The following is a 57,671-nucleotide window of genomic DNA, read 5'->3' on the forward strand; positions in this document are numbered from 1 at the left end:
AGCCCGCTCCCACATTTAGACTGGGGGCAACCCCAAGAATCGGGTGATTTCCTCACGCTTGGCCAACGCATCCCGCCGCCCCAATTCGATCAACTCGCTGCAATACCCCGCCTCGAACAGCAAGTAACTCAACACCCCCGCCCCGCTCGTCTTGGTCGCCCCCGGCCCCCGCAAGAACAGACGCAACGCCGCCGGCAATTCCTGGCGATGCCGTGCCGCGATCTCGTCGATGGGCTGGCTCGGTGCAATCACCAGCACTTCCACCGGCGCCAGACCACGGGCCGCGCTGTCGGCCGGTTGGAAATGGCTGAACTGGTTGAGGCGTTCCAGCAATTCGATATCACTTTCCAGGCTGTCAATGAACGTACTGTTGAGCATATGCCCGCCAATCTGCGCCAGGGTCGGTTCCTGGCCGGTGAACCTACGCTGCACGGCCGGCTCATTGCTACGGGGATTGCCGCTGACGCCCACCACCAGCACCCGACTGGCGCCCAGGTGCAGGGCCGGGCTGATAGGGGCGGATTGGCGTACGGCGCCATCGCCGAAGTATTCCTGGTCGAGTTTCACCGGGGCGAACAGCAACGGGATCGCCGAGCTGGCCAGCAGGTGCTCAACCGACAATTGCGTGGGCACGCCGATACGCCGATGGCGCAACCAGGCGTCGATGGTGCCGCCGCCCTGATAGAAGGTCACCGCCTGCCCGGACTCATAGCCAAAAGCCGTCACTGCGACCGCATGCAGATGCTTGTTGCGGATGGCGTCGTCGATGCCGTCCAGATGCAGCTTGTCCTTGAGCAACGCTTTGAGGGGGCTGCTGTTGAGCAGCGCCACCGGCACTTGCGCGCCCAGCCCCAGCAAACTATGGATAAAGAAACGACTCGCCTGGCGGATCACCCCCGGCCAATCACTGCGCAACACCAAGTGGCTGCGAAAGCCCTGCCAGAAGGCAGTGAGGCGCTGGATCGCCGCGGTGAAATCCGTGGCACCGCTGGCCAGGCTGACGGCATTGATCGCTCCGGCCGAGGTGCCGACAATCACCGGAAACGGGTTGGGTGCCCCCGGCGGCAACAACTCGGCAATCGCCGCCAACACCCCCACTTGATACGCCGCTCGCGCCCCACCGCCGGAAAGAATCAAGCCTGTAACCGGTTCAGCTGGGCGCATCGCGTCACTCCATGTGGGGAAAGGTCGGTCTTATTGTGGCGAGGGAGCTTGCTCCCGCTGGGCTGCGTAGCGGCCCCAACATCTTGGGAGCGCTTCGCACTCCAGCGGGACGGTGCGACGATTCGACAAGCTCCCTCGCCACAAGTGCTCATCTGTCTTATCGGCGGCGTTTTTCGTACAGCTTGGGCTCGCCCGGTGGCCGGCTCTTGAAGCGGCGATGGGTCCACAGATACTGCTCGGGGCACTGACGCACCGACGCTTCAACCCACTGGTTGATACGCAAGCAATCCGCTTCATCACTTTCGCCCGGGAAGTCGGTCAACGGCGGATGGATCACCAGCCGGTAACCACTGCCGTCCGCCAGGCGTTCCTGGGTGAACGGCACCACCAGCGCCTTGCCCAGCTTGGCGAACTTGCTGGTGGCCGGCACTGTGGCGGCCTGGATGCCGAACAGCGGCACGAAGATGCTCTGCTTGGCGCCGTAGTCCTGATCCGGCGCATACCAGATCGCACGGCCGGCGCGCAGCAGCTTGAGCATGCCGCGCACGTCTTCGCGCTCGATGGCCAGGGAGTCGAGGTTATGGCGCTCACGGCCACGGCGCTGGATAAAGTCGAACAACGGGTTGCCGTGTTCGCGGTACATGCCATCGATGGTGTGCTTCTGCCCAAGCAGAGCCGCACCGATCTCCAGGGTGGTGAAGTGCAAGGCCATGAGGATCACGCCCTTGCCATCCAGTTGGGCCTGCTTGAGGTGTTCCAGCCCTTCGACATGGGCCAGGCGCGCCAGGCGCTGGCGCGACCACCACCAGCTCATGGCCATCTCAAAGAAGGCAATGCCGGTGGAGGCAAAGTTTTCTTTAAGCAAATGTTTACGCTCTTTCGCGGATTTTTCCGGGAAGCACAGTTCCAGGTTTCGCGCGGCGATGCGGCGGCGTTCGCCGGCCACACGGTACATCCCCGCTCCCAGCAGGCGACCAATGGTCAGCAGCGCACGGTAGGGCAACTGGGTGACCAGCCACAGCAGGCCGAGCCCCAGCCATAACAGCCAGAAACGCGGGTGAAAAAATACAGCTCGAAAACGCGGGCGATCCATTACAGATTCCGGTAAAGACAGGGCCGCGCATTCTACAACGGTTCGACTCGGCTTGCGGCCAGTGGATGTTCTCGTTATAAGTCTCGACACTTTTCGTGACAAGCCGCTTTATGCCGACCATGAGCCAAACCGAACCGCTAGACCAAGATCCCGTGTTCCAGCTGAAAGGCAGCATGCTCGCCATCACCGTGCTGGAACTGGCCCGCAACGACCTCGACGCCCTGGACCGCCAGCTCGCCGCCAAGGTTGCCCTGGCGCCGAACTTTTTCAACAACGCCCCGCTGGTACTGGCCCTGGACAAACTTCCGGCTGGCCAGGGCCTTATCGACCTGCCCGGCCTGATGCGCGTGTGCCGCTCCCATGGCCTGCGCACCCTGGCGATTCGTGCCAGCCGTATCGAAGACATTGCCGCCGCCATCGCCATTGAACTGCCAGTACTGCCGCCGTCCGGCGCGCGCGAGCGTCCAATCGAACCATTGGTCGCCGAAGAGAAGAAAAAACCGGAAAAACCACCGGCTCCGACGATCAAGCCTACAAAGATCATCACCTCGCCCGTACGCGGCGGGCAGCAGATTTATGCCGAAGGCAGCGACCTGGTGGTGATCTCCTCGGTCAGTCCCGGGGCGGAACTTCTCGCCGATGGCAACATCCATGTATACGGCCCGATGCGCGGCCGTGCCCTGGCCGGCATCAAGGGTGATACCAAGGCGCGGATTTTTTGCCAGCAATTGACCGCTGAGCTAGTGTCCATCGCAGGCCGTTACAAGGTTTCCGAAGATTTGCGCCGTGATCCGCTCTGGGGGGCGGGGGTGCAGGTCAGCCTGTCGGGCGATGTGTTGAACATCATCCGTCTTTAACGGATACTGCCGCATTTTCCAAGCATCTCTAGACTCTGATAGCACAGCGAAACTGGCATTACTTGTGTAGGAACATCTGAAGGTTGGCGTTTTTCCTGCGCAAACCCGTCTTTTCCCTACAAGGGCTGTCCGCCTGCGGCGAGTATCAAGAGATGTTTTTCAGGGACTGAAACGTCCTTTTTCCTTAGGGGTGAAACACCTTGGCCAAGATTCTCGTGGTTACATCCGGCAAGGGTGGTGTGGGTAAGACCACCACCAGCGCCGCTATCGGTACCGGCCTCGCTCTGCGCGGCCACAAGACAGTCATCGTCGACTTCGACGTCGGTTTGCGCAACCTCGACCTGATCATGGGCTGCGAACGCCGCGTGGTGTACGACTTCGTCAACGTGGTCAACGGCGAAGCCAACCTGCAACAGGCCCTGATCAAGGACAAGCGCCTTGAGAACCTGTACGTACTGGCCGCCAGCCAGACCCGCGACAAAGATGCGTTGACCAAGGAAGGCGTAGGCAAAGTCCTCGCTGAACTGAAGGAAACCTTCGAATACGTGGTGTGCGACTCCCCGGCCGGCATCGAGACCGGTGCTCACCTGGCGATGTACTTCGCCGATGAAGCCATCGTCGTTACCAACCCGGAAGTGTCCTCGGTACGTGACTCGGACCGCATGCTCGGCCTGCTGGCCAGCAAGTCCCAGCGCGCCGAAAAGGGTGAAGATCCGATCAAGGAACACCTGCTGCTGACCCGTTACAACCCTGAGCGCGTCAGCAACGGCGAAATGCTTGGTGTTGAAGACGTGAAGGACATCCTTGCAGTGACCCTGCTGGGCGTGATCCCGGAATCCCAGGCCGTGCTGAAGGCATCCAACCAGGGCGTGCCGGTGATTCTTGATGACCAGAGCGACGCCGGCCAGGCGTACAGCGATGCGGTTGATCGCTTGCTCGGCAAGACCGTGGAACATCGCTTCCTCGATGTAAAGAAGAAGGGATTCTTCGAGCGTATCTTTGGAGGCAACTAAACAATGAAATTTCTCGACTTCTTTCGCGCCAACAAAAAGCCAAGTACCGCGTCGGTAGCGAAAGAGCGTCTACAGATCATCGTGGCGCACGAACGCGGCCAACGCAGTACGCCGGACTACCTGCCAGCCTTGCAGAAGGAACTGGTCGAGGTGATCCGCAAGTACGTCAATATCGGCAACGATGACGTGCATGTCGCCCTGGAAAACGACGGCAGCTGCTCGATTCTGGAACTCAATATCACCCTGCCTGATCGTTAAGCGAACAGGCGGTCGCCACGGCGGCTCGCGCACCTTGATCCCTTTTGGGGACCCAGGTGAGCGAGCCGCCGTTGGCGTTTGTTACGAGGCTGTTTAATGCCGTTGTCCAATATCCATATCATTCATCAGGACGACGCCGTCCTGGTGGTGAACAAGCCGACCCTGCTGCTCTCGGTGCCTGGCCGCGCCGACGACAACAAGGACTGCCTGATCACTCGCCTGCAGGAAAACGGCTACCCCGAAGCCCGCATCGTCCATCGCCTGGACTGGGAAACCTCGGGGATCATCCTGCTGGCCCGCGATGCCGACACGCACCGCGAACTGTCCCGTCAGTTTCACGACCGTGAAACCGAAAAAGCCTACACCGCCCTGGCCTGGGGCCAACCGGAACTGGACAGCGGCAGCATCGACCTGCCCCTGCGCTACGACCCGCCCACCAAGCCGCGCCATGTGGTGGACCACGAGTTCGGCAAACACGCGCTGACCTTCTGGAAAGTGCTGGAGCGCTGTGGCGACTGGTGCCGTGTGGAGCTGACGCCGATTACCGGGCGTTCGCACCAGTTGCGCGTGCATATGCTTTCTATCGGCCACCCACTCCTGGGCGACGGCCTGTACGCCCACGAACAAGCCCTGGCCGCCTGGCCACGCCTGTGCCTGCACGCGAGCATGCTGAGCTTCACCCATCCGCAAAGCGGCGAGCGCCTGCGCTTCGAGTGCCCTGCCCCCTTCTAAAGCTGGCAATACAATCAAAATGTGGGAGCGGGCTTGCTCGCGAATGCGGTCTGTCAGTACCAAAAATGTTGACTGACACACCGCCTTCGCGAGCAAGCCCGCACCCACATTTGTTCTGTGCACTTTTCGCCACCGACGGTAAACTCCGCGCATTGCTGTCTGGAGCTATTTATGCGCGAAGCGTTGAATCAAGGCCTGATCGACTTCCTCAAGGCCTCCCCTACTCCTTTTCATGCCACTGCTGCCTTGGCCCAGCGCCTGGAAGCCGCCGGTTACCAACGGCTCGACGAGCGCGAAACCTGGGCCACCGAGGCCAACGGGCGCTATTACGTGACCCGCAACGACTCCTCGATCATCGCCTTCAAGCTCGGCCGCCACTCGCCGTTGCAGGGCGGTATCCGCCTGGTCGGCGCCCACACCGACAGCCCGTGCCTGCGGGTCAAGCCCCAGCCCGAGCTGCAACGCCAGGGCTTCTGGCAGTTGGGCGTCGAAGTCTACGGCGGCGCGCTGCTGGCACCATGGTTTGACCGCGACCTGTCCCTGGCCGGCCGCGTGACCTTCCGCCGCGACGGCAAGGTCGAAAGCCAACTGATCGACTTCAAGCTGCCCATCGCCATCATCCCCAACCTGGCCATCCACCTGAACCGTGAAGCCAACCAGGGTTGGGCGATCAACGCGCAGACCGAGCTGCCGCCGATCCTCGCGCAATTCGCCGGCGACGAGCGCGTGGACTTCCGCGCCGTGCTCACCGAGCAGTTGGCCCGCGAACATGGGCTGAATGCCGACGTGGTGCTCGATTACGAGCTGAGCTTCTACGACACGCAAAGCGCAGCCGTGATCGGCCTCAATGGCGACTTCATCGCCGGCGCCCGCCTCGACAACCTGCTGTCGTGCTACGCCGGCCTGCAAGCCTTGCTCACCAGCGAAACCGATGAAACCTGCGTGCTGGTGTGCAACGACCACGAAGAAGTCGGCTCCTGCTCGGCCTGCGGCGCTGATGGCCCGATGCTGGAACAGACCCTGCGCCGCCTGCTGCCGGAAGGCGATGAATTCGTACGCACCATTCAGAAATCCCTGCTGGTCTCGGCGGACAACGCCCACGGTGTACACCCGAACTACGCCGAGAAGCACGACGCCAACCACGGCCCCAAGCTCAACGCCGGGCCGGTAATCAAGGTCAACAGCAACCAGCGCTACGCCACCAACAGCGAAACCGCCGGGTTCTTCCGCCACCTGTGTATGGCCGAAGAAGTGCCGGTGCAGAGCTTCGTGGTGCGCAGCGACATGGGCTGCGGCTCGACCATCGGCCCGATCACCGCCAGCCACCTGGGCGTGCGCACCGTGGATATCGGCTTGCCGACGTTTGCCATGCACTCGATTCGCGAGCTGTGCGGCAGCCATGACCTGGCGCATCTGGTGAAGGTGTTGGGGGCGTTTTACGCCAGTCGCGACCTGCCCTGATCTCTGGGCTGAATGCGGTCAAAAATGTGGGAGCGGGCTTGCTCGCGAATGCGGTGGATCAGTCACAGATTTTTTGTCTGATCCACCGCATTCGCGAGCAAGCCCGCTCCCACATTTGGTTCTGCGTTAACCTGACCCATATCACTCCCACTTCCAAAAATCCGACCTAGACTTGTCAGTATTCCCACTCCGACAAGGCCGTCGCACCATGATCTCCATGTCCTCCTTCCACGCCATGCTTATCCCGATCCTGATCGGCATGATCATGCTGGCCGTGGGCTTCAACTTTCGCGACAAACCCCTTGGCGTGTTCGGCATGTGGATCGGCATGCTGCTGATCCTCGGCACCGTGGTATACAAAATCCTCGCCAAACTGGCCGAATGACCCCTGCCCTCGTACACTCGGTCAACCCGTCGTGTTCAAGGTTGACCGCCTAGTGTTCTCCCGCCTGCTTGCCCTGCCCTGCTACCTGCTGATCGCCCTGCTCACCCTGCTGCCGCTCGCGCCTGCCCAAGCGGTGAGCCTGCCTGGCTTGCTTGGCAGCAATAACAAGGCCCAGCCCCAGGCCGAAGTGCCGTTGGGGCAGTCGCTGGACGAGGTGATCAAGACCCTGGAGAACGACCAGCAGCGCACCCAACTGCTGAGCGATCTGAAAAAACTGCGCGCCGCCACGCAAAAAGCCCAACCCGCCGCCGAAGAAGGCGTGCTGGGGTTGATCGGCGGTACGCTGGCCAACCTGGAAGCGCAGTTTTCCGGGGCCGACAGCCCGCTGGGGCGCTGGTCCAATGAATTCGATCAGGCCAAGGATGAATTCAGCGCCCTGCTGCTGCCGGCCAACGAATGGTTGCCGATCATTTTCGGCTTTGCCTTGATCCTGGCGGTGTGGAGCCTGCTGGCCTACGCACTGATCTGGCTCAGCCACCGCGTGCGCGAACGTTTCGGCCTGCCCGAAGAGCTGCCGCAACACCCGCGCACCTGGGACATGGTGCGCTTCGCCCTGCGCAAACTGGGGCCGTGGCTGATCGCGTTGGTGATCACGGTGTACCTGAGCTACGTGCTGCCGTCGTCCCTGGGCAAATCCCTGGCGATGGTGCTGGCCTATGCGCTGGTGGTCGGCACCTGTTTCTCGGCGATCTGTGTGATTGCGTTTTCGGTGCTCGACGGCCCGCACCGCCATCGCGCCCTGTATATCCTGCGCCACCAGGCCTTCCGCCCGCTGTGGTGGATCGGCAGCTTTGCCGCCTTCGGTGAAGCCTTGAGCGACCCAAGGCTGGTCCAGGCCCTGGGCCAGCACCTGTCCCATACGGCGGCGACCGTCGCCAATGTGATGGCTGCGCTGTCCACCGGCGTATTCATCCTGCGTTTCCGCCGGCCGATTGCCCACCTGATCCGCAACCAGCCGCTGTCGCGCCGCCTCACGCGCCGCGCCCTGAGCGACACCATCGAGATCATCGGTTCCTTCTGGTACATCCCGGCCTTGCTGCTGGTGGGCATCTCGCTGTTCGCCACCTTTGTCTCTGCCGGCGACACCAGCACCGCGTTGCGCCAATCGCTGTTGTGCACGGTGTTGCTGGTGTTGTGCATGGTGATCAACGGCCTGGTACGGCGTCACGCGCTCAAGCCTCAACGCGGGCACAAGCGCCATGCGCTGTACTCCGAGCGGCTGAAAAGTTTTGTCTACACCCTCGCCCACTTGGTGGTGTGGCTGGTGTTTATCGAATTGGGCCTGCGGGTGTGGGGCCTGTCGCTGATTCGTTTTACCGAAGGCGACGGTCATGAAATCAGCGTCAAGCTGTTCGGCCTGGCCGGCACGTTGCTGTTTGCGTGGCTGATCTGGATCCTCAGCGACACCGCGATCCACCACGCCCTCACCCGCTCGCGCAAAGGCCTGGCGAATGCGCGTGCGCAGACCATGATGCCGCTGATCCGCAACGTGTTGTTCGTGACCATCTTTATCATCGCCGCCATCGTCGCCCTGGCAAACATGGGCATGAACGTCACGCCGCTGCTGGCCGGTGCCGGTGTGATCGGTTTGGCCATCGGTTTTGGTGCACAGTCGCTGGTGGCGGACTTGATCACCGGCCTGTTCATCATCATCGAAGACTCCCTGGCCATCGACGACTACGTGGACGTCGGCGGCCACCTCGGCACCGTCGAGGGCCTGACCATCCGTACCGTGCGCCTGCGCGATATCGACGGCATCGTGCATACCATCCCGTTCAGCGAAATCAAGAGCATCAAGAACTACTCGCGGGAGTTCGGCTACGCGATCTTCCGGGTGGCGATCCCGTACAACATGGAAATCGACGACGCGATCAAGCTGATGCGCGACGTCGGCCAGAAGATGCGCAACGACCCGCTGCAACGCCGCAATATCTGGTCGCCACTGGAGATTCAGGGGGTGGAGAGTTTCGAGTCGGGCAGCGCGATCCTGCGCGCACGGTTCAAGACGGCGCCGATCAAGCAGTGGGAAGTGTCGCGGGCGTTCAACTTGTCACTGAAGCGGCATCTGGATGAGGCGGGGTTGGATCTGGCTACGCCGCGTTTGAGTGTGCAGGTGGTGACAGCCGGGTCGGAAAAAGAGAAGAACACCTAAAAGGCAACACCGTCCAAATGTGGGAGCGGGCTTGCTCGCGAATGCAGTGTGTCAGCTTGCATACGTATTACTGACACACCGCATTCGCGAGCAAGCCCGCTCCCACACAAGCCCGCTCCCACATTTGATCTGCGCTGCTTAAGCGAGCGCCGCACCATCCATTTTCTGACGCAGGCTCAGCGGGCGCATATCGGTCCAAGTCTCTTCGATATAGGCCAGGCACTCTTTCTTCAGGCCGCTCTTGCCCACGGTGCGCCAGCCTTCCGGCACGGCCTTGTAGTCGGGCCAGATGGAATACTGCTCTTCATGGTTGACCACTACCTGAAACAGGATGTCGTCGCGGTCAAATACTGAGGTCATTGCTGTTCTCCATCGCTAAAAGGCTGGCTGCGCACCACGCGCAGCGCTGATATCTGTAGAAACGTACCAAACCGCGAAAAAATTAGAGGCTGGCGACCGCTGCGGCCAAGGCGCGGCCGAAGATCTCGGCCACCTGGTCCACTTCAACAGCGGTGATCACCAGTGGCGGCAGGAAGCGCACCACACTGCCATGGCGCCCACCCAGTTCCAGGATCAGGCCGCGCTTGAGGCATTCGCGCTGCACCAGCGGCGCCAGTTGGCGATGCACCGGCGGATGGCCCTGGCTATCGACGGCGCCCTGCGGATCGACCAGCTCCACCCCCAACATCAGCCCGCGACCGCGAATATCTCCCAGTTGCGGAAAATCGCGCTGCAGGATGCGCAGGTGTTCACCCAGGCGCTCGCCCATGGCGGCGGCATGGCCGGCCAGGTCGTGTTCCTTGAGGTAGCGCATCACCGCCGAACCCGCCGCCATGGCCATCTGATTGCCACGGAACGTCCCGGCATGCGCGCCCGGCAGCCAGGTGTCGAGCCAGTCGCGGTACACCACCACCGCCAGCGGCAGACTGCCGCCGATGGCCTTGGACATCACCACCACATCCGGGATGATGCCGGCGTGCTCAAAGGCAAACATCTTGCCGGTGCGACCGAAACCGCTCTGGATCTCGTCGACGATCAACGCCACGCCGGCGCTCTCGGTGATACGGCGCAGGCCACGCAACCAGTCGAGATCGGCCGGGATCACGCCGCCCTCACCCTGCACCACTTCGACAATCACCGCCGCTGGCAGCAATACCCCGGCTTCCGGGTCGTTCAGCAGGTTTTCCAGGTAATGCAGGTTGACCCGCACCCCCTCCGCGCCGCCCAGGCCGAACGGGCAACGATAGTCGTACGGGTACGGCAGGAATTGCACGCCATTACTGAGCAACGCGCCCAAGGGCTTTTTCGGCCCCAGGCTGCCCATCAGGCTCAAGGCGCCCTGGCTCATGCCGTGGTAGCCGCCCTGGAACGACAGCACCGTGCTGCGTCCGGTGGCTGTACGCACCAGTTTCAACGCGGCTTCCACCGCATCCGTACCGGTGGGCCCGCAGAACTGGATTTTCGCTTGCCGCGCCAGTTCTGTCGGCAGCAGGCCGAACAGGTCCTGCACAAACTGATCCTTGACCGGCGTGGTCAGGTCCAGGGTGTGCAACGGCAACTCGTCGCTCAGCACCTGCTGGATGGCGGCGATCACCACCGGGTGGTTATGCCCCAGCGCCAGCGTGCCGGCGCCGGCCAGGCAGTCGATGAAACTGCGACCTTCGACGTCTTCCACGTAGATGCCCTTGGCCCGTTTGAGCGCCAGGGGAATGCGCCGCGGGTAACTGCGGGCGTTGGATTCCTGCTGACGCTGGCGGGCCAGCAGCGGGGTTTCGTCGAACTGGTAGAGCGTTTCGTGAAGCGGGGTGTCTTCGATATGGCTGATAGCGACGGACATTACTCGATCCCTCATCTGATTCCTGTTCTGGAAACGCACCAGCGAAGGGAGGATTTAGGCCTGTGGTCGCTAAAAAGCCGGAGTGGTCGAGGACATCTGCCAGATAAGCACAGATCCAAAATGTGGGAGCGGGCTTGTGTGGGAGCGGGCTTGCTCGCGAATGCAGAGTGTCAGTCAATACATGTGCAACTGACCCACCGCTTTCGCGAGCAAGCCCGCTCCCACATTTGGACCGAGTTCGACACAAGGGACGTGTATGCGGTCAGAGGCAGCGGTACTTTTCATTTAACGCATACAGAATCGCGCAGGTCTGCGCATCCAGGAACCCGCCATAATCCCGCGCCCGAAAGTGCATCTGGAACGCCCGCGTGCGCTGTTCAAACGCCCACCGGTTCTGCGCAGGTTTGTACCCGTAACGCTGAAACGCCCGCTCCACCTCGACTTCCGGCGGCAAGCCGAGGCAAAACCGTCGCTGGTACATCGCCCGCGTCGACTCGTCGAACCAGGCACCGATCCCCGCTTCATGCAAACGCTGCCACGGCAGGCGCGGGCCGGGATCACTTTTGCGCCAATACGCCACGTCCGAGTGCCCGAGGATGTCACTCGGGCCGATCTGCGGATAACGGCCAAGAATGTCGCGCACCAGTGCGATCAATACCTCGATCTGTTCCTCAGCGTACGCAGGAAAGGTAAACACACCGCCGTCATCCCGTGCCAGGTTGACGATTTCGATGCCAATCGCGCGGCTATTGAGGTTATCCCGCCCACCCCACTGGCTGACCCCGGCATGCCAGGCGCGCTGGTCTTCGTTCACCAGGCGGAATACTCGCAGTTCCTCATAACCGGCGGCGCGGTAGCTGGGTTCATCCGGGTCGGGCAATAGATAGTGCGCGCTGACGCCATCCCGCGTCAGGGTACGCAGGGATGAACCAAAGGGCGCGGCGGTGTAATGCAGGATCAGCTGGCGCACGGCCTCGCCGTTGCGTTCATTGAAATCCTTGGAGGGGAAACTGGTATCGATCACCAACATAAAAGCTGTCCTTTTCAGTCCAGGCCGAATCATTCAGCCCGTTCAAGCGCAAAAAAATTACCGCCATCCTGAAGGCTTGAATTCCAGGTGGGCGGTAACTATTTGGGACTTGAAAGAAAAGGGTCAGCGCCGCAACGGCATGCCCAACTCAACCCGCAGGCCATCGGCCTGGCTGTCGAATTTCAACGAACAAGAGCAGCGCTGCACAATCGCCTGCACAATCGCCAGGCCCAAGCCGCAGCCTTCGCTGTTGCCATTGCGCCAGAAACGCTGGGTGAGGTATTGCAAGTCCTCGCTGGAGATCTGCTTGCCATGGTCACGCACGCGGAACACCACATGCTCGGCGTCGCTGAAAACATTCAGTTCCACCCGTGTATCGGCGGGCGTGTGACGCAAGGCGTTGTCCAGCAAGTTGCGCAGCGCCGCGACCGCCAGGCCTACCGGCATTTCCACCGGGGTGTCGACGAGGTTGTCCGCCAGGATCAGGTCGATGCGCCCGTTGTCGCCGGCATTGGCGTCCTGGATGGCCAGCCGCGCGACTTGCTCGGCGCTGGATTGCAAACCGTCGTCGAAGGACAGGCTGCCTTCCACTCGCGCCAGCAACAGCAGTTGCTCCAGGGTACGGTGCAAACGGTCGGCGCCCTCCTCGGCATGGGCCAGGGACTGGTCGCGGGCCGCGCCGTCGGTCATACGAGCCACTTGCAGGTGGGTCTTGATGGCCGTCAGCGGGCTGCGCAGCTCATGGGCCGCGTCGCCGGTGAGGCGGCGCTCACGCTCGATGGCTTTGGCAATGCGCTGGAACAGTTGGTTCTGGGTGTCGAGCAACGGCTTGAGTTCGCTGGGCAGCGGGTGGATCTGCAACGGTTCCAGGGAGTCGGCACTGCGCCGCATCAGCGCGTCACGCATGCGGTTAAGCGGCACCAGGCTCTGGCCGATACCCAGCCACAACAGGCACAGGCAACCAAGCATCGCCACACCCACCGGCACCGAAGCCGCGAGCAGGATCGACAGGTTCAACGCCTCACGCTCCACCTGGCGGTCAGCGGTGGTGATCAACAGATCGCCACGGGACAAGGTGAAACTGCGCCACGCCGCGCCGTCGATGACCTGGTCACGAAAGCCACTGCGCATGGACTCCAGGCCCTCGTCCGGGGTCGTGTGGCTGCGGGCCAGGACTTCGCCGCGCAACGAACTGACCTGGCAGGCCATGCCGCCCGGCACATTCAGTGGCTTGGCGCCGAAATGCTTGCCCACACTGGAACTGGCCAGGCCCGGCATCTCTTCCATCAGCCCGGCGACCATGCGCGCCGAAGCCACCAGACGCTGGTCAAGGGAGAACATCATCTGGTTGCGCAGATCGTTGAGCATCCAGGCAGCCGCCAGGGCCCAGATCAGTACAAAGGCGGCGCCCAGCTTGAACGTCAGGCGCAGGCGCAGGCTTTTCACGACGCGTCCTCTCCACCGTCCGCCGGGCCCAGGCGGTAGCCGAGGCCGCGCACGGTCTCGACAATGCCGTTGCCCAACTTGCGGCGCAGGTGATGGATATGCACGTTCAGCGCGTTGCTTTCCAGTTCGTCATTGAAGCCATAGACGCTGTCCTTGAGCTGCTCGCTGGACAGTACGCGGCCCTTGTTGTGCAGCAGGGCTTGCAGCAACGCCTGCTCGCGACGGGACAGGTCCACCGGTTCGCCGCCCAGAAAGGTCTCGCGGCTGCTCGGGTCGTAGGCCAAACGGCCATGCTCGATCAGGTTGACGCTGCGCCCGGCCATGCGCCGCAACAAGGTTTGCAGGCGCGCGGCCAGCTCGCGCAGGTCGAAGGGCTTGAGCAGGTAATCGTCGGCACCGGCTTGCAGGCCGTCGACACGGTTGGTCACAGAATCGCGGGCGGTGAGGATCAGCACCGGGATTTCCAACCCCTGGCTACGCTGTTGCTGCAGCAGCTTGAGGCCATCTTCGTCCGGCAAGCCGAGATCAAGCACCATGATGTCAAACGTCGCCGCCTTGAGCATGGCCCGTGCAGCCGCCGCCGTGCCAACGCGCTCCACGGTAAAACCCTGGGCGGTGAGGCCGGCCACGATGCCGCTGGCGATCAGATCGTCGTCTTCGCAGACCAGTACGTGCATGCTGAACCCTTCATGAAAGATGGCGTGATTAGAAGTGCGGCCGATTAAGTGCAGATTATGCCGCTAAAAGATCCATGCTCAGCGATTCCCTACACTCTAGAATAGCCCCGGTTAATCATCGGTTAATCAACGCCACACATTGTGTGCCTCACTTGCATCGAACTAAGGCTTGACCATGCGGCATCTGTTTATCTTTCTGCTGGTGTTGTTCGCCGGGTTCGCCACGGCCGCGCCGGGCAATCCGTTTGAGACAAAACCCGACTTCCTCCCGGTGGGCAAGGCCTTCACCTTTACCTCCGAGCGCCTGGAAAGTGGCGAGACCCAACTGTATTGGCAGATTGCCGACGGTTACTACCTGTACCAGCAGCGCATGAAGTTCGACGGCCTGGCCGAGAAACCCGTGCTGCCCCAGGGGGAAGCCCATAGCGACGAGTTCTTCGGCGAGCAGCAAGTGTATCGCCAGGGCCTGGAGGTGAAAATTCCTGCCGGCGTTACCGGCCAGGTCAAGCTGGGCTGGCAGGGTTGCGCCGATGCGGGCCTGTGTTATCCGCCGCAGTCGATGACCGTGGACCTGGGCGGGGCAGCCAAGCCAGCAGTGGCTGGCGGTACGGCCGACGACCAGAAAATCGCCCGATTCCTCAGTGAACGGAATCTGTTCTGGAGCTTGCTGGCTATTTTCGCGCTTGGCCTGGGCCTGGCGTTTATGCCCTGCTCGTTGCCCATGTTGCCGATTCTCGCGGGCCTGGTGGTAGGCAGTGGTGCCAGCCCGCGACGCGGCTTTGCCCTCGCCGGCAGCTACGTGGTGTGCATGGCCCTGGTGTATGCCGCACTGGGCGTGGTGGCGGCCCTGCTCGGCGCCAACCTGCAAGCGTGGCTGCAGCAACCCTGGGTGCTCGGTTCCATCGCGACGCTGTTTGTGTTGCTGGCGCTGCCCATGTTCGGCTTCTTCGAGCTGCAACTGCCGGCCTTCCTGCGTGATCGCCTGGACAACCTCAGCCGCCAGCAAAGCGGCGGCAGCATGGTCGGGGCCGGCATACTCGGCGCCCTCTCCGCCCTGGTGGTGGGCCCCTGCATGACGGCCCCGCTGGCGGGACTGCTGCTGTATATCGGCCAGACCGGCGACGTGGTGTTCGGTGGCCTCGCGCTGTTCACCCTCGGCATCGGCATTGGTGTGCCGCTGCTGTTGCTCGTCACCCTGGGCAACGGCGTGCTGCCCAAGTCCGGCAGCTGGATGAACCTGGTCAAGGGCATCTTCGGCTTCCTGTTCCTCGGCAGCGCCGTGTTGATGATCCGCCCGGTGGTCGATGCCAGCCTGTGGCTCGGCCTGTGGGGCGCACTGGCGCTGGTCATGGCCTACTGCGGCTGGACCCTGGCCCGCGAATACGGCCTGGCCGCCAAGGTGTTTGGCGCCGGCTCCCTGGTCTTGGGCCTGTGGGGCGCAGTGCTGGTGGTGGGCGCAGCCGGTGGCAGCGATGACCTGTGGCAGCCGCTCAAGGTCTACGGCGGCTCGCCGGTGGCGGCTGCTCCCAGCGCCCACGACGCGTTCATGACCATCAGCGACCCCGCCGTGCTGCAAAGCCAACTCGACAGCGCCAAGGCCCAGGGCCAGTGGGTGCTGGTGGACTACTATGCCGACTGGTGCGTGTCCTGCAAGATCATGGAAAAACAGGTGTTCGGCAAACCCGCAGTGATGGATGCCCTCAAGGACGTGCGCCTGCTGCGCCTGGACGTCACCGCCGACAACGCCGCCAGCCGCGAACTGCTCGGCCGCTATAAAGTCCCGGGGCCACCGAGCTTCGTGTGGATCGGCCCCGACGGTGAAGAACGCCGCGCCCAACGCATCACCGGCGAAGTGGATGCCACCGCCTTCCTGCAACGCTGGACGCAAACCCGAGACGCCCTCTGATGTTGACCCTGACCATCGGCACCTTCGCCATCGCCCTGAATCACCTCCTGCTGATCAGCGCGCTGATTCTCGCCACCCTGGTGGGTTGGCGCGTGGCCAAGCGTGGCGGTGAGAACCCGGAATCGGTGCTGTTCAGCCTGTTCCTGCTGGGCATGCTGGTGGCGCGACTCAGTTTTGTGCTGATGTACTGGAACGACTACAGCCACGACCCGCTGCTGATGGTGGACCTGCGTGACGGCGGCTTCCTCGCCTGGCCCGGCGTCATTGCCCTGATCCTCGGCGCGCTGGCGTACGGCTGGCGCCGCCCGGCCCTGCGCACGCCGCTGGGTGCCGGAGTGGTCACCGGCCTGGTGTTCTGGGGGCTGACCAGTTTGTCCTTGAGCCTCTACGACAAGGGCGCCCAACTGCCGGACATCACCCTGCGCACTGCCAGCGGCGAAACGGTGCAACTGGCCGACTACAAGGGCGGCCCGCTGGTGATCAACCTGTGGGCCACCTGGTGCCCGCCGTGCCGCCGGGAAATGCCCGTGCTGGAACGCGCGCAACGCCAACATCCCGACGTGACCTTCCTGTTCGTCAACCAGGCCGAAAGCATGCAAAGCGTCAGCACCTACCTCGCCACCCAGGGCCTGACCCTCGACAACGTGCTGTTCGACGCCAGCGGCCGCCTCGGCCAGGCCGTGGGCTCGATGGCCCTGCCGACTACGCTGTTCTACAGCGCCGACGGGCGCCTGCTCAACAGCCACCTCGGTGAACTGTCCCAAGCCAGCCTGGCCCGCGCCATGGAACCCTTCGACACCGCCCCTGCAAGGAAACCGACATGCCAAGCTTCCGCCACCTGCTGACCCTGCTGCCGCTGACGCTGGCGGCCACCCTGGCCCAGGCCGAAGACTGGCCCGCGCCGATCAAACAGATCGAAGCCAAGGGCGCCAAGATCCTCGGCAAGTTCGACGCCCCCAGCGGCCTCACCGGCTACGCCGCGCAATACCAGAACCGCGGCATGGCCCTGTACCTGACCGCCGACGGCAAAAGCGTGCTCGCCGGCAACCTGTACGACGCCCAAGGCAACGACCTGAGCAGCGCGCCCCTGGAAAAACTGGTGTACGCGCCGATGGCCAAGGAAGTCTGGGCCAAGATGGAAAAAAGCAGCTGGATCCAGGACGGCGACGTCAACGCGCCGCGCATCGTCTACCTGTTCAGCGACCCCAACTGCCCGTACTGCAACATGTTCTGGGAACAGGCGCGCCCATGGGTGAAAGCCGGCAAAGTGCAGTTGCGCCACATCATGGTCGGCATCATCCGCGAAGACAGTGCGGCCAAATCCGCCGCATTGTTCGCCGCCAAAGACCCGCAAAAGGCCCTGGAAGAACACGAAGCCGCCGGCAAGGGCAGCAAGTTGCAGGCACTGGCGAAGATCCCGGCGAATATCGAGGCCAAGCTGGATGGGAATATGAAGCTGATGGATGAACTGGAGTTGTCGGCGACGCCGGCGATTTTTTATCTGGATGACAAGGGTGGGTTGCAGCAACAGCAAGGGGCGCCTTCGCCGGAGAAACTAGGGAAGATCATGGGGCCGAAATAAGTTATCCCACAGGCGAAATACAAGGCCTCCAACGCTCGGAGGCCCTGCACTGGCTACAAGTGGCCATTGCTGATCAAAGTTCCTCCACCGTCACCTGAGTCACATCAAAGTCATTACCTGGATATATCCCCATCTGACGGTTTTCAAACGTGAGCGACGCCGAACTTGACGCCGCAGTGAAGACGCCTTGGATATGTTCCCAAGTCCTAGCCGGCAACGTTACTGGCGAAATATCCACCCCATCGGCCGTAAGCACCAACCGTGGTTTATTGCCTACCCCACTATTATCACGAACCCAAGCACTGAACTTGTACTGACGCCCCACCTCCAGCCCAGTGAATGTCTGAAACAGTTTCACACTTTGCGTCGCTGGAGAGGTTGTGTTGGTGTAACCCCAGTCAAACAAGAAATACCCGCTAGGTTTCCCAGGCACTGCACCTGTTTTTTCAATCAGATCCCTGAGGTCCGAAGCACCCGGTCCTCTTTGCCAGCCGTTCCAACCTTTCCCTGCTGGATCGAAGTCTGTGTGATGGTAAAAAGCCTTGCGAAACTCCAGATTTAGCACAGGAAACTGGATTGCATTGCTCCTGACACCGGCCACATCAGGAGTCCCCTCGTAAGAAACCACCAGCGGGGTTTTGTTACGCAGTTTCTCCAACTCCGTACGCAGGAGCTTCATATCCAAACCTGCACTTACCTCTGGCTCAGTAATCGCGTGGCCGGTCGCTACTTGGATGGTATAGGGTAAGCCATTCTCGTCAGTCCCTCTGCATTCCAACCAACCATGCTGACCCAACAAAAGAAACCACCATTTGTTTACGACAACATCGGCATCACCCGGAAAGGTCCGCGTGTCGAGGATGCCGCCCTGGATGGCGTAAGGAGTCGCCTGCTTCACTGCTGGTTTAGGCAAACGTACAGCGACACTGACTTGCAGATTCAGAGGTGGTGAGATCTGCACCTTGCACGCGCTGGTCACGGTATAAGTGATCTTAATGGTTTTGCCCATACTTTCGATGACCGCTTCCGGCGGAACGAAGAAGACCGAGTCACTGCCAGGTTGGGCAGGCAGCGGCAAGCAACTGCCGTCTGGCTTGGACCAGCACACAGAGATGCTGTGGCCCGGATGCTTTCCGACGTAATCAACCTCGACATGCACACCGTCGCGTCCATTCCAGACGGTCAGGTCATCGTCCACTGCTTCGGTCACCGAAGGCTTAAGAAGGTCCAGCGGTTCCTGCTCGACCTTGAAAGCCTGAGCAGGAAACTCGCGAGCGTTCTCCAGCCCGATCACCTCACAAAAGCTCACTGCAAAATGCAGCTCGAACTCGCTGCAATCGGCCAGTTTTTGCAGTTCAGCCCTTGGAATAGGCGCCTCCACACCTTTAGCCTTCCAATCGTGTGTCACAGGCTCATCCCGTAAAATGTCGAACCGGTATACACTGCCGTCCCCGTCCTTTCCCGTGATCCACATCCAACAAAGATTCGAACACTCGGCGTAGGCCCAAACGGGCACTGTAGCCAATGCGCCCCCTTTGAATGTGCTGAGATCCACTGTGCCGTTAGTTGCTTCTTCAATATTTGGATGAACGAACCGGGGCACCGATACGCTGACGTCCTGTGCAGGGGATGACTGCTCACTTTCGTTGAATGCAAGGGTGTAGGTCAGCGTCATCGACTTATTGAATAAACAGGCAACGATACAGGCCGATAGTTTGACCGACGCCGGATCCCCGTCATGTTCAATGGCCACGCAGCCTAGCGGTTTCTTCGCGAATCCCGGCCCGCCCACAAAAAAACAGACGCGATCGCCCGCATAGGTATCCAGGCCGGGAACGTCTACATCGCCTCCCTCTTTAGTGAGTTCGGGATTAAGATGCCACCCACCGTTGTAGTCCACAGACTGGCGCAGATGCGGAGGAGGCAAGTCCAACCCTGGTGCCACAATCAACGCTGCGGTCCGACGCCGCTGGATCTCCAGAGCATTCGCCGGCAATCGCGTTTCAAGGTGCGGGTCGACGTCAACTGGAGGCTCGGCAGGCAAACCGCTGGTAATCCAGGCACTTTGCAGCGTAATAGACCGCCATGGTTTGCGTCGCGCCAGCCAACCGCGTGCGATAGAGAAGCGAAGTACGTGCCCCGCAACGGCCTCTTCAGCAGTCAATTCGTGACCATAAATCACGGTATAGAACTTGTACGGCACAACGTCCTGCTCGGTAACCGCAGTGCAATAAACCCTGTCACCCGCCTTGGCAAGAGGCGGTACCGGCACCAGCACCGTCTCATCACCCGTATGATCGTGCATGTCGTAGGTAGGCGTGTTATGCACGATTTTTTCGTGGAGCAAATAGGGTGCAAGGTTTTCACTTTCACTGGCTGGATAGAACGATATCCCCACTTCCTTGACCGATGATTGCGCTGCCTGCCCTTGCGCTTTCCCTGTATATGAAATGAGGGCTGTAAACCCCATAAGCGTGGTCAAGTAAGCCAAAGGGATTGCTATTTTCCTCGCCCCTGACTGACCGCTTGAGTCCACAATATCCTCGAGTACAAGCTCAGGCGCGTCCTTTGCGCTGAACTTGACGGTGATAGGTGAACTGTCCATGCGTGGATCAACAGTGAGGTAAGAACCTGGCATTCGAGAGGGAACGACCGTGCCGTCCACCTCACTCGAAAGCTGCGGAGCGGCAACGTCCAGAGCTTTGGGCTTGACCGGCTTTTGAGGACTGGGGTCGACGGGATCTGAGGCAATTTTAGCTGTTATGGGTGCCTTTTCTTTAGCCATGACAAGAACTCCGTGTTTAAAGGGCCAGAAACCTCAGCCAGCATGAAGCCAAGGTTTCTCCCTTTAGTGAGCTCTTTTGCCACCGTTTCGCCTACTGTCAGAATTGACAGTTCTGACGTAACACGAGGTGTTGATCGACCAGCGGTAACCTCACAATCCCTCCAACTCCGCCATCAAATCACTCAACCGATCCACCTTCTCCGCACTGATCTCATTCACCGCCAACTCATCGATATACCCGGCCAGCTCCGCCACCGTGCTGCATTCAAACATCGCCCGCAACGGCACATCGCGCTGCAAGGTCTTCTGCACACGCGAGGCAATCTGCGTGGCCAGCAACGAGTGCCCGCCCAGTTCGAAGAAGTTGTCCTGCACCCCTACCCGCTCAACCTTCAGCACCTCGGCCCAGATCGCGGCCAGGGTGCCTTCCAGTTCATTGCGCGGCGCCAGGTAGTCCTGGCTCTGGAGCTGGCCGATCTCGAGCAAAGGCAAAGCCTTGCGGTCGAGCTTGCCGTTGGCATTCAGCGGCAAGCGCTCAAGCCACAGCCAGTGCAGCGGCACCATGTATTCCGGCAGTTCAGCGCGCAGGCGTTGCTTGATGCGGTCCAGGCGTTCGCTCGGGTTGAGTGTTTCATCGGCAGCGACCAGATAGCCCACCAGATGCTTGCCGTTAACGCCTTCCTGTACGCCAACCGCTGCATCACGCACTTCCGGCTGCTCATGCAGACGCGCTTCGATTTCCCCCAGTTCGATGCGGTAGCCACGAATCTTCACCTGATGGTCGATCCGCCCGACGTATTCCAACACGCCATCACTGCGTCGACGTGCCAGGTCGCCGGTGCGATACAGACGCTCGCCCGGTGCGCCAAACGGGTTCGGCACAAACACCGGCGCGGTGCGCAGCGGGTCGCTGACATAACCCCGCCCGACGCCCGTACCGGCCACGCACAACTCACCGACCGCGCCTTGCGGCACCAGCTCCAGTGCGCCGTCCAGCAGGTACAAACGGTTGTTGTCGGTTGGCGTACCAATCGGCAAATAAGTGCCACGGGTCGATACCAGATCGACACGGAAAAACGCCACGTCATCCGAGCATTCCGCCGGGCCATAGGCGTTCACCAGACCTATCTCGGGATAACGCTGCAGCCACTGGTGCGCCAGTTCCGGCGGCATCGCTTCGCCTGTCGGCAGCATCCAGCGCAAGCCATCGAGGCCGATGCGGTCCTGGGCCAACATGCCCTGGATCAGTGACGGCACGCTCTCCAGCACCGTAATGCCTTGCGCCTGGACATGCTCAAGCAACCCTTGCGGATCATGGGCCAGCGCGTTCGGCACGATATCCACCCGCGCACCAAACAGCGGCGCAGCGAGGAACTGCCACACGGAAATATCAAAGCTCTGCGAAGCAGTCTGCGCGATCACATCCGCGTCGCTGAGATTCAGGTACGGCACCTTGCTCAACTGGTTGTTGAGCATGCCGCGCTGCTCGACCATCACACCCTTGGGCAGGCCGGTGGAACCCGAGGTGTAGATCACGTAGGCGAGGTTGTCCGGGCCACTGTAGACCTCAGGATTCGCCCCACGGGCCGGCACTTCTTCCCACACCAGCAACTGGCAGTCGAAGCCTTCGAGCAACTCGATGGCCTGCTCGCGGCACGCTTCGGTACATACCAGCAACGGCGTGCGGCTCAAGTCGATGATGCTGCGCAGACGCTGGCCTGGCAGGCCCGGGTCCAGCGGCAGGTAGCCGGCACCGGCCTTGAAGCTGCCAATGATCATGCCCAGCAGGTCGAGGTTACGCTCGCCGAGCAACGCCACCGGTTGATCCAGACCCACGCCGGCTTCGATCAACGCGTGGCCCAGGCCGTTGCTGCGGCGGTTCAATTCGTCATAGGTCCACTGCTGGTCCAGGCAACTGGCGGCGACCCGCTGTGGATTCGCGGCTACCTGGGCTTCGAACAGCTCGATATAGCTGCTTTCCAGCGGATAATCATGCTCACTCTGATTGCAGCCCTCTACGAGGAATTCACGCTCCTGCGCGCCAATCAACGGCAGCTCGGCCATATCGCCATGGAAGCCCTGCACCAGTGCCAGCAGCAGGCGCTTGAACTCGCCGAGCATGCCTTGCACGGTGCTTTCGTCGAAGTAACGTTGGTCGTAGGACAGGTGCAAACCGAGGTCATCGCCCGGGTAACACACCGCCGTCAGCGGGAAGTTGGTGTGGGTGCGCCCAGAGTCCGAAGTGGCATTCAGGCTTTGCGCACGGTCCAGCACCGAGACTTCCACCGGCGCGTTTTCGAACACGAACAGGCTGTCGAACAGCGGCTGGCCCTTGGGCAGTTCGCTGTGTTCCTGGATCGTCACCAGCGGCAGGTATTCGTACTCGCGCAGTTGCATATTGCTGTCGAGCAGGCCGCTCAGCCATTGGCGCACGCTGCACTTCTGATCGTCCTCGGGCAGCTTCACCCGCAGCGCGATGCTGTTGATAAACAGGCCGACGGTGCGTTGCATCTCGGGCATTTCCACCGGGCGACCGGCCACGGTGACGCCGAACAACACGTCGCGGTCGCCGCTCAAACGCCGCAGTACCAAGGCCCATGCCGCCTGGGCAAAGGTGTTGACGGTCAATTGATGAGCCTGGGCCAGCTCGCGCAATTGCGCGCCGTCACGGGCATCGAGACGGGTGTAGCAATCCCCCACCACCATGCCGCCGTGGCCTGCATGGTCACGCATGAATGGCCGGTCGCTCGGGATCGGCGTGGTGCGCTCAAAGCCTTGCAGGTTGTGCTGCCACCACTGGCGCGCCTCGTCCAGGTTTTGGCGTTGCAGCCAGGCAATGTAGTCGCGGTAGCGCGGCGGCGTGGCCAGTTGCGCCTCGCGGCCTTCGCCGAGGGCCATGTAGATATCGAAGAAGTCATTCATCAGCAATGAACGGCACCACGCATCGATAAGGATGTGGTGGTTGCTCATCATGAACCAGTAGCGCTCTGCACCGACGCGAATCAAACGCAGGTGGAACGGCGCCTGGTTGAGCAGATCGAAACCAGCTTCGCGCTCTTGCTTGAGCAAGGCTTGCAGGCGCGGTTCCTGTTCATCTTCCGCATCGGCGCTCCAATCCAGGTACTCAATCGGCGTGCTGCCCGGTTTGTGGATCACTTGCAGCATGTCGGCGCCGACGTTCCAGCAGAACGACGCACGCAAGGCTTCGTGACGGGCGATCACCGCCTGCCAGGCCTGGGCGAAACGCTCGGGGTCGAGGGCGCTGTTGATGCGGTAGCGGTCCTGCATGTAGTAGAGGCCGGTGCCTGGTTCCAGCAGGGTGTGCAACAGCAGGCCTTCTTGCATCGGCGTCAGCGGGTACACGTCTTCGATGGCGCTGGCCGGCACCGGCAACACATCCAGCTGCGCTTGGGTCAGATGCGCCAGCGGGAAGTCCGACGGCGTGAGGCCACCGGCATCGTCCCGCAGGCAATGGGCGATCAGGCTGTGCAGTTCGGCGAGGTAGGCATCGGCCACTTCGCGAATGGTCTGCTGATCGTGGCGTTCGCGGCTGAAGGTCCAGCGCAGCACCAGTTCGCCGCCGTACACCTGGCTGTCGACGCTCAAGGCGTTGGGCAGCGGCGCGTCGGGGTCATGGGCGAGGCCGGCGGATTCGTCCAGCGGGTGAAACAGCGCCGCGCTGCCGAAGCTCTGGTCGAACTGGCCGAGGTAGTTGAAGGTGATCTCGGCGCTCGGCAGTGCGGCCATGGTCTGCTGGGTCAGGTCGTCCGCAAGATAGCGCAACACGCCATAACCCAGGCCTTTGTGCGCCACGCCGCGCAGTTGTTCCTTGATCGCCTTGATCGAAGCGCCCTGCTCGGCTTGCGGTGTCAGGCGCAACGGGTAAGCGCTGGTGAACCAGCCGACGCTGCGGGTCAGGTCGATGTCATCGAACAGGGTTTCACGGCCATGACCTTCCAGTTGGATCAGCGCCGAAGGTTGCCCGCTCCAGCGGCACAGCACACGGGCCAGCGCCGTCAGCAGCAGGTCATTGACCTGGGTGCGATAGGCGCTCGGCGCCTGTTGCAACAACTGGCGGGTGTGCTCGGCATCCAGGCGCACGCTGACGGTGTCGGCGTCGCGATTACGCAGGCTGCCGTGGGGACGGTCTGCCGGCAACGCGAGCGCAGGCCCGGCCAACTGCGCTTGCCACACGCCGAGTTCTTCACGCAGGGATTCGCTGCCGGCATACGCCTGCAAACGCGCGGCCCAGTCCCGCAGCGCGCTGGTCTTGGCCGGCAGGCTGACGGACTGGCCGTCGCTCAACTGGCGGTAGACGTTTTGCAGATCTTCCAGCAACACGCGCCACGACACGCCGTCCACCACCAGGTGATGGATCGCGATCAGCAGGCGTTGCTGGCCCTCGGGACCGTCCACCAGCAAGGCGCGCAGTAGCGGCCCGTGTTCGAGGTCGAGGCTGCGCTGGGTGTCGGTGAACAACGCGGTGCACTGCGCCATGTCACGCACTTGCGCCTGCATCAGCACGCCGCCTTGGGGCACGGCCAAGTGCTCGGCATGCCACTGCGCATCGCGCTGGGTGAAGCTCAGGCGCAGGGCGTCGTGGTGTTCCAGCACCGCCAGCAACGCTTGCTCCAGGCGGTGCGGATCAAGCAGTTGCAGCGGCTTGAGCAACAGCGCCTGGTTCCAGTGCTGACGCTGGGCAATCTCGGTGTCGAAGAACCAATGCTGGATTGGCGTAAGGCCCGAGCTGCCGCTCAACACGCCCTGCTCCGCCGTGACCTGCTCGGAACGGGTGGCCACGGCGGCCAGGGTTTGTACGGTCTGGTGCTGGAACAGGTCGCGCGGGCTGAAATGAATCCCGGCCTGGCGCGCACGGCTGACCACCTGGATCGACAGGATCGAGTCGCCGCCCAGTTCAAAGAAGTTATCGTCGAGGCCGACTTGCTGCACGTTCAACACCGCGCACCAGATCGCCGCCAAGGTGCTTTCCAGCTCATTGCGCGGCGCCACGTAGTGTTGGCGGTTGGCTTCGGGGTCTGGCTGCGGCAAGGCGCGGCGGTCAAGTTTGCCGTTGGCGGTCAGCGGCATGCTGTCCAGCACGATCAGGTGCGCGGGCACCATGTAGTCCGGCAGTTGCGCTTTCAGATGGGCCTTGAGCGCTTCGCGCAATGTGGCGTGGTCGGCATCACTGACCAGGTACGCCACCAGCTGTTTGCCGCTTGGCGAATCCAGCGCCAGCACCACCGCTTCACGCACGGCTTCGTGTTCCAGCAGACGGGTTTCGATCTCGCCCAGTTCGATGCGGAAACCACGGATCTTCACCTGATGGTCGATCCGCCCCAGGTACTCCACCAAGCCATCGGCGCGTTGGCGCACCAGGTCGCCGGTGCGATACAGGCGCCCGCCATTGCGGGCAAACGGGTCGGCGACAAAACGCTCCGCCGTCATCCCCGGACGCTGGTGATAACCCTGCGCCAGACCAGCGCCACCGACGTACAACTCGCCGGTCGCGCCTTGCGGCACCAAGGCCAGGTCGGCGTCGAGAATGTACGCCACACGGTCGCCAATGATGCTGCCGATCGGCACGCTGCCAGCGCCTTCTTCCAGTTGCTCGGGCGCAAGGCTGGCCAGCGGCATCACCACGGTTTCGGTCGGCCCATAGGCGTTGAAGAACACCTCGGGCTGGAATGCCGCGCGGATACGCTGCAAATGCTCACCGGTGAGCGCCTCGCCGCCGGTGATGCACATGCGCACCGGCAAGGTCTGCTGCTGGGTCGCCAGCCACTGCGCCAATTGGCTGCCGTAGCTAGGCGTGAAGCCGAGGATATTGATGCGATGGCGGCGAATCAGCGCGCAGATTTCTTCCGCGTCCCACTGGCCCTGGGCTCGCAAGACCACCTGCGCGCCACTGAGCAACGGCACCAGCAGGCGCTCGGTGGCAGCGTCGAAATTGATCGAATAGAAGTGCAGTTCGCAGTCATCCGCGCGCATGCCGAAACGTTCGATCACTGCCTGGCAATGCATGGCGATTTCACCGTGGGCCACCACCACACCTTTTGGCTTGCCCGTGGAGCCGGAGGTGTAGATCAGGTACGCCTGATGCTGCGGCAGATTGATAAACGGCAGTTCATCCGCCGGGTAATTGGCGAGCACCGGCAAGTCGTCTTCCAGGCACCAGCACGCCACGGTCGCCGGCAATTCGCCGAGGGCTTCGAACATCAAAGCATCGCTGAGCAGCAGGCCGATGTCGCTGTCTTCGATCATGTAGTGCAGACGGTCGAGCGGGTATTCCGGGTCCAGCGGCACGTAGGCGCCACCGGCCTTGAGGATCGCCAGCAGGCCGATGACCAACTCCAGGGACCGTGGCAGCGCCAGGCCGACGCGCACCTGCGGGCCGACGCCGCGTTCGCGCAGCATCCAGGCCAGGCGGTTGGCGCGCTCGTTCAGTTCGCGGTAGCTGAGGGTCACGCCGGCAAAGGTCAGCGCCGGCGCATCGCCACGGGCCAACGCCTGTTGGTTGAACAGTTGATGGATGCAGTGATCGAGGCGATGTTCGCCCTGCTCGACGCCCAGGCTGTCCTGCAGCACCCGTTGCTCGGCAGCGCTAAGCAATGGCAGTTCGCTGAGACGCTGTTGCGGATCGGCGATCAACGCTTCCAGCAAGTTGCGCCAATGTTCGGCCATGCGCGCAATGCGCGGCTCATCGAACAAATCGGTGCTATAGGTCAGGCAGCAACCCAGGCGATGGTCGAGGTCGGTGACTTCCAGGTTGAGGTCGAACTTGGTCGCGCGGGCATCGTTGGCCAGGTACTCGACGGTCATGCCGGCCAGTTCGCGGCTTTGCTGGAACTCCCAGCGCTGCACGTTGCACATCACCTGGAACAGCGGGTTGTACGCCGCGCTGCGCGGGGGTTGCAGGGCTTCGACCAAGTGGTCGAACGGCAGGTCCTGATGGGACTGGCCTTCGATCACGGTGTGGCGCACCTGCTCGAACAGCTCGGCCACATTCATCTGCCCGCTGAGCTGGCAGCGCAGCACCTGGGTGTTGAGAAACGCGCCGATCAGCCCTTCGCTTTCCGGGCGGATGCGGTTGGCCACCGGCGCGCCGATGCGCAGGTCGGTCTGGCCGCTGTAGCGGTAGAGCAACACGGCCAGTGTGGCGGTCATGGTCATGAACAGGGTCAGGCCGCGTTCGGCGTTGAAGGCACGCACGCGGGCGGCCAGGTCATCGCTCAAATCGAAGCGGTACAGCTCGCCCCGGTGGCTTTGCACCGGCGGGCGTGGGCGGTCGCCGGGCAGCTCCAGCAACGGATGCTCGTTACCCAGTTGCGCGGTCCAGTAGTCCAGTTGGCGCTGGCGTTCGCCGGATTCCAGCCACTGGCGCTGCCACACGCTGTAGTCGAGGTATTGCACCGCCAGCGGCGCCAGTGGCGAGGCACGCTCGTCGATGAAGGCTTCGTAGAGCGCGCTGAGTTCACGGGCAAAGATGTCCATGGCCCAGCCTTCGGTGACGATGTGGTGCAGGGTCAGCACCAGGTAGTGCGAGCGTTCGCCGGCCTTGACCACGCAGGCGCGCAGCAACGGGCCGGTTTCCAGGTTGAACGGGGTGTGGGCCTCATGGTCGGCCAGCTGTTGCAGGCGTTGTTGGCGCGTGGTTTCGTCCAGCACCGAGAAATCCTGCCAGTCCATGCGCAGGCCGGTTTGCGCCGCGACCTTCTGGTACGCCACGCCATCGACACTGGGGAAGGTGGTGCGCAGGGTTTCGTGACGCATGACCAAGGCCTGCAACGCCGCCTCGAAACGCCCCACATCCAGCACGCCACGCAGGCGCGCCATGCCGCCGACGTTGTACGCCGGGCTGTCCGGTTCCATCTGCCAGAGGAACCACATGCGCTGCTGGGAATAGGACAGCGGTACCGGTTGGCTGCGGTCGACCCTGGCGATGGCGGTCTGTTGGTTGCGCTGGCCCGAGGCCTGGATCAGCCCGACCTGTTCGGCAAACGTGCCCAGCTCGCTGGCTTCGAACAACGTGCGCAGCGGCAGCTCGACGTCGCAGGCCTGGCGGGTGCGCGAGATGATTTGCGTGGCCAGCAGCGAGTGCCCGCCGAGGGCGAAGAAATCGTCGCGCAGGCCGATGCGTGGCAGGCCGAGGACTTCGCGCCAGATCGCGGCGATCTGCTGTTGCAGTGCGGTTTCGGGCTCGATGTGTTCGCGGGTTTGCCACACCGGCTCCGGCAGCGCACGGCGATCCAGTTTACCGCTGGGGCTCAGGGGCATGGCGTCCAGACGCATCAGCAGCGCGGGCACCATGTACTCCGGCAGCTCCGCGGCCAGGGCGGTTTTCACGTCCTGTTCGTCCAATTCGGTGTGGGCGGTGTAGTAGCCGATCAACTGCGCATCCCGCACCAGCACCACGGCTTGGGCGATGCCATCGAGGGCCAGCAGGCGCGCTTCGATTTCTTCCGGCTCCACGCGAAAGCCGCGCAGCTTGACCTGTTGGTCGAGACGGCCGAGGTATTCGAGCACGCCATCGGCGTTCCAGCGCACACGGTCGCCGGTGCGATACAGGCGTGCGCCGGCCGCGCCCAGCGGGTCGGCGATAAAACGTTCGGCGGTCAAACCGGCACGACCCAGATAACCCCGCGCCAGGCCAATGCCACCGATGCACAGTTCACCCGGCACGCCGAGGGGCAGCAGGTTGAGGTGTTCATCCAGCACGCGGCAGATCACATTGCCCAGCGGCCGGCCAATCGGCGAACGCTCACCGTCCTCGGCGCGGCAATGCCAGTGGGTGACGTTGATCGCGGTTTCCGTCGGGCCATAGCGGTTGTGCAACTGCACAGCGGGCAACTGCGCCAACACGCGGTTGCGCAACTCGGCGGGCAAGGCTTCGCCACCGGAAAACAGGCGGCGCAGGCTGGTGCATTCGGCCGCCAGCGGTTCGTCGATAAACAGCTGCAACAGCGGCGGCACGAAGTGCAGCGTGGTCACGCCGTGCTGCTGCACCAACTGCGCGATACGGTGCGGGTCGCGATGCTCGCCGGGGCCGGCCAGCACCAGGCGGCAGCCGGTGATCAGCGGCCAGAAGCATTCCCACACCGACACGTCGAAACTGATCGGTGCCTTTTGCATCAGCACGTCGGTTTCGTTGAGTTGGTAAGTGGCCTGCATCCACTGCAAGCGTTCGGCCAGGGCCGCGTGGGTGTTGCCCACGCCTTTGGGCTGGCCGGTGGAGCCGGAGGTGTAGATCACGTAGGCGAGGTTGTCACCGTGCAGGTGCAGGCCTGGTGGCTGGGTGGGCCAACTGTCGAGGTGCAGGCTGTCCATGGCGATCACGCACACGCCTTCGGCGGCTGGCAGTTGCTCCAGCAGCGAGGTCTGGGTCAGCAGCAGTTCGACGCCGCTGTCGTCGAGCATGTAGGCCAGGCGTTCAGCGGGGTAATCCGGGTCCAGCGGCACATAGGCGCCGCCAGCCTTGATGATCGCCAGCAGGCCGATCAGCAGTTGCGGCGAGCGCTCGGCGGCGATGGCCACGCGCACGTCCGGGCCGACGCCTTTGTCGCGCAGGTAATGGGCCAGGCGATTGGCCTGGGTGTGCAGTTGGGCGAAGGTCAGGCTGCCGTCCTGCCAGACCAGCGCGGGGTGGTCCGAGGTCTGGGCGTTGAGCAAATCGGGCAGCCATTGCTGGGCCGCTGCGCACGGTGCTTCGCCCCACGGTTGCGGTTGTTGTTGCATCAGCGGGAGGTCGCCGATGGCCTGTTGCGGTTGCTCGCACACGGCGTGCAGCAGGTTGATGAAATGTTCGGCCAGGCGCTCGATGGTTGCGGTGTCAAACAGTTCGTCGGCGTAGTCGAACGACAAACTCAGGCGCCCGTTGCGGTCTTCTTCACTGTGCAGTTGCAGGTCGAACTTGGCTTCGCGGCTGTGCCACGCCAGTTCGTCGGCGAGCATCCCCGGCAGGCGGCGCAAGGCGCTGAGGTCGCGTTGCTGGTGGTTGAACATGACCTGGAACAGGCCTTGCTCGCGGGCCTGGGGAAAGGCTTCGAGCAGTTGTTCGAACGGCAGGTCCTGATGGGCCTGGGCGCCCAATGTGCTCTCGCGGGTGGCCGCCAGCAAGTGGTTGAACGGCAGCTGTCCATCCAGCTCGGCACGCAAGACCTGGGTGTTGATGAAGAAGCCGATCAGGCCCTGGGTTTCCTGGCGCGGGCGGTTGGCGTTGGGCACGCCGATGCGGATGTCACGCTGGCCGCTGTAGCGGTAGAGCAAGGTCTGGAACGCTGCGAGCAACAGCATGAACGGCGTGGCTTCGTTGGCCTGGGCGGCCTGGCGGATCGCGGCGCTGAGGCGCGCGTCCAGGCGCACGCTGTGGCGCGAGGCGCTGTGAATATGCTGCGACGTGCGCGGGTGGTCGGTCGCCAGGCTGAGCGTTGGATGCTCTTCACCCAACTGGGTTTTCCAGTACGCCAATTGGCGCTGGCCTTCACCTTCGGCCAGCCACTGGCGCTGCCAGCTGCCGTAGTCGGCGTATTGCAGCGCCAGTGGCGGCAGCTCCAGTGCGTGGCCTTGGGATGTGGCGGCGTAGAGGCGGGAGAACTCGTCGATGAGGATATTCAGCGACCAGCCATCGGCAATGATGTGGTGCAAGGTCACCAGCAACTGATGATCTTCATCGTCGAGGCGCACCAGGGTCACCCACAGCAGCGGGCCTTTCTCCAGGTCGAACTGGGTGCGTGCTTCGTCCTCGCGGATTTGCTGTGCACGGGCTTCTCGCTCGGCGTTGGGCAGGTCGCTGAGGTCGATGATTTGCAGGTCGAAATCGGTGCTTGGGTCGACACGCTGGAAGGCCTGGCCGTCGCGTTCGTAGAAGCGCGTGCGCAGGGCTTCGTGGCGCTGGATCAGGTGCTGGAAGCTTTGGCGCACCGCGTCTTCGTCCAGTTCGCCGCGCAAACGCAGGGCGCCGGGGATGGTGTAGGCGCTGCTCTGCGGGTCCAGTTGCCAGGTGATCCACAGGCGGTTTTGCGCCAGGGATTGCGGCAGGTCGTCCTGGCGTGACAGCGCATGGATAGAGCCTTGGGCGACGCCACCGTCATGCTGCAATTGCGCGACGCTGGCGGCAAACGTCGCGAGTGTCGGCGCTTCGAACAGCAGGCGCAGGTTCAGCTCCAGGCCGAGGGTTTCGCGCAGGCGGGCAACCACCTGGGTGGCGGTGATGGAGTTGCCGCCGAGCAGGAAGAAGTGATCGTCGGCGGCCACCGTCGCAAGGTTCAGCTGTTCGCACCAGATCGCGGCGATCTGGCTTTGCAGCGCAGATTCCAGCGCCGCGCCAGTGGCGGCCGCTTGCAGGTCGGGGAATTGCGCGTAGCTGTCGAGGCTGCCATCGGCATGGCGCAGGCCGCACGCCGCGCGCTGCACCTTGCCGCTGGAGGTCTTGGGCAGCGCGCCGGGGTTGAGCAACACCACCACGCAAGGCGCTTCTTGATAAGCCTCGGCGACGGCTTGGCGGATTGCCTTGATCAGTGCTTCGGGCGGCAGGATTTTCTGCACGCTGCGGCTGATTTCAGCGGCGATGCCGATGCCTTCCAGGCCGCCGTCATTCACCGCGAATGCAGCGACCCGGCCTTTGCGCACCACCTCCACTTCGCGCTCGATGGTCTGTTCGATGTCCTGCGGATACAGGTTGTGCCCGCGCACGATCAGCAGGTCTTTCAGACGCCCGGTGATGTATACCTCGCCAAAGCGCATAAACCCGAGGTCGCCGGTGCGCAGCCAGGTGCGGCCCGCGTGTTGCACAAAGGTTTTGGCCGTGGCCTCAGGGTTACGCCAGTAACCGTGGGCGATGCTGGGGCCGGTAGCCCAGAGTTCGCCGACGCAGTTGTCCGGCAATTCGGCGAGGGTGTGCGGATCGGCGATCAACACTGCGTGCTCCGGCTGGCTGGTGCCGCAACTCATGATCGCACTGCCCTGCCCCGGCTCGGCGCGGTTGGCGGCGAGCGCTGGCTCATCGACGCGCAGCGCCGGGATGCCATGGCCACGTTTGCCGCCGGCGACAAACAAGGTCGCCTCGGCCAGCCCGTAGGAGGCGAAGAAATTGTCGGAGGTGAACCCACACACGGCGAACTTCTCGGCGAAGCGCTCCAGGGTGTCGAGGCGGATCGGTTCGGAGCCGGAATAGGCCACGCGCCATTTGCTCAAGTCCAGGCGTTCGAGGGCCGATTCGCTGACCCGCTCGCTGCACAGGCGGTAGGCGAAATCCGGGCCGCCGCTGATGGTGCCGCCGTATGCGCTAATCGCTTCCAGCCAGCGCAACGGTCGGCCCAGGAAGTACGCCGGCGACATCAGCACGCACGGCACGCCGCTGAAAATCGGTTGCAGCAGGCCACCGATCAGGCCCATGTCGTGGTACAGCGGCAGCCAGCTGACGATCACGTCGTCGGGGTTGAGGTCGATGCCAAAGCCGCGGCGGATCAGCACTTCGTTGGCCACCAGGTTGCCGTGACTGACTTGCACGCCCTTGGGCAAGGCGGTGGAACCGGAGGTGTATTGCAGGAAGGCGATGTCGTCGGGCTGCAGGTCGGGGGCGATCCAGTCACCCGCATTTTCGAGGTTATCGACGCTTAACACCGGCGGTGCGTTTTCAATCTGCGACAAGCCTTCGGCGAGACTGGCGATGGTCAGCAACAGGCGCGGCTCGGCATCGCTGATGATCGACAGCAGGCGCTCCTGGTGATGGCGGCGAGTGGACTCCGGCGGATAGGCCGGCACCGCGATGACCCCGGCGTACAGGCAAGCAAAAAACGCCGCGACGTAGTCCGGGCCGCTGGGGAACAACAGCACCGCGCGGTCGCCCAGCTCGGCGTTGGCCTGCAAGGCGGCGGCGATGGTGCGGGCGCGCTGGTCGAGGTCACGGTAGCTGAGCACGACGCTCTGCTCGGCGGACTCGGCGAGGAAGCGCAGAGCCACCTGGTCCGGGGTCTGCGCGGCGCGACGTTGAAGGGACTGGACCAGGGTACGGGGAAGTTCGAAGGCGTCCATCATGGGGTTCCTGCCTGAAATCGGCTTACGGGAAATTCGGGAAGTCGGGTGCGTTCAACCGGCGATCAATTGCCGCGACGCGCCATTGCGCCAGCGGGCCAGGTGTTCGTCGGCATAGCGACGGATGCAGCGCAGTACGGCGCTTTCGTGCTGCACGAGGAAGAAGTGGTGGCCGTCGAACATGTCCAGGGAGAAGCCGCTGGCGGCGTCGTCCTGCCAGTCAAGCAACTGGTCGGCGCGCACGCTGTCTTGCTTGCCGCCGAACACGTGGATCGGCAGGCGCAACGGCACGCGCTCGCCGTAGGTGAAGCTGCCGCAGAGGAGAAAGTCAGCGCGCAGGATCGGCAGCATCAGCGCCATCAGTTCGGGGTTGGCCAGGGCTTCTTCGGCAGTGCCTTGCAGTTCGCGCAGGCGGGCGAGCAGCTGGGCGTCGGTCTTTTCAATGGCGTATTCACTGACATCGCGGCGCGCCGGGCCCGCCGTGCCGGAGGCAAACAGTGCGAGTGGCGCCGGCAGGTTGCGTGCGCGCAGGGCGTGGGCCAGTTCGAAGGCCAACAGGCCGCCGAGGCTGTGGCCGAACAAGGCGTAAGGGCCGTTGAGGTCGCGGCCGATCTCATCGGCGAGTTGCGCCGCCAGGGCCTTGATATCGCGCTGCAACGGCTCGTCCATGCGCATGCCACGCCCGGGCAATTCCAGCGGGCACACCTGCAACCACGCCGGCATCGCCCGGCGCCAGCGGGCATACACCATGGCGCTGGCGCCCGAATAGGGCAGGCAAAACAGGCGCAGGCACGTCGGCGTACTCATCCGGCGAGTACTCCAAACTGAAACACGCTGTATGCACGATAAAAACCCATTTCGCCCTCCTGCGGGTGCTGATCCATGGCCGTTTTACGAACGGACCTGTCACCCAAGAGAACGGACGGAGCGGGCAAATAATTAGTCGCAGGCTTTGCGCGAGACGTGGTTCACAGCAAACCAGAAAGCATAAGATTAGTTCGCCTTCTCATTTGACAATCATTATCATTAAGCATAATTTGTTGCCCGATGTGTAGGAGGCCTCAGCAAGGACGCCCTCCCCCAACCTCTTTGCGACAAGGTGATTTTCCATGACGGAACAAGTATCCACAGGCAGGTGCGACTCACCTCTTCTGCAGGCTTTTGTCGACAATCGACTGATCCTGGTGAAGATCGCGGCACGTATTACCGGGTGCCGCTCCCGCGCCGAAGACGTAGTGCAGGACGCCTACTTCCGGCTGCAATCGGCGCCGACGATTACCTCATCGTTCAAGGCCCAATTGAGCTATCTGTTCCAGATCGTGCGCAACCTGGCGATCGATCACTATCGCAAGCAGGCCCTGGAGCTCAAATACTCCGGCACGGAAGAGGAAGGCTTGAATGTGGTTATTCACGGCGCTTCACCGGAAACCTCGCACATCAACTTCAGCACCCTGGAAAACATCGCCGACGCCCTGACGGAGCTGCCCCAGCGCACCCGCTATGCGTTCGAGATGTACCGCCTGCACGGCGTGCCGCAAAAGGACATCGCCAAGGAATTGGGCGTGTCGCCGACCCTGGTCAACTTCATGATCCGCGATGCGCTGGTGCATTGCCGCAAGGTGTCGGGCAGCCATAGCGATACGTTTGCGCGGCGGGTCTGAACACGCCACAGTACTCAATGTGGAATAAACCAATGTGGGAGCGGGCTTGTGTGGGAGCGGGCTTGCTCGCGAATGCGGTAGATCAGTCAAAATACCTGTGACTGACACACCGTCTTCGCGAGCAAGCCCGCTCCCACAAAAAGCCCATTGCCACATTTGGATGGGTGATAAGGCTTCAGGGCGTGGGCATCACATCGATGCGATACGGCTCGAAAATCTTCAGCATCTCGCCGTTCTCTCGCAAACGCTTGAGCAACCCGGCAAACGCCTCGGCGGTGATCGGCGCCTTGGGCCGCAGCAACGCGTAGTGGTGATACACCTGATCAATGCGCTCCGACACCAAAAACTGCCCCGCCATGTCCGCATTGCGCACCATGAAATCACTCAGGTACGAACGCGTCACCAGCGCGATATCGGCACGCCCGCGCGCGACCATCAGCAGGTTGCTGTCATGGGAATAGGTCAACGTGGCGTTGAAATGTTCGGCCATGTACTTGGGGTCGGGGTTGAAGTTGGCGAAGGCGTAGTGATAACCGCTGAACACCGCCAGGCGTTTGCCCGCAAGGTCAGCGAAGTAGCCCTGCTCGCGCCCGGGCGCACGCTGGGCGACGAAGACTTCCGCATCCTCCAGGCCCATGTCGACGCTGGCGTGGGCGATCTTCTGCCAGCCCCATTCGGGGTTTTCGAAGATGGCCATGTCGACCCGGCCCTGCTCGAAATCACGGAAACGGCGCGGAATGGAGGTGGGCACCAGCACAAACTGGTAGTCGCTCTGCGAGGTGTTCAGGGCCTCCACCAGTTGCGGCAGCAAACCGGTGTCGGCGCCTTGCTCAGGGCGTACGGTGTAGGGCGGGAAGTGCGCCGCGCCGATCCTCACCAATTGCGCAGCCGAAGCCGGCACCCACCACGCGGTGCCCAGTGCCAAAAAGGTAACTCCTGCAGCCAGCCGCCATGGCGAAAACATTGAGGCACACACCGTTGAATACTCTGATGGCGATAAGCTAGGCGTTTTTGTCGGGAGAGACAACTTTCCACCGCCAAATTAATAGCTTGCTCATCAATCGGCTTTAAGCACCATCAGCAGCGCTTCTTCGGCCAACTGCTCCAGGGTCAGGCTGCCTTCGGCGCGAAACCAGGTGGTGGTCCAGGACAACGCCCCGGTCAGAAAGCGGCGGGTGATAAACACATCGCCCCGGATATAGCCCGCCGCCTTGGCCTCGCCCAACACCTGCAACCAGATCTCTTCGTACACATCACGCAGCGCCAGCACCTGCGCCTGGCCTTCGGCCGACAGCGAGCGCCACTCGTACACCAGCACCGCCATGGCCTCGCCGCTGCCGCCCATGATCGATTGCAACTCGCAGCGGATCAGCGCCAGCACCCGCTCGCGCACATCACGCGCTTCTTCCAGGGAGGCGCGCATCATCGCGGTGTTGTAATGGATGGTTTCTTCCATCACTGCCCGCAGGATCTCGTCCTTGCTCTTGAAGTGATGAAAAATGCTCCCGGACTGAATGCCCACGGCACTCGCCAGGTCACGCACGGTGGTGCGTTCAAAGCCTTTGTTGCGGAACAGGTGCGCCGCCGTTTGCAGCAACTTGCCCCGGGCACTGTCGGGGTCGGTCAACTGGCCGCCATCGACCATGGTGCGCATCACCCGCAGGGCTTTGTGCTCATCCATGCCACTCTCCTCTACTTCTACTGACGTCTTGGCCGGCAATTTAGGCCGTGGCCGCCACCCAAGCAAGCGCTTGGGCAAAATCTGTGTCGGGAGTTTACAGACCAAGCGCTTGCTTGGTAGTCTCAGCAACAGCCATCAGAGGAAGGATTTCTCATGCGTGACACGGTTCGTATCGGCTGCGCCAGCGCCTTTTGGGGCGACACCTGCACCGCCGCCGCCCAGTTGGTGCACGGCGGCGCGCTGGATTACCTGGTATTCGACTACCTGGCGGAAGTCACCATGTCGATCCTCGCCGGCGCGCGGATGAAAGACCCCAAGGCCGGCTACGCCACGGATTTTGTCGAGGTGCTCACGCCGCTGCTGGCCGATATCCAGCGCCAAGGCATCCGTGTGATCAGCAACGCCGGCGGCATCCACCCCCAGGCCTGTGCCGCTGCCCTGCAAGCGGCCTGTGACAAGGCCGGCATCGCGCTGAAAATCGCCGTACTGCTGGGCGATGACCTGCAACCCGAACTCAAAAAACTCCACGGCATCACCGACATGTTCAACGGCGCGCCCCTGCCGCCCGTGTGCGTGTCCGCCAACGCCTACCTCGGCGCGCCGGGCATCGCACACGCGCTGGCACTGGGCGCCGACATCGTCATCACCGGCCGCGTCGTCGACAGCGCCGTGGTCAGCGCCGCCTTGGTGCATGCCTTCGATTGGTCCTGGCACGACTACGACCGCCTCGCCCAAGCCGCCCTGGCCGGGCATATCATCGAATGCGGCGCGCAGTGCACCGGTGGCAACTTCACCGATTGGCGCGACGTGCCGGACTACGCACATATCGGCTTCCCCATCGTCGAAGTCAGCGCCGACGGCACGTTTACCGTGAGCAAAGTCGCGGGCACGGGCGGGCTGATCAGCGAGCTGAGCGTGGCCGAACAGCTGTTGTACGAGATTGGCGACCCGCGCGCCTATCTACTGCCAGATGTGATCTGCGACTTCAGCCAGGTCACCTTGCAGCAGCAGGGCGAAAACCGCGTGCACCTGCACGGCGCCAAGGGCCTGCCACCGACCGACCACTACAAGGTCAGCGCCACCTACCCCGATGGTTTCCGCTGCACCGCCAGTTGCCTGATCGCCGGGATCGACGCCGTGGCCAAGGCCGAGCGGGTCAGCCAGGCGATCATCGACAAGACCGCCGAACTGTTCAGCCAGCGCGGCTGGGCGCCGTACACCGAAGTGAATATCGAACTGCTCGGCAGCGAAGCGACCTATGGCGACCACGCGCGGCGCCACGATTGCCGGGAAGTGGTGGTGAAATTGGCGGTGCGCCATCCGAACAAACAGGCGCTGGTGTTGTTTGCCCGCGAGATCGCCCAGGCCGCCACCGGCATGGCGCCGGGGCTGACCGGGATCGTTGGTGGGCGGCCCACCGTGTATCCGTTGATTCGCCTGTTTTCATTCCTGGTGGATAAAGCGTTCTGCACGCCAGTAATCGACTTCCAGGGCGAGCGCCACGCCGTCGCACTGCCCATCGCCCACCCACTGCAAACACCGGCCGGGGCAATCGATCCGCCCCAACCCCAAGGCCTTGCCGACGCCAACGTGCCCCTGGTCAAACTCGCCGTGGCGCGCTCCGGCGACAAGGGCAACCACAGCAATATCGGGGTGATCGCCCGCGCCCCCGAGTACCTGCCGTGGATCGCCGAAGCGCTGACGCCCGCAGTGATCGTCGACTGGATGAGCCACGTGCTCGACCCGCTGCACGGCCGCGTCGAGCGCTGGTACCTGCCCGGCAGCCACAGTCTCAACTTCCTCCTGGAAAACGCCCTGGGCGGCGGCGGTATCGCCAGCCTGCGCATCGACCCGCAAGGCAAGGCGTTCGCCCAGCAATTGCTGGAAATCCCCATCGCCGTGCCGCAACACCTCGCCGATCAACTCAACTGACAGGAGCGTTGCCGTGGCCTTCGACTCGATCTTCAAAGCCGGCCTGTTCCAGGGGCACACCGTGATTGTCACCGGCGGCGGCAGCGGCATTGGCCGTTGCACCGCCCATGAACTGGCGGCCCTCGGTGCCCAGGTGATTCTGGTGGGGCGCAAACCCGAGAAACTGCAAACCGTCGCCGCAGAAATTGCCGAAGATGGCGGCAACGCCCATTGGCAGGCCTGCGACATTCGCGATGAAGAGGCGGTGAAGGCGCTGGTCACGCAGATCCTCAGCGACCACGGGCCGATCCACGGCCTGGTGAACAACGCCGGCGGTCAATACCCGTCACCGCTGGCGTCGATCAATCAAAAAGGCTTTGAAACCGTGCTGCGCACCAACCTCGTCGGCGGTTTCCTGATGGCGCGGGAAGTGTTCAACCAGTCGATGAGCAAACACGGCGGCGCCATCGTCAACATGCTCGCCGACATGTGGGGCGGCATGCCCGGCATGGGTCACTCGGGTGCGGCGCGCGCAGGCATGGACAACTTCACCAAGACCGCCGCGTTTGAGTGGGGCTGCGCCGGGGTGCGGGTCAACGCGGTGGCGCCGGGCTGGATCGCCTCCAGCGGCATGGACACCTACGAAGGCGCGTTCAAGGCGGTGATCCCCACCCTGCGCGAGCATGTGCCGCTCAAGCGCATCGGCACCGAATCGGAAGTCAGCGCCGCTATCGTGTTCCTGCTCAGCCCCGCCGCTGCATTTATCAGCGGCAGCACCCTGCGCATCGACGGCGCCGCCAGCCTGGGCAGCCGCGCCTGGCCCTTGCACAAGGCACAGCCGCCGAGCGAACCCTTCAATGGTTTCCACCGCGCGTACTTGCCAGACGTGCTCAAGGCGGAGCAATAAACCATGCCGCCGATTGAATCTCTGATCGACCCCCACAGCGCCCAGTTCGCGCAGAACCGCGAGGCCATGCTGGTGGGCATCCAGCACCTGCGCCAACTGGAACAGAACCTGCTGGACAAGGCCGAAGAAGCCCGCGCCAAGTTCGACCAGCGCGGCCAATTGCTGCCCCGTGAACGCCTCAACCTGCTGCTGGACCCCGGCGCGCCGTTTCTCGAACTGGCCAGCCTGGCCGGCTACAAGCTGCACGACGACAAGGACGGCAGCGCCGCCGGCGGTGGCTTGATCGCCGGCATCGGTTACGTCAGCGGCGTGCGCATGTTGGTGGTGGCGAACAACAGCGCGATCAAGGGCGGCACGATTTCCCCCAGTGGCCTGAAAAAATCCCTGCGCCTGCAACAGATCGCCCTGGAAAACAAACTGCCGGTGGTAACCCTGGCCGAAAGCGGCGGCGCCAACCTCAACTACGCCGCCGAGATTTTCGTCGAAGGCGCACGCAGTTTTGCCAACCAGGCACGCATGTCGGCCATGGGCTTGCCGCAGATCACCGTGGTACACGGCTCGGCCACGGCGGGCGGGGCGTATCAGCCGGGGCTGTCGGATTACGTGGTGGTGGTACGGGGCAAGGCCAAGCTGTTTCTCGCCGGGCCGCCGCTGCTTAAAGCCGCGACCGGCGAAGTGGCGACGGATGAAGAACTGGGCGGCGCCGAGATGCACGCACAAATCGCCGGCACCGCCGAATACCTGGCGGAAAACGATGCGGACGGCGTGCGCATCGTGCGTGAAATCGTCAGTGCCTTGCCGTGGAACGACCGTCTTCCAGCGGCAGCACAGCGCACTTACCGCGAACCGCTGTACCCCATCGAAGACCTGCTGGGCCTGATCCCCGACGACCCGAAAAAGCCCTACGACGTGCGCGAAATCCTCGCGCGCCTGGCGGACGCGTCGAACTTCCTCGAATTCAAAAGCGAGTTCGACGCCCACACCGTCTGCGGCCACCTGCACATCCACGGCCACGCCGTCGGCGTGATCGGCAACAACGGCCCGATCACGCCCAAGGGCGCGAGCAAGGCCGCGCAATTTATCCAACTGTGCGACCAGAGCCGCACGCCGCTGCTGTTCCTGCACAACACCACCGGCTTTATGGTGGGCACCGAGTCGGAACAGCAAGGGGTGATCAAACACGGCGCGAAGATGATCCAGGCGGTGGCGAATGCGCGGGTGCCTAAACTGACGATTGTGGTCGGCGGCTCCTACGGCGCCGGCAACTATGCAATGTGCGGCCGTGGCCTGGACCCGCGGTTTATCTTCGCCTGGCCCAACAGCCGCACGGCCGTGATGGGCGGCCCGCAAGCGGGCAAGGTGCTGCGGATTGTCACCGAGGCCAAGCAGTTGAAAAACGGTGTGGTGCCCGACCCCAAGGTGCTGGACATGCTGGAGCAGGTCACCGCGCAGAAGCTCGACAGCCAGTCCACGGCGCTCTACGGCAGTGCCAACCTGTGGGACGACGGGCTGATCGACCCACGGGATACGCGGACCTTGCTCGGCTTGTTGCTGGATATCTGCCACGAGGCCGACGTGCGCGAATTGCAACCCAACAGCTTTGGTGTGGCGCGTTTCTAACCGGAGAACAATAAGAATGATCTTTACCCAAGAACACCAGGAACTGCGCCGCACCGTTCGCGCCTTCGTCGACCGTGAAATCAACCCCCATGTGGATGAATGGGAAAAAGCCGGGCGCTTCCCCATCCACGAAATCTTCCGCAAGGCCGGCGACCTCGGCCTGCTGGGCATCTCCAAGCCGGAACAATTCGGCGGCATGGGCCTGGACTACAGCTACTCCATCGTCGCCGCCGAAGAATTCGGCACCATCCGCTGCGGCGGCATCCCCATGGCCATCGGCGTGCAGACCGACATGTGCACCCCCGCCCTCGCCCGCTTCGGCAGCGATGAACTGCGCGACGAATTCCTGCGCCCGGCTATCAGCGGTGAGCAGGTCGGCTGCATTGGCGTCTCGGAAGTCGGCGCCGGTTCCGATGTGGCCGGGCTCAAGACCCATGCGCGCAAGGACGGCAGCGACTACGTGATCAACGGCAGCAAGATGTGGATCACCAACTCCCCCAGCGCCGACTTCATCTGCCTGCTGGCCAACACCTCCGACGACAAGCCGCATATCAACAAGTCGCTGATCATGCTACCGATGAACACGCCGGGTATCAGCGTCAGCCCGCCCCTGGAAAAACTCGGCATGCACAGCTCCGAGACCGCCCAGGTGTTTTTCGACAACGTGCGCGTGCCGCAACGCAACCGCATCGGCCACGAAGGTGCGGGCTTCATGATGCAGATGCTGCAATTCCAGGAAGAACGCCTGTTTGGCGCGGCCAATATGATCAAGGGCCTGGAGTACTGCATCGACAGCACCATCGCGTACTGCAAGGAGCGCCAGACCTTCGGCAAGGCGCTGATCGACAACCAGGTCATCCACTTCCGCCTGGCCGAACTGGCCACCGAGATCGAATGCCTGCGCGCGCTGGTGTACCAGGCCACCGAGCAGTACATCAAGGGCCAGGACGTGACCCGCCTGGCCTCCATGGCCAAGCTCAAGGCCGGGCGCCTGGGCCGCGAAGTTAGCGACAGTTGCCTGCAATACTGGGGCGGCATGGGCTTTATGTGGGACAACCCGGTGGCGCGCGCCTACCGCGATGTGCGGCTGGTGTCGATTGGCGGTGGTGCCGACGAAATCATGCTGGGCATCATCTGCAAACTGATGGGCACCTTGCCGGGGAAAAAACCATGAACACCTTGCTACTGGAGCCGCATAACGGCGTGCTGCACATCACCCTCAATCGCCCGCAAAGCCGCAATGCGATGAGCCTGGAGATGATCAACGAACTGCACGGGGTGCTGACGCAGCTGGATGGCCACACGCGAGCCGTGGTCATCAGCGGCGCCGGCGGGCACTTTTGCGCCGGGGCGGATGTGAAGGACCTGGTGACTGCTGGCGACCAATTGCAGGCGCTGAACCGCGCGTTCGGCACCTTGCTGCAAGCTGTCGAGGCGGTGCCCCAGGTGGTGATCGTGGTGCTGCAAGGCGCAGTGCTCGGCGGTGGGTTTGGCTTGGCCTGCGTAAGTGATATCGCGATTGCCGACCACCAGGCGCAGTTCGGCTTGCCGGAAACAGGCTTGGGCTTGCTGCCGGCGCAGATTGCGCCGTTTGTGGTCAAGCGCATCGGGCTGACCCAGGCCCGCCGACTGGCGCTGACGGCGGCGCGGTTTGACGGGGTGGAGGCGCAGCGGCTGGGCGTGGTGCACTTTACCGAGCGTGATCCGCAGGCGTTGGCCGAGCGGTTGGATGAGGTGCTGGGGCAGGTGCTGCGGTGTGCGCCGGGGGCGAATGGGCGGACCAAGGCCTTGTTGCTGGCCAGTGTGGATGAGCCGCTGGCGGTGGTATTGGATCGGGGGGCGCAGTGGTTTGCCGAGGCGGTGACCAGTGAGGAAGGGATTGAGGGGACGCAGGCGTTTGTGCAGAAGCGCAAGCCAGGGTGGTGCAAATGACGCTTTCGCGAGCAAGCCCGCTCCCACATTTTGAAATGCGTTCCACCTGTGGGAGCGGGCTTGCTCGCGAAGAGGCCAGCACAAACACCCCATCAGCCAAGGGATAACCCCATGCCCGCATTCAGCAAAATCCTCATCGCCAACCGCGGCGAAATCGCCTGCCGCATCCAGCGCACCGCCCAGGCCCTGGGCTACCGCACCGTGGCCGTGTACAGCGACGCCGACGCCCAGGCCCTGCATGTGCAGATGGCCGACGAAGCCGTGCCCATCGGCCCCGCACCCGTGCAACAGTCCTATCTGAATATCGCGGCGATTCTCGAAGCCGCGCGCATAACCGGCGCCGACGCCATCCACCCCGGCTACGGCTTCCTCTCGGAAAACCCCGACTTCGCCCGCGCCTGCCTGGCGGCCGGCCTGACCTTCATCGGCCCCAGCGTCGAGGCCATCGAGCTGATGGGCAGCAAGCGCCTGTCCAAGCTCGCTATGCTCGACGCGGGCGTACCGTGCATCGCCGGCTACCAAGGCGGCGCCCAGGACGACGCCACCCTGCAATACGAAGCCGAACGCATCGGCTACCCGCTGATGGTCAAGGCCAGCGCCGGCGGTGGTGGCCGCGGCATGCGCCTGGTGCACACGGCCGATGCGTTGCTGGAGAACCTGCACACGGCGCGCTCCGAAGCGAGAAACGCGTTTGGCAGCGACGAGCTGATCCTTGAGCAAGCGCTGATCGACCCGCGCCACGTCGAAATCCAGCTGTTCGGCGACAGCCATGGCCAGTTGATCTACCTCGGCGAGCGCGACTGTTCGATCCAGCGCCGCCATCAAAAAATCATCGAAGAAGCGCCCTGCCCGGTGATGACCGCTGAGCTGCGCCAGGCCATGGGCGACGCCGCCCTGCAAGCCGGGCGCGCGGTGCAGTACGTTGGTGCGGGCACCGTGGAGTTTTTGCTCGACCGCAACGGCCAGTTCTACTTCCTGGAGATGAACACCCGCTTGCAAGTGGAACACCCGGTCACCGAGCTGATCACCGGCCTTGACCTGGTGGACTGGCAATTGCAGATCGCCGCCGGCCAGCCACTGCCGCTGACGCAAGCGGACGTGAGCCTGAGCGGCCACGCCATGGAAGTGCGCCTGTACGCCGAAGACCCGGCCCAAGGCTTCTTGCCGCAAACCGGCGATGTGCTGCGCTGGCAACCGGCGCTTGGCGTGCGCATCGATCATGGCGTGCGTGAAGGCCAGCGCATCAGCCCGTTCTATGACCCGATGCTGGGCAAGCTCATCGCCCACGGCGCCACCCGGGAAGAGGCGCGACGCAAACTGCTGCGCGCCGTGGAAGACACGCTGTTGCTGGGCGTGACCACCAACCAACGGTTCCTCGCGGATTTGCTCAAGCACGAGGATTTTATCCGCGGCGACTTCAGCACCGGGTTTATCGCCGCACACTTCAATCACATCCCGCCCCAGCCGGTGTCCGCCGAGCAACTCAGCCTGGCCGCCGCGCTGTTCTATCAACACAGCGCCGACACCCATCCGCAAAGCCTCGCAGGCTGGCGCAACAACGCCAGCGTCACGGGCACTTACCGCCTGGAGGTCAATGACGAACTCCACAGCGTACCCCTTGCCCCGCTGGCAGTCACCACCGACGGCCGCCACGCCACCCTGGTGCTCAACGGCATCCGCCGCCGCGTCGCCTACCATCTTGACGGCGACCAGTTGTGGCTACCGGGCTTGCACGTGACCAACCGCACCCACCAGGCCGCCAGCCGTCAGGCCGACGCCCAAAGCGGCACGGTCAAGGCGCCGATGGACGGGGCCATCGTTGCTGTGCGCGTGAGCAAAGGTGAGCGCGTGAGCAAAGGCCAACTGCTGTTGGTGCTTGAAGCGATGAAAATGGAGCATTCGTTGACCGCAGGTATAGACGGGGTGATCAAAGGCGTGCAGGTGATTGCCGGCGATCAGGTGCGCAATCGCCAGGTTCTGCTGGAGATCGAATAACGCCTAGGCGGAACTACGCGGCCGGGCTACGCTCTATCCCCATCAAGAAGGGAAGAGACGGGAACCTGCACGATGCCTCATTGGCTGATTATTGACCTTGAAGCCACTACGGATGACGGCGGTTGGCCCGTGACGGAGATGGAAGTCATCGAGATCGGCGCGAGCCTGGTGAACCGCCAGGGCCGCGAGCTGGATCACTTCCAGCGCTTTGTCCGGCCGTTGCGCCGGCCCTTGCTGACGCCCTTTTGCCGCCAACTGACCCACATCACCCAGGCGAATATCGACGCTGCCGCGCCGATCACCGAGGTGTGGCCGCTGTTCGAGCGCTGGCTGGGCCAACACCACGCGCGCCTGGAAGGCTGGGCCAGTTGGGGTGACTACGACCGCAAACAGCTGGAACTGGAGTGGCAGCGCCATGGCCTGGCCAGCGCACTGGTACAAACGGCCCATGTGAACCTCAAGCAACGCTTCGCCAAGGCGCGCCGCCTGGACAAGCCGCTGGGGCTCAATGGTGCGCTGCAATTGGCGGGAATGCAGTTCAACGGCCAGCAACATCGGGCGCTGGAGGATGCGCGCAACACCGCACGCCTGTTGCCGCTGATTTTGCCGGTCTAGGCAGCTCCCCTGCCCTTGGGCATACTGGCCGACCTTTCCAGACCCTTTTCCGAGGATTCACCCATGTTTAAAGTCAACGAGTACTTCGACGGCACCGTCAAGTCGATCGCTTTCGGCACCGCAGAAGGTCCGGCGACCATCGGCGTGATGGCCCCGGGTGAATACGAATTCGGCACCGCCCAGCGTGAAATCATGCACGTGGTGTCGGGCGCGCTGACCGTCAAGCTGCCAGAAGCCAGCGAGTGGGAAACCTTCGCCGCCGGCAGCCAGTTCAACGTACCGGCCAACAGCAAGTTCCAGCTGAAAGTCGCCGTCGACACCGCTTACCTGTGCGAATACCGCGGCTAAGTTTCACACCCGGTAAAAAGAAAGCCCGTCTCGCAGGAGACGGGCTTTTTTCATTCCAGGATCGTTACCGGCATCCCCACCGCCAACTGGCCGACGCCATCGTTGACCAGGTTCTGGCCAAAAATGGCGCCGCCCTCGGTCTTGCGATACGCCTCCAGGGTCACGAAGGGTTCGCGGTCGGCGCTGCGCTCGCCGGTCTGCGGGTCGATGGTGGTGAGGATGCAACGCGAGCATGGCTTGACCGCGCGAAACTCCACGTCGCCGATGCGCAGGCGCTTCCAGCCATCTTCGGCAAACGCAGCGCTGCCTTCGATCACCAGGTTGGGGCGAAAGCGCAGCATCTCCATGGGCCGGCCGACGCGTTGCGACAGGTCGTCCAGGGAGGCCTGGCCGATCACCAGCAACGGATAACCGTCGGCGAACGCGACCTGGTCATCGTCCTTGCCGTAACCCGCTTCGGTGGTACGCGCACGTTCCAGGGGGATTTGCACCAGGCGTGTGGGCTTGCCGATAAAGTCACTGACCCAGGCGGCAGCGGCATCGCCCGCATCCGGGACGCGCAAGGTGTCGCGCCAGATGGTCACGCCGCGCAACTCGGCGTCGCTGCCGGGCAGCGCCACGTCCAGGGTGGGGTAGCCGGCTGAGCTGAGGGTCAGGCCACCGTCGCTGTTCCACAGTGCCGACAGCTGGCTCATCTTCGCCACGGCGCGCTGGGTGAGGAAACGCCCGCTGGCCTCATCCACCAGCATCCAGCGTCGATCGCCGTCCAACCCCAGCTTATCCAGGCCGATCTGCTGCAAGACTTCGGCCTTGCCGGACTTCAAGGGGTAACGGTACAACGCGCTGAGACGGAGCATGGGCCTGCAATCCTTGGGGGTAAAGACGCTACCCTAAGGTCAAGCGGGCACTTCGTCCAGCATCAGGCGTTCACGCACCACGTCCACCAGCTTGTCCGGCTGGAACTTGGAGAGGAAGTTGTCGCAGCCGACCTTCTTCACCATGGAGTCGTTGAAGCTGCCCGACAGCGAGGTGTGCAGCACCACATACAACCCACGCAGGCGCGGGTCGTTGCGGATCTCGGTGGTCAGGCGGTAGCCGTCCATCTCGGGCATTTCGGCGTCGGTGAAGACCATCAGCAGCTTGTCGGTCATCACCACGCCGCTGTCGGCCCAGGCCTTGAGCATGTTCAGCGCCTTGAGGCCGTCGCTGGCGATGTGCATCTTCAGCCCCAACTGGCCGAGGGTGCCGCGCAGTTGCGAGAGGGCCACGTTGGAATCGTCCACCAGCAGCACTTCACGGCCACGGGCACGCTCCAGCACCGGGTCTTCGAGTTTTTCGCGGGAGACCTTGGCGTTGTACGGCACGATTTCGGCGAGGACTTTTTCCACGTCGATGATTTCCACCAACTGGTCATCGACCTTGCTGATGGCCGTGAGGTAATGCTGGCGCCCGGCGCTGGTCGGCGGGGGCAGGATCGCTTCCCAGTTCATGTTGACGATGCGGTCCACGCCGCCCACCAGAAACGCCTGCACCGAACGGTTGTACTCGGTGACGATAATGGTGCTGTTCGGCCCCGGCACCAGCGGGCGCATGCCGATGGCCTGGGACAGGTCGATCACCGGCAGCGTCTGGCCGCGCAGGTTGACCACACCGCAGACAAACGGATGGCGCTGGGGCATCAGGGTCAGCTTGGGCAATTGCAGGACTTCCTGCACCTTGAACACGTTGATCGCAAACAGCTGCCGCCCGGCCAGGCGGAACATGAGGATCTCCAGGCGATTCTCACCGACCAGTTGCGTACGTTGATCTACCGTGTCGAGAATGCCGGCCATTAAAAGCTCCTGATGCGCGAAAGGATTGTGCAGCTCATTAAGGTCTGTTATCGGCGGCGAGCGCCAGATCTTGACCCCGGTAAAATGCCACGTAAATCCATTGATGTCACACTGACATCATGCTTTACTGCCATGCCTCTTCATATGGCACTACAGCGACGTTGCGCGACATTCAAAGCGACGCAAGGTTCCGCTGCCTAAGGGATTCCCCTAGTAACAATCGGGCCCAACCTGATATTCGCAATATCTAATAGCCATTAATGTGACGCCATTCTCATTGCATGAATGGAGTCAGGCTTTTGTTTGCGATGCCCAGCCCACGACCCACGGGTCTTCCAGCGCTTCATATGTGCGCCCACACGATGCGGGTCATGCACGGCTATCGCGATCATTACAATAAACTTCCTACTAAAAGTTCAGACGCGAACTACAGATCTCCGTCATATTTCAGCGGTAGTTTTACGCCATTCACCCGACGCGGCATCTCATCACCCGACCTGACGTTGTGGAGACTTGCATGATGAATAGCGCAAACGAATGGCAAACCGCACTTCCCGAGTTCCTGCTGGAAGCTGAAACCTTACTGGCGAAGTCAGAAGAATGCCTGAGCCACCTGCACCTGATTCGCAATGACAGCGATGCCATTGAGTGCATGACCAGCAGCCTCACCCGGCTCGCCGAAAAGGCCGATAACCTGGCCCTGCAGGCCATCAGCGAATTTTCCCGGCATATCCAGTACCTGATCGCCAATGCGGCCAACCCGCTGCAATTGCATGACCAGGCCCTGGATGCCCTGCACGCGTGCCTCACATTGCTGGCCTGGCAGTTGGAACTGATCGACACGCGTACCGGCGAACTGGGCCTGGATGAAAGTGAGCAAACCACCTTGATTGCCACAGTGACCTTGCAGATCCCGCAAAAGAACTTCAGCTTTAAACCCGAGCAGCGCCTGCATCGAGCGTCATGAATGCCGCTTGGCGTGGTGGTCGCTTTTAATCCGCTACTTGCCCATAAACGACAGGGGCAACTTACGCGCGCGCGTCAGTTATATGCAGATAAAGTACGAGCCGTTATAACTTCCCCGAACAGGGAAACTGCGCGATTGACGTCTGGCGACCAGCGGTAATCAAAGTGTTACCATGCCGCCCTCGAAGTGACTCAACTTCATGATGCATACAACGTGAAAAGCATCCGCTATGTACGCCAGCCTCAGGTCACTCCTCGTCAAATCCATCTCCCGCAGCCATGCACGCCGAATCATTCTCGCGCTGTGCCTGTGTTCGCTGCTGGTCAGCCTGTGGGCCTACGTCCTTGCCGCGCCGGTGCCTCTGCTGCTGTTGATCCTCAACCTGGGCACGCTGGGCGTGGTTGCGCTGCAACAATGGGTTTCACGCAAATCCATCAAGTTCCAACCCCAGGAACTGGCTGACCGCCTGCTGCAAGTCCAGGAAAACGAACGCCACCGCCTGAGCCGGGAACTGCACGACGATATCGGCCAATTGCTCACCGCCGCCAAATTGCAAAGCGAATGGCTGCAGCGCCGCTTGCCCCAGGAGCTGCAAGGCCAATGCTCGGTGCTCGGCAACACCCTGAGTGAAACCCTGGCCAAGGTGCGCGATGTCTCTGCCATCCTCAACCCGCGCCAACTGAGCAGCCTGGGCCTGGAAGCGAGCCTGCGCGCGCACTTGCTCAAGACCCTGGAAAACAGCCCCACGCACTGGAGCCTGGAATGCCAGCAACGGCTGACCGGCATCCCCGAGGAAATGGCCGTGGCGGCGTTCCGCATCACCCAGGAAGCGGTAACCAACATGCAACGCCACGCCCAGGCACACAACCTGGTGGTGCGCCTGCAACGCCTGCCCGAAGGGCTGTCGCTGACGATCTACGACGACGGCCAAGGCTTTTCACCCGCCCTCGACCCCGGCCGCGAAGGCCAACGGGGCATGGCCGGCATGGCCGAGCGCATCGATCAACTGGGCGGCTCCCTGTCCGTTGTCAGCCATCCGGGCAAAGGCACGCGGATCGACGCGCTTTTCCCCTGGGCGCCCCGCGCCCTCGAACGGGCCAGTGCGCCTAAGGTGCTCGAGTGACCTGTAATTTATTGCTGGTGGATGATCACGCGCTGATCAGGGCCGGGGTGCGCGCGCTGATCCTCGATATTCCCGGCTACGCGGTGGTCGGCGAAGCCAGCGACGGCGCGCAGTTGCTCGCGCAATTCAATGCCCTGCAACCGGATATCGTGCTGCTGGACCTGTCGATGAAACACACCGGTGGCCTCGACGCCTTGCAGCAACTCAAGAGCGCCCATCCCAAGAGCAAGGTGTTGATCCTGTCGATGCACACCGACCCGGAACTGATCATGCGCGCCCTGGAGTCCGGCGCCCACGGCTACCTGCTCAAGGACACCAGCGCCAGCGAGCTGGAACACGCCCTGTTGGCGTTGCGCAACAACGAACGCTACCTGAGCCCGGCGATTGCCCACACGGTGATCAACCAGGCACTGGTGCGTAATCAGGCCCCAGCCTCCCCCGTGGTCCACAGCCACAACCTCACGGCGCGCCAACTGGAGATCCTGCGCTTGATCGTGCGCGGCAAGTCCACCCGGGAAATCGCCCACGGCCTCGGCCTGAGCATCAAGACCGTGGAAGCGCACCGGTCGCAGATCATGAAGCGCCTGCAGATTTTCGACGTGGCGGGCCTGGTGTTATTCGCGGTGCGCGAGCAGATCATCAGCCTCGACGACTAGCGGCGAACCCACCGGAAGGTGCACACGCAAAGCCTTGGGCAAGGCGACAAAACGCAAGTCATCACCCTTTAGCGGCTCGCCATCCAGATTGATATACAACCCGTCGGCGACCTTGATCTCGACCCACGGCAAACGCGCGCGCACAAAGATGTTGTCCAGCCCGCCGTCGCTCATCAGCGTCAGCAAGGTGCCGACCACTTCCTGGGGTGCCGGCAGGATGCTGATGTCGAGCAAACCATCATCCACCACCGCGCCCGGGCACAGCACATGCCCGCCGCCCGCCTGGCGCCCGTTGCCGATGCCCAGTGCGAGCAGGTCGCCCTTCCAGTGGAAGCCCGGCCCTTCCAACTCACCGTAAGCGGCCTTCAACTCACTGAAGCGGGTCAAGCCGGTAAACAGGTAGGCCGCGCCACCGAGGACTTTCTTCAAGTCTTCAGAGGTGTTGGCCGTGACCTGGCTGCCGAAGCCGCCGGTGGCCATGTTGAGGAAGATCTGCCCACCGGCCTGGCCCAGGTCGATAGCCGTCGGCGGCACCTCCAGCAGCGCCAGCGCCTGGGCTGGTTCCAGCGGCACACCAGCGGCGCGGGCGAAGTCATTGGCGGTGCCCAGGGGCATCAGCACCAGGCTGGCGTCGGTCTTGGCCTGCGCCATCGCCTCGGCCACATCACGCAAAGTGCCGTCACCGCCACCGGCGATCAGATGCGTGTAGCCGGCGTCGAGAGCTTCATGGACCAGGCGCTTGGCGTCGCCGCCCTCCCATGTGACCCGTACCGCCAGCTCCCAGCCCTGCTCACGCCGGGCCTGCACGGCCGCGCGCACGTCCTCGTTGAGGGCTTGCTTGCCGTGGAGGATCAACAGTGCCTTGGGGCTGGTCATAGCGGGCTTACTCCTGGTTGCAAAGGTGCATGAAGGATGTGGACCTTTGCCGGCGGAAAAAAAGCCATGGTGACGCAAATTAATTGCGCCGGTCAGAAATTATCCATCGCGTTGCACATCGGGACCTTGCTCACCGGTGTCGGTTCGATCCGCTGCCATTGCTTGCCATCCACCGGCAACTCGTCGAGCAGGAACGAACAATCCGCCGACATCGACGCCTGCACCATGTAATCGCGCCCGGGCTTGGGCACGAACGTCATGGTCTTGGCGCACTGGCGAGGGTATTGCAGCCGCCCCAGGTAGTGAAATGCGATGGGCTTGTTGGCCGGCACCTCCAGCTCCGACGTGACCGCGCCCGCCCACGAATAGATCGGCCCGGGCATGCCGAGGCTGGCGCCGTTGTGATCCGGGAATCCGGCTTTGACCGATGCCATCACGCCTGCGCCGGGCACACTCCAGTCCAGGCAATCACGCCCCGGCACGGCACGCACCAGGCCATCGGTGACCAGGCGCACGCGGGCGGTTTCACCGCTTTGCGGCGGCACGTAGCCGGTGGACAGCGAACGGATGTTCGCCACCTGACCGCAACCGCCAAGCGCCAACAGCAGCACGGCGGGGATAACAGGCAACAGTCTCATCGGCATAAGTACTCCATGAAAACGCTGAACCTGTGGCGAGGGAGCTTGCTCCCGCTGGGCTGCGCAGCAGACCCAAAAAGCATGGGAGCGCTTCGCACTCCAGCGGGAGCAAGCTCCCTCGCCACAGGTTGAGTGTTCATCCTTAACGGACGGGCGTCAGGGCTGGCGGCAGTTCTGGTTGACCGACAAGTTCGGCGCCGGCTCATAGCTCACGCGCTGCAAGCCATCGGCGCCCTGGAACAGGAAGTACTTGGCGCGGCAGTCCTTGAACATCGGCGAATACCCCTCGGCCCGGAAGCCCTGGCCATCGACCTGTTTGGTCACGGTGTTGTTGCGGCTGACCACGGCAAGGACCTTCTGATAACTGTCACCCATGTTCACCCCGGGCTCGCCGGTGATCGCCGCCGACGAGGCGCAACCGCCCAGGGTGGTTGCCGCCAGCGCCAGTGCGGCGCCGTACAGTCCATTGCGTAAAGTGTTCATTGCGTGTGTCCTTTGGGTGATGGATTAGCGGCGGCCTTCGCATACCGGTGATTCGCCGATGCGGCCGAGCTTGCACATGTCCACGTTATCCTTGCGCTTGAAGCCTGAGTCTTTCATGCAATAGAAATTTGTCAGTCTCACATCGATTGGCGACCTGTCTCCCGCCCCATCAATATTGGTATACCCGCACGCACGCATCGCACTCTTGATGCCGGCTTGGGATACACCCTCCTTGTACCACTTGGTGTAATCCGGAGGCGGCGGTTGAAACGGCGTGCAGCCAGCGACAATCAGCATGCCCAGGCCGAACAGTAGTGCACGTTTGAACATGCTTGCATTCCTTAAGGTTGAGGTTTGACTTTGACGAACTCTGATCGTCCTTCTTTGGAACCCTCCCAATATTTAGCACATCCCGCTGAGGCGCTGAGATAGCAGTTATGGACACTTTCATCGGCAAAAAACACCTTGACCCACTCCCACAGCGGGTTACTGCCCTTCGGGATCGTACCGCCGGTCCCGGGGTTAAAACCTACGCCCAGCGACCGAGCCACGGGATCGTAATTATGATTCTGGTAAGCCAACGTCAGCGCTTCGCGCTGCGACTCAGAGCTGACCGCCGAGCGGTTCTGCAAGACTCCCAACAACGTATCGGCTTTTTGCACGCCGTACGCGGCCCCGAAAAAGTTCATCGACGTATCGCCTAACACGCCAACATTTGCCGGATCACGGGCCAATGATTCCATGGCATTGCCCGTGGTCATTGTGCCCCGGCTATGCCCGTCGATATGCAGCCCACTCTGGCCGAACTGGACCATGTATTCCTTGGTCTGCACAGTCGCGTTGGACAGCCCCCAGAAATCGTTCTCAAGGTTTTTCTGGTACGCCGCGATCATTATCTCGGACGTGAAGTTATTGGCCTTCTCAAAGTGGATCAGGTACTGCGGACCGGTGTCCGCCGAACTGTGCTGATCGGCATACCTGGCCGCACCGTCGGCGTCGTTGAAAATACCGTTGTTGGCGATATGCACCTTGCCGTCCGGCCCCGGCTTGAGGTGCTGCTTTTCTTCGTCGCTCAACTCGCGATAGCGAACCTTGTCATTCTCGTCCCGCAACGCCTTGCCATCCTCACCCTTCAGCACCTCATACACCCGCGCTTTCTCAAGGAAGATCTTGCGATAGGCCTCATCCGCCAACATCGACACTTGGTTATAGAACTCTCGCTTGATCTCCTGCTCCGCCTCAACCTTGCGCCCCATTTCCGCCACGTCCAGGCGCTCCACGGCAGCGTGGGCGGCCTCGGTATTGCGGTTGAGGGTGGCAATCGTCTGGTCGACGCTCATGCCGGCGACCACACGCTGGCGCTCGGCATTGGTGATGACCAGGGTGCCGGCGCTGATGGCGCTGCGGGTGTCGCTGGCGGCGGAGTCGGAGTCCGAACCGTTGGCGAGGCTGTTGGCAAGCAGCGCCTTGGCCGTGCCGAGCTTGCCGTCGAGCATGTCCGAACTGAGCTCCACCCCGGAAGTCTTGACGCTGGCTTCGGAGGTGTTGTGGATGTCGGCCACGGTCAGCGTGCCGGTGGTCAGGCTGTTCTTGCCGTCGGCGATGGCCTTGTCGGTGCTGGAAATCACGCCGCCCTTGAGGTCGGTGTTGCCGCGCACGTTGAGGTCGAAACCGCCATCGCCAGCACGAATGCCGGATTGCTCGATGACGCTGGCAAAGTTGGACTTTTGCTTGGTGTTGCTGGAGCTGAAGCTGGCCGTCGCGGCACCCGCGCAGACCGGCGGGATGCAGATGCTGATGCCGGCGCTCATGCTCTTCTGCTCGGAGGCAAATTTGCTGGTGTCTTGCAGGCTCTCGATATTCAAGTCGCCGCCGACGTCGGCCTTGACCTTGTCGGCCGAGACCACCGCGCCGCGCAGGGTGGTGTCCTTGCCGGACACCAGGGTGGCCTGATTGCCCGCCGTCACATGGGTATTGCTCCAGACCAGGTCGTTGCCATCGGCATTGCCGCGGCTTTGGGACGCCGAAGCGTTGAAGCTCAGGCCGTTCTTCTCGCTGCCAAAGGAGATGCCGATCCCCAGGCTGCCGTTCACGCTTTTGTTGGTGCTGTGTTGCTCGATGGTGTTCTCAGCACCCGCCAGCAGGATATTGCCGTCGGCCTTGAGCAACGCATCGTTGCCGGCAGTGATCTGGCTGCCCTGCACCGTCAGGTCGTTATTGCGCTTGCCGCCGGTGGCCACAATCGACACATCGTGCCCCGCCGCCACCGTCGAGCCGGCGGCGGTGTTGGAGGTTTGCTCGCTTTTGTTCTCGCTCTTGTTCATGCCCAGGGCGATGCTCAAGTTGATCCCGCCTGCTGCAGCCGGGTCAGCCATCACTTGGGTATACGCTTCGTTGGTGGCCCACACGGTGTTCAGCGCGGCCAGGGTTTTCATGCGTTTGTCGTCGGTGCGCTCGGCGGCCTTGTTCATTCGCTGGCCGGTTTGCACGGCGTTGACGATCGGGTTGGTCAGGGTCAGGCTTACGCCGGTCTGCTTGAAGCGCTGCTCCTGTTGCTGCGCACTGAGGTTGCGCGCTTCGAGGATATTCACCTCGGAGGCGTCAATCGACACATCGCCCTTCGGTGCGCTGACATTGCTGCCGACTTGGCGGTATTCGCCACCCGAACTGATCAACACGTTGCCATCGGTGGAACCAATACTGCTGGCCGCCGCCGTGGTCTGCTGGCTGCTGTCCTTGTTGGTCTGTTGCTGCGAGCCGATAGTGACGGCAATCCCGCCGCCGCTGAACATGCCGCTGGTCTTCACGTCCTTGGTGTGTTTTTCGTCGAGGGTCTCGGTGGCCGCCAAGACCTTGATGTCATTGCCCGCCACCAGCGCCGTGCCCGAGGTCGAGACCACGTTGCTGCCGGTAATGGTGATGTTGTTGCCGGCCTGCATCACCGCCTGCTCGCCGCTGAAGGTCGAGCCTTGCGCGGTGGTCTGGGCCACCGTGTCGCGGGTGGTGGTGGTCTTGCTGGAGAACATGCCGTTGCTGCCCTTGACCTTGTGCGCCTCGTCCGCCGTGCTGAAGCGCTCGCTGGCCGCGACGTTGATATCGCGGTTGGCGCTGACGGCCACGGCACCGGCGTCACTGTTGACCAGCGCGCCGCGTGCCTGCACATCACGCCCGGCACCCAGGCGGATATCGCCCGTGGCCTGCACTGAACTGCCGACTTCGCTGCGCCCGGCTTCCTTGCGCCAGTTGTCGCCATCCCATTGGTTGGACTGGGTGAAGGACTCGTTCACCGTGCTCAAGGTGATGTCGTTGCCCGCCACCAGCGCCGTCTTGCCGCCGACGCCGGTGTTGCTGACCTGGGCCGCTTGCAGGTTGATGTTGTTGCCGGCGGTGGCAATCAGGTTGGCCGCCGGTGCCGACACATACAGCCCCGCCACCCGCGACAAGGCCGTGCGGGTGCCCTGCGCGCTCTCGCTGTCGGTGGTGATCGAGCGCACGTTGATGTCGTTGCCGGCATTCAGGGCCAGGCGACTGTTGGCGCTGATCAGGCCGCCGATGTTGTTCAGGTCCTGGCTGGCATTCAACGACACGTCGTTGCCCTGGATGCGCCCGCCGAGGTTGTTGAGGTTCTGCACACTGACGTTCACGCCATCGCGCCCGGAAAGACTGCCGCTGTTGACCAGGTCACCGCGCACGTCGAGGTTCAGGGTACGCCCGGCCATCAGCGCGCCGGAGCCGTCGATGTCACCTTCGCGAACCCGTACGTACACCTGCGGCACCAGCACCTTGCGCACTTCGCCGCTGGCCAGGGTCACGTCCTTGGACACCAGCCACACGATATCGCTGGTCAACTGCGCCATTTGCGCGGCAGTCAGCGCCACGCCCGGGATCAGCTTCCACTGATCGGCCAGGGTCACGGCGCTGTCGATCATGCCGCGATACTGCGCTTCGTCACTGGCATAGCCGTCGACAAAACGGCGCCCGGTGAGTTGGGCGACTTGTTCGCGGATCAGCTTCTGCTCGTAGAAGCCGTCGCCGAGGCGCTGCTGGGTACCGGCCGGGTCGAGGTTCAGGCGTTCGAGCATGTAGTCCGACGACAGCCACTTGCCGTAGTTGGCGAAGCGCGGGTCGGTCTCCACCAGGTAACCGGCGGTGCTGTTGGGGTTGATCTGGTACAGGCTGCTGTTGGGCAGGTCGGGGTTGAAGCCACCGGTGCGGATCTGCTCTACCGCGCCGCCCGCGTTCTGCTGGGTCAGTGCTTGCACTTCGCTGATCGGGCTCACCGCATAGGTGCGCCCGGCACCGGCCAGATCACCGGTGCCGGCCGCGCTGTCGGTGACCTTGGCCAAGACCAGTGCGCCGACCTGGGTGCCCGTGCCGTTGATGGCCGCGTACTCGGTAAACACCGTCGGTTTCAGCGAGATCTGCTCGATCAACGGCGCCGGGGTATACGCCGTGACGTTAAGGCCCTGGCGGTCACGGCCTTTGCGCTGGATACGGTAGTAGCTGGCCAACGTGCCGCTGTCGGAAGTGACTTTCTGGCCGCTCAATTCGGTGTTGATGACCGAACCGACGCTGGCATTCAGCGCCTGGCCGGCGATGATCCGGCTCTTGTCGTTGTACACCTGGTCGGCAATCAGGTTGATGTTGCCACCGGCGAGGATCTGCGCCGGATCCGAGGCGACGATCTGCGTCTCGGTGACGGTGCGGTTGTAGTCGTAGCGGAGCCAGCGCGTGCCGTAGCCTTCCGGGGTAACCAGGTGCAGGACCTCATCGTTGTACAGCGAGATCTGCCCCGGCAGGTAGCGGTTGGTCGAACCCGACAGCAGGTACTCCTGCAACGCCTGGGTGGACACCTGCACTTGCTGGGTGGCGAAGTGCTCGTTGGTGTTGTTGATCTGCTTGGCGTTGAGGCTCAGGCTGCCCAGCGCTTCGACGGTGGCGCTGGCGTTGTTCAGC

Annotated in this window: 41 protein-coding genes (1 of these 41 running past the window's edge); 22 read left to right on the top strand and 19 right to left on the bottom strand. The window is 62.8% G+C overall.

Annotated features, from left to right (window positions below):
- Nucleotides 1-15: 15 nt before the first annotated feature.
- Entirely contained in the window at nucleotides 16-1,164 is a 1,149-nt protein-coding gene (locus DBR46_RS12600) for a patatin-like phospholipase family protein (RefSeq protein WP_124526465.1), read from the bottom strand.
- A gap of 157 nt (nucleotides 1,165-1,321) precedes the next feature.
- Entirely contained in the window at nucleotides 1,322-2,257 is a 936-nt protein-coding gene (locus tag DBR46_RS12605; protein ID WP_124526466.1) for a lipid A biosynthesis lauroyl acyltransferase, read from the bottom strand.
- 119 nt (nucleotides 2,258-2,376) lie between these two features.
- Here DBR46_RS12605 and minC point away from each other — a divergent pair, with 119 nt between their 5' ends.
- The 7 genes from minC (at nucleotide 2,377) to DBR46_RS12635 (ending at nucleotide 9,175) form a co-directional block, all read left to right on the top strand.
- Nucleotides 2,377-3,114, top strand: a complete 738-nt coding sequence (minC, locus tag DBR46_RS12610; RefSeq protein ID WP_026136878.1) for a septum site-determining protein MinC — start codon at nucleotides 2,377-2,379, stop codon at nucleotides 3,112-3,114.
- A 200-nt stretch (nucleotides 3,115-3,314) separates the two neighbouring features.
- Nucleotides 3,315-4,127 carry a septum site-determining protein MinD gene (gene minD / locus DBR46_RS12615; protein WP_017737535.1) on the top strand — a complete coding sequence of 271 codons (813 nt, stop codon included), beginning with the start codon at nucleotides 3,315-3,317 and terminating at the stop codon, nucleotides 4,125-4,127.
- A 3-nt stretch (nucleotides 4,128-4,130) separates the two neighbouring features.
- On the top strand, nucleotides 4,131-4,385 hold the full coding sequence (gene minE, locus DBR46_RS12620) for a cell division topological specificity factor MinE (protein WP_003175252.1): 255 nt from the start codon (nucleotides 4,131-4,133) through the stop codon (nucleotides 4,383-4,385).
- A gap of 96 nt (nucleotides 4,386-4,481) precedes the next feature.
- Nucleotides 4,482-5,117: an RluA family pseudouridine synthase gene (locus DBR46_RS12625; protein ID WP_017737534.1), complete on the top strand. Its 636-nt coding sequence runs from the start codon at nucleotides 4,482-4,484 to the stop codon at nucleotides 5,115-5,117.
- Nucleotides 5,118-5,288: 171 nt separating this feature from the next.
- Nucleotides 5,289-6,578, top strand: a complete 1,290-nt coding sequence (locus DBR46_RS12630) for a M18 family aminopeptidase (protein WP_017737533.1) — start codon at nucleotides 5,289-5,291, stop codon at nucleotides 6,576-6,578.
- Between the two features lie 208 nt (nucleotides 6,579-6,786).
- Nucleotides 6,787-6,963 carry a hypothetical protein gene (locus DBR46_RS30320; RefSeq protein WP_010208820.1) on the top strand — a complete coding sequence of 59 codons (177 nt, stop codon included), beginning with the start codon at nucleotides 6,787-6,789 and terminating at the stop codon, nucleotides 6,961-6,963.
- A 52-nt stretch (nucleotides 6,964-7,015) separates the two neighbouring features.
- On the top strand, nucleotides 7,016-9,175 hold the full coding sequence (locus tag DBR46_RS12635) for a mechanosensitive ion channel family protein (RefSeq protein ID WP_124526720.1): 2,160 nt from the start codon (nucleotides 7,016-7,018) through the stop codon (nucleotides 9,173-9,175).
- Between the two features lie 138 nt (nucleotides 9,176-9,313).
- Here the strand turns inward: DBR46_RS12635 and DBR46_RS12640 are convergent, their stop codons facing one another.
- The 5 genes from DBR46_RS12640 to DBR46_RS12660 all read right to left on the bottom strand — a co-directional run bounded on the left by DBR46_RS12640 (nucleotide 9,314) and on the right by DBR46_RS12660 (nucleotide 14,165).
- Nucleotides 9,314-9,535 carry an MbtH family protein gene (locus DBR46_RS12640; protein ID WP_017527671.1) on the bottom strand — a complete coding sequence of 74 codons (222 nt, stop codon included), beginning with the start codon at nucleotides 9,533-9,535 and terminating at the stop codon, nucleotides 9,314-9,316.
- Nucleotides 9,536-9,617: 82 nt separating this feature from the next.
- The gene (locus tag DBR46_RS12645; RefSeq protein WP_124526467.1) at nucleotides 9,618-11,012 is read right to left on the bottom strand and encodes an aspartate aminotransferase family protein; all 1,395 of its coding nucleotides are present in this window, start codon (nucleotides 11,010-11,012) and stop codon (nucleotides 9,618-9,620) included.
- 262 nt (nucleotides 11,013-11,274) lie between these two features.
- Nucleotides 11,275-12,042, bottom strand: coding sequence for an N-acetylmuramoyl-L-alanine amidase (locus tag DBR46_RS12650; RefSeq protein WP_124526468.1), 768 nt, complete (start codon nucleotides 12,040-12,042; stop codon nucleotides 11,275-11,277).
- Between the two features lie 123 nt (nucleotides 12,043-12,165).
- Nucleotides 12,166-13,488, bottom strand: coding sequence for an ATP-binding protein (locus tag DBR46_RS12655; protein WP_124526469.1), 1,323 nt, complete (start codon nucleotides 13,486-13,488; stop codon nucleotides 12,166-12,168).
- The gene (locus DBR46_RS12660) at nucleotides 13,485-14,165 is read right to left on the bottom strand and encodes a response regulator (protein ID WP_124526470.1); all 681 of its coding nucleotides are present in this window, start codon (nucleotides 14,163-14,165) and stop codon (nucleotides 13,485-13,487) included. Before DBR46_RS12660 ends, DBR46_RS12655 begins: the two co-directional genes overlap by 4 nt.
- A 175-nt stretch (nucleotides 14,166-14,340) precedes the next feature.
- Between DBR46_RS12660 and dsbD the strand changes: the two genes are divergently transcribed.
- The 3 genes from dsbD to dsbG are packed head-to-tail and all read left to right on the top strand — an operon-like array spanning nucleotide 14,341 to nucleotide 17,653.
- Entirely contained in the window at nucleotides 14,341-16,071 is a 1,731-nt protein-coding gene (gene dsbD / locus DBR46_RS12665) for a protein-disulfide reductase DsbD (protein WP_124526471.1), read from the top strand.
- On the top strand, nucleotides 16,071-16,916 hold the full coding sequence (locus tag DBR46_RS12670) for a TlpA disulfide reductase family protein (RefSeq protein ID WP_124526472.1): 846 nt from the start codon (nucleotides 16,071-16,073) through the stop codon (nucleotides 16,914-16,916). The genes dsbD and DBR46_RS12670 overlap by 1 nt, the downstream gene beginning before the upstream one ends.
- Nucleotides 16,892-17,653: a thiol:disulfide interchange protein DsbG gene (dsbG, locus tag DBR46_RS12675; RefSeq protein ID WP_124526473.1), complete on the top strand. Its 762-nt coding sequence runs from the start codon at nucleotides 16,892-16,894 to the stop codon at nucleotides 17,651-17,653. Before DBR46_RS12670 ends, dsbG begins: the two co-directional genes overlap by 25 nt.
- A gap of 73 nt (nucleotides 17,654-17,726) precedes the next feature.
- Here dsbG and DBR46_RS12680 read toward each other — a convergent pair whose 3' ends face one another.
- From DBR46_RS12680 to DBR46_RS12690, 3 genes are all read right to left on the bottom strand, one after another.
- Complete coding sequence (locus DBR46_RS12680; protein ID WP_177414045.1) at nucleotides 17,727-20,438, bottom strand: hypothetical protein; 2,712 nt, start codon at nucleotides 20,436-20,438, stop codon at nucleotides 17,727-17,729.
- 150 nt (nucleotides 20,439-20,588) lie between these two features.
- Nucleotides 20,589-33,473, bottom strand: a complete 12,885-nt coding sequence (locus DBR46_RS12685) for a non-ribosomal peptide synthetase (RefSeq protein WP_124526474.1) — start codon at nucleotides 33,471-33,473, stop codon at nucleotides 20,589-20,591.
- A gap of 51 nt (nucleotides 33,474-33,524) precedes the next feature.
- Entirely contained in the window at nucleotides 33,525-34,277 is a 753-nt protein-coding gene (locus tag DBR46_RS12690; RefSeq protein ID WP_124526475.1) for a thioesterase II family protein, read from the bottom strand.
- Between the two features lie 302 nt (nucleotides 34,278-34,579).
- On the opposite strand from DBR46_RS12690, the gene DBR46_RS12695 reads away from it, so the two are divergent.
- A complete protein-coding gene (locus DBR46_RS12695; RefSeq protein ID WP_026136875.1) occupies nucleotides 34,580-35,131 on the top strand; it encodes an RNA polymerase factor sigma-70 in 552 nt (183 codons plus the stop codon).
- Between the two features lie 175 nt (nucleotides 35,132-35,306).
- Here the strand turns inward: DBR46_RS12695 and DBR46_RS12700 are convergent, their stop codons facing one another.
- Both DBR46_RS12700 and DBR46_RS12705 read right to left on the bottom strand, forming a co-directional pair.
- On the bottom strand, nucleotides 35,307-36,095 hold the full coding sequence (locus DBR46_RS12700) for an ABC transporter substrate-binding protein (protein ID WP_124526476.1): 789 nt from the start codon (nucleotides 36,093-36,095) through the stop codon (nucleotides 35,307-35,309).
- 93 nt (nucleotides 36,096-36,188) lie between these two features.
- Entirely contained in the window at nucleotides 36,189-36,812 is a 624-nt protein-coding gene (locus DBR46_RS12705) for a TetR/AcrR family transcriptional regulator (protein ID WP_017735255.1), read from the bottom strand.
- A gap of 153 nt (nucleotides 36,813-36,965) precedes the next feature.
- Between DBR46_RS12705 and DBR46_RS12710 the strand changes: the two genes are divergently transcribed.
- The 8 genes from DBR46_RS12710 (at nucleotide 36,966) to DBR46_RS12745 (ending at nucleotide 46,140) form a co-directional block, all read left to right on the top strand.
- Nucleotides 36,966-38,744: an acyclic terpene utilization AtuA family protein gene (locus tag DBR46_RS12710; RefSeq protein ID WP_124526477.1), complete on the top strand. Its 1,779-nt coding sequence runs from the start codon at nucleotides 36,966-36,968 to the stop codon at nucleotides 38,742-38,744.
- Between the two features lie 13 nt (nucleotides 38,745-38,757).
- Nucleotides 38,758-39,630, top strand: coding sequence for an SDR family oxidoreductase (locus tag DBR46_RS12715; RefSeq protein WP_124526478.1), 873 nt, complete (start codon nucleotides 38,758-38,760; stop codon nucleotides 39,628-39,630).
- A gap of 3 nt (nucleotides 39,631-39,633) precedes the next feature.
- Nucleotides 39,634-41,250, top strand: coding sequence for a geranyl-CoA carboxylase subunit beta (atuC, locus tag DBR46_RS12720; protein WP_124526479.1), 1,617 nt, complete (start codon nucleotides 39,634-39,636; stop codon nucleotides 41,248-41,250).
- 16 nt (nucleotides 41,251-41,266) lie between these two features.
- Complete coding sequence (gene atuD, locus DBR46_RS12725; RefSeq protein WP_124526480.1) at nucleotides 41,267-42,424, top strand: citronellyl-CoA dehydrogenase; 1,158 nt, start codon at nucleotides 41,267-41,269, stop codon at nucleotides 42,422-42,424.
- Complete coding sequence (locus tag DBR46_RS12730; RefSeq protein ID WP_124526481.1) at nucleotides 42,421-43,182, top strand: enoyl-CoA hydratase/isomerase family protein; 762 nt, start codon at nucleotides 42,421-42,423, stop codon at nucleotides 43,180-43,182. Before atuD ends, DBR46_RS12730 begins: the two co-directional genes overlap by 4 nt.
- Nucleotides 43,183-43,293: 111 nt before the next feature.
- The gene (locus DBR46_RS12735) at nucleotides 43,294-45,177 is read left to right on the top strand and encodes an acetyl/propionyl/methylcrotonyl-CoA carboxylase subunit alpha (protein WP_124526482.1); all 1,884 of its coding nucleotides are present in this window, start codon (nucleotides 43,294-43,296) and stop codon (nucleotides 45,175-45,177) included.
- Between the two features lie 72 nt (nucleotides 45,178-45,249).
- A complete protein-coding gene (locus DBR46_RS12740; RefSeq protein WP_124526483.1) occupies nucleotides 45,250-45,792 on the top strand; it encodes an exonuclease domain-containing protein in 543 nt (180 codons plus the stop codon).
- A gap of 63 nt (nucleotides 45,793-45,855) precedes the next feature.
- Nucleotides 45,856-46,140, top strand: coding sequence for a pyrimidine/purine nucleoside phosphorylase (locus tag DBR46_RS12745; RefSeq protein ID WP_060756004.1), 285 nt, complete (start codon nucleotides 45,856-45,858; stop codon nucleotides 46,138-46,140).
- Between the two features lie 50 nt (nucleotides 46,141-46,190).
- Here the strand turns inward: DBR46_RS12745 and DBR46_RS12750 are convergent, their stop codons facing one another.
- Nucleotides 46,191-46,997, bottom strand: a complete 807-nt coding sequence (locus tag DBR46_RS12750; RefSeq protein ID WP_124526484.1) for an MOSC domain-containing protein — start codon at nucleotides 46,995-46,997, stop codon at nucleotides 46,191-46,193.
- 39 nt (nucleotides 46,998-47,036) lie between these two features.
- Nucleotides 47,037-47,972: a chemotaxis protein CheV gene (locus tag DBR46_RS12755; protein WP_017735246.1), complete on the bottom strand. Its 936-nt coding sequence runs from the start codon at nucleotides 47,970-47,972 to the stop codon at nucleotides 47,037-47,039.
- A 517-nt stretch (nucleotides 47,973-48,489) separates the two neighbouring features.
- On the opposite strand from DBR46_RS12755, the gene DBR46_RS12760 reads away from it, so the two are divergent.
- The 3 genes from DBR46_RS12760 to DBR46_RS12770 all read left to right on the top strand — a co-directional run bounded on the left by DBR46_RS12760 (nucleotide 48,490) and on the right by DBR46_RS12770 (nucleotide 50,718).
- Nucleotides 48,490-48,939, top strand: coding sequence for a hypothetical protein (locus DBR46_RS12760; protein WP_177414046.1), 450 nt, complete (start codon nucleotides 48,490-48,492; stop codon nucleotides 48,937-48,939).
- A gap of 229 nt (nucleotides 48,940-49,168) precedes the next feature.
- A complete protein-coding gene (locus tag DBR46_RS12765) occupies nucleotides 49,169-50,062 on the top strand; it encodes a sensor histidine kinase (RefSeq protein ID WP_124526485.1) in 894 nt (297 codons plus the stop codon).
- A complete protein-coding gene (locus tag DBR46_RS12770; RefSeq protein WP_124526486.1) occupies nucleotides 50,059-50,718 on the top strand; it encodes a response regulator transcription factor in 660 nt (219 codons plus the stop codon). The genes DBR46_RS12765 and DBR46_RS12770 overlap by 4 nt, the downstream gene beginning before the upstream one ends.
- Here DBR46_RS12770 and yegS read toward each other — a convergent pair.
- From yegS to DBR46_RS12795, 5 genes are all read right to left on the bottom strand, one after another.
- On the bottom strand, nucleotides 50,677-51,594 hold the full coding sequence (yegS, locus tag DBR46_RS12775) for a lipid kinase YegS (RefSeq protein WP_124526487.1): 918 nt from the start codon (nucleotides 51,592-51,594) through the stop codon (nucleotides 50,677-50,679). The genes DBR46_RS12770 and yegS overlap by 42 nt on opposite strands.
- Nucleotides 51,595-51,686: 92 nt before the next feature.
- Nucleotides 51,687-52,232 (bottom strand): hypothetical protein, encoded by a 546-nt coding sequence (locus tag DBR46_RS12780; RefSeq protein WP_124526722.1) that lies wholly within the window; start codon nucleotides 52,230-52,232, stop codon nucleotides 51,687-51,689.
- A gap of 156 nt (nucleotides 52,233-52,388) precedes the next feature.
- Nucleotides 52,389-52,715, bottom strand: a complete 327-nt coding sequence (locus DBR46_RS12785; protein ID WP_124526488.1) for a hypothetical protein — start codon at nucleotides 52,713-52,715, stop codon at nucleotides 52,389-52,391.
- 24 nt (nucleotides 52,716-52,739) lie between these two features.
- Nucleotides 52,740-53,045: a hypothetical protein gene (locus tag DBR46_RS12790; RefSeq protein ID WP_124526489.1), complete on the bottom strand. Its 306-nt coding sequence runs from the start codon at nucleotides 53,043-53,045 to the stop codon at nucleotides 52,740-52,742.
- An 11-nt stretch (nucleotides 53,046-53,056) separates the two neighbouring features.
- Nucleotides 53,057-57,671, bottom strand: partial view of a hemagglutinin repeat-containing protein gene (locus tag DBR46_RS12795; RefSeq protein ID WP_124526490.1) — the 3' portion only. The gene runs 3,158 nt beyond the window's last position; 4,615 of the gene's 7,773 nt are visible here — the last part of the coding sequence; the start codon falls outside the window, past its right edge; it ends in the stop codon at nucleotides 53,057-53,059.

Origin of the sequence: Pseudomonas sp. KBW05 (assembly GCF_003852405.1) — a bacterium.
In the GTDB taxonomy this organism is placed as follows: Bacteria; Pseudomonadota; Gammaproteobacteria; order Pseudomonadales; family Pseudomonadaceae; genus Aquipseudomonas.

Bases quoted from the DNA above. Each gene is read 5' to 3' on its own strand.
- DBR46_RS12600 (WP_124526465.1), bottom strand. From the start codon at position 1,164: ATGCGCCCAGCTGAACCGGTTACAGGCTTGATTCTTTCCGGCGGTGGG.
- DBR46_RS12605 (WP_124526466.1), bottom strand. From the start codon at position 2,257: ATGGATCGCCCGCGTTTTCGAGCTGTATTTTTTCACCCGCGTTTCTGG.
- minC (WP_026136878.1), top strand. From the start codon at position 2,377: ATGAGCCAAACCGAACCGCTAGACCAAGATCCCGTGTTCCAGCTGAAA.
- minE (WP_003175252.1), top strand. From the start codon at position 4,131: ATGAAATTTCTCGACTTCTTTCGCGCCAACAAAAAGCCAAGTACCGCG.
- DBR46_RS12625 (WP_017737534.1), top strand. From the start codon at position 4,482: ATGCCGTTGTCCAATATCCATATCATTCATCAGGACGACGCCGTCCTG.
- DBR46_RS12630 (WP_017737533.1), top strand. From the start codon at position 5,289: ATGCGCGAAGCGTTGAATCAAGGCCTGATCGACTTCCTCAAGGCCTCC.
- DBR46_RS30320 (WP_010208820.1), top strand. From the start codon at position 6,787: ATGATCTCCATGTCCTCCTTCCACGCCATGCTTATCCCGATCCTGATC.
- DBR46_RS12640 (WP_017527671.1), bottom strand. From the start codon at position 9,535: ATGACCTCAGTATTTGACCGCGACGACATCCTGTTTCAGGTAGTGGTC.
- DBR46_RS12645 (WP_124526467.1), bottom strand. From the start codon at position 11,012: ATGTCCGTCGCTATCAGCCATATCGAAGACACCCCGCTTCACGAAACG.
- DBR46_RS12650 (WP_124526468.1), bottom strand. From the start codon at position 12,042: ATGTTGGTGATCGATACCAGTTTCCCCTCCAAGGATTTCAATGAACGC.
- DBR46_RS12660 (WP_124526470.1), bottom strand. From the start codon at position 14,165: ATGCACGTACTGGTCTGCGAAGACGACGATCTGATCGCCAGCGGCATC.
- dsbD (WP_124526471.1), top strand. From the start codon at position 14,341: ATGCGGCATCTGTTTATCTTTCTGCTGGTGTTGTTCGCCGGGTTCGCC.
- DBR46_RS12670 (WP_124526472.1), top strand. From the start codon at position 16,071: ATGTTGACCCTGACCATCGGCACCTTCGCCATCGCCCTGAATCACCTC.
- dsbG (WP_124526473.1), top strand. From the start codon at position 16,892: ATGCCAAGCTTCCGCCACCTGCTGACCCTGCTGCCGCTGACGCTGGCG.
- DBR46_RS12680 (WP_177414045.1), bottom strand. From the start codon at position 20,438: ATGGCTAAAGAAAAGGCACCCATAACAGCTAAAATTGCCTCAGATCCC.
- DBR46_RS12685 (WP_124526474.1), bottom strand. From the start codon at position 33,473: ATGATGGACGCCTTCGAACTTCCCCGTACCCTGGTCCAGTCCCTTCAA.
- DBR46_RS12690 (WP_124526475.1), bottom strand. From the start codon at position 34,277: ATGAGTACGCCGACGTGCCTGCGCCTGTTTTGCCTGCCCTATTCGGGC.
- DBR46_RS12695 (WP_026136875.1), top strand. From the start codon at position 34,580: ATGACGGAACAAGTATCCACAGGCAGGTGCGACTCACCTCTTCTGCAG.
- DBR46_RS12700 (WP_124526476.1), bottom strand. From the start codon at position 36,095: ATGTTTTCGCCATGGCGGCTGGCTGCAGGAGTTACCTTTTTGGCACTG.
- DBR46_RS12705 (WP_017735255.1), bottom strand. From the start codon at position 36,812: ATGGATGAGCACAAAGCCCTGCGGGTGATGCGCACCATGGTCGATGGC.
- DBR46_RS12710 (WP_124526477.1), top strand. From the start codon at position 36,966: ATGCGTGACACGGTTCGTATCGGCTGCGCCAGCGCCTTTTGGGGCGAC.
- atuC (WP_124526479.1), top strand. From the start codon at position 39,634: ATGCCGCCGATTGAATCTCTGATCGACCCCCACAGCGCCCAGTTCGCG.
- atuD (WP_124526480.1), top strand. From the start codon at position 41,267: ATGATCTTTACCCAAGAACACCAGGAACTGCGCCGCACCGTTCGCGCC.
- DBR46_RS12730 (WP_124526481.1), top strand. From the start codon at position 42,421: ATGAACACCTTGCTACTGGAGCCGCATAACGGCGTGCTGCACATCACC.
- DBR46_RS12735 (WP_124526482.1), top strand. From the start codon at position 43,294: ATGCCCGCATTCAGCAAAATCCTCATCGCCAACCGCGGCGAAATCGCC.
- DBR46_RS12740 (WP_124526483.1), top strand. From the start codon at position 45,250: ATGCCTCATTGGCTGATTATTGACCTTGAAGCCACTACGGATGACGGC.
- DBR46_RS12745 (WP_060756004.1), top strand. From the start codon at position 45,856: ATGTTTAAAGTCAACGAGTACTTCGACGGCACCGTCAAGTCGATCGCT.
- DBR46_RS12750 (WP_124526484.1), bottom strand. From the start codon at position 46,997: ATGCTCCGTCTCAGCGCGTTGTACCGTTACCCCTTGAAGTCCGGCAAG.
- DBR46_RS12755 (WP_017735246.1), bottom strand. From the start codon at position 47,972: ATGGCCGGCATTCTCGACACGGTAGATCAACGTACGCAACTGGTCGGT.
- DBR46_RS12760 (WP_177414046.1), top strand. From the start codon at position 48,490: ATGATGAATAGCGCAAACGAATGGCAAACCGCACTTCCCGAGTTCCTG.
- DBR46_RS12765 (WP_124526485.1), top strand. From the start codon at position 49,169: ATGTACGCCAGCCTCAGGTCACTCCTCGTCAAATCCATCTCCCGCAGC.
- yegS (WP_124526487.1), bottom strand. From the start codon at position 51,594: ATGACCAGCCCCAAGGCACTGTTGATCCTCCACGGCAAGCAAGCCCTC.
- DBR46_RS12780 (WP_124526722.1), bottom strand. From the start codon at position 52,232: ATGAGACTGTTGCCTGTTATCCCCGCCGTGCTGCTGTTGGCGCTTGGC.
- DBR46_RS12785 (WP_124526488.1), bottom strand. From the start codon at position 52,715: ATGAACACTTTACGCAATGGACTGTACGGCGCCGCACTGGCGCTGGCG.
- DBR46_RS12790 (WP_124526489.1), bottom strand. From the start codon at position 53,045: ATGTTCAAACGTGCACTACTGTTCGGCCTGGGCATGCTGATTGTCGCT.